General features: G+C 56.6%; 50 protein-coding genes and 1 pseudogene (1 of these 51 only partly in view). 18 read left to right on the plus strand and 33 right to left on the minus strand.

Features of this window, described 5'->3' with window-relative positions; all coding sequences use genetic code 11:
• On the plus strand, positions 1 to 362 hold a 362-nt coding region (locus GSQ77_RS20740; RefSeq protein WP_216854925.1), incomplete at its 5' end, for a hypothetical protein.
• A 56-nt stretch (positions 363 to 418) separates the two neighbouring features.
• Here GSQ77_RS20740 and GSQ77_RS20745 read toward each other — a convergent pair.
• Complete coding sequence (locus GSQ77_RS20745; RefSeq protein ID WP_158904644.1) at positions 419 to 2,047, minus strand: hypothetical protein; 1,629 nt, start codon at positions 2,045 to 2,047, stop codon at positions 419 to 421.
• A 348-nt stretch (positions 2,048 to 2,395) separates the two neighbouring features.
• Between GSQ77_RS20745 and GSQ77_RS20750 the strand changes: the two genes are divergently transcribed.
• On the plus strand, positions 2,396 to 3,295 hold the full coding sequence (locus GSQ77_RS20750) for a class I SAM-dependent methyltransferase (protein ID WP_301951176.1): 900 nt from the start codon (positions 2,396 to 2,398) through the stop codon (positions 3,293 to 3,295).
• A gap of 403 nt (positions 3,296 to 3,698) precedes the next feature.
• Here GSQ77_RS20750 and GSQ77_RS20755 read toward each other — a convergent pair whose 3' ends face one another.
• Positions 3,699 to 5,018: a hypothetical protein gene (locus GSQ77_RS20755; RefSeq protein WP_158904646.1), complete on the minus strand. Its 1,320-nt coding sequence runs from the start codon at positions 5,016 to 5,018 to the stop codon at positions 3,699 to 3,701.
• Positions 5,019 to 5,396: 378 nt separating this feature from the next.
• On the opposite strand from GSQ77_RS20755, the gene GSQ77_RS20760 reads away from it, so the two are divergent.
• Genes GSQ77_RS20760 through GSQ77_RS20770 form a run of 3 tightly spaced genes read left to right on the plus strand, consistent with a single transcriptional unit; the run spans position 5,397 to position 9,370 of the window.
• Positions 5,397 to 6,353 carry an NAD-dependent epimerase/dehydratase family protein gene (locus GSQ77_RS20760; protein ID WP_158904647.1) on the plus strand — a complete coding sequence of 319 codons (957 nt, stop codon included), beginning with the start codon at positions 5,397 to 5,399 and terminating at the stop codon, positions 6,351 to 6,353.
• On the plus strand, positions 6,337 to 7,374 hold the full coding sequence (locus GSQ77_RS20765) for a glycosyltransferase family 4 protein (RefSeq protein WP_158904648.1): 1,038 nt from the start codon (positions 6,337 to 6,339) through the stop codon (positions 7,372 to 7,374). Before GSQ77_RS20760 ends, GSQ77_RS20765 begins: the two co-directional genes overlap by 17 nt.
• Entirely contained in the window at positions 7,349 to 9,370 is a 2,022-nt protein-coding gene (locus GSQ77_RS20770; RefSeq protein ID WP_367889684.1) for a polysaccharide biosynthesis protein, read from the plus strand. The genes GSQ77_RS20765 and GSQ77_RS20770 overlap by 26 nt, the downstream gene beginning before the upstream one ends.
• A gap of 49 nt (positions 9,371 to 9,419) precedes the next feature.
• Here GSQ77_RS20770 and wecB read toward each other — a convergent pair whose 3' ends face one another.
• From wecB to GSQ77_RS20825, 11 genes are all read right to left on the minus strand, one after another.
• Positions 9,420 to 10,550, minus strand: a complete 1,131-nt coding sequence (gene wecB, locus GSQ77_RS20775) for a non-hydrolyzing UDP-N-acetylglucosamine 2-epimerase (RefSeq protein ID WP_158904649.1) — start codon at positions 10,548 to 10,550, stop codon at positions 9,420 to 9,422.
• Positions 10,543 to 11,553 (minus strand): polysaccharide biosynthesis protein, encoded by a 1,011-nt coding sequence (locus GSQ77_RS20780; RefSeq protein ID WP_158904650.1) that lies wholly within the window; start codon positions 11,551 to 11,553, stop codon positions 10,543 to 10,545. The genes wecB and GSQ77_RS20780 overlap by 8 nt, the downstream gene beginning before the upstream one ends.
• Before the next feature lie 12 nt (positions 11,554 to 11,565).
• On the minus strand, positions 11,566 to 12,423 hold the full coding sequence (locus GSQ77_RS20785; protein WP_158904651.1) for an SDR family oxidoreductase: 858 nt from the start codon (positions 12,421 to 12,423) through the stop codon (positions 11,566 to 11,568).
• Positions 12,424 to 12,434: 11 nt separating this feature from the next.
• Entirely contained in the window at positions 12,435 to 13,733 is a 1,299-nt protein-coding gene (locus GSQ77_RS20790; protein WP_254067720.1) for a glycosyltransferase family 4 protein, read from the minus strand.
• Between the two features lie 105 nt (positions 13,734 to 13,838).
• Complete coding sequence (locus tag GSQ77_RS20795; protein WP_158904652.1) at positions 13,839 to 14,984, minus strand: glycosyltransferase; 1,146 nt, start codon at positions 14,982 to 14,984, stop codon at positions 13,839 to 13,841.
• The gene (locus tag GSQ77_RS20800; RefSeq protein ID WP_158904653.1) at positions 14,981 to 15,967 is read right to left on the minus strand and encodes an NAD(P)-dependent oxidoreductase; all 987 of its coding nucleotides are present in this window, start codon (positions 15,965 to 15,967) and stop codon (positions 14,981 to 14,983) included. The genes GSQ77_RS20795 and GSQ77_RS20800 overlap by 4 nt, the downstream gene beginning before the upstream one ends.
• Positions 15,967 to 16,740 (minus strand): 1-acyl-sn-glycerol-3-phosphate acyltransferase, encoded by a 774-nt coding sequence (locus GSQ77_RS20805; protein ID WP_158904654.1) that lies wholly within the window; start codon positions 16,738 to 16,740, stop codon positions 15,967 to 15,969. The genes GSQ77_RS20800 and GSQ77_RS20805 overlap by 1 nt, the downstream gene beginning before the upstream one ends.
• Before the next feature lie 13 nt (positions 16,741 to 16,753).
• Positions 16,754 to 18,058, minus strand: coding sequence for a dihydroorotase (locus tag GSQ77_RS20810; protein WP_158904655.1), 1,305 nt, complete (start codon positions 18,056 to 18,058; stop codon positions 16,754 to 16,756).
• Between the two features lie 3 nt (positions 18,059 to 18,061).
• Positions 18,062 to 19,081: an aspartate carbamoyltransferase catalytic subunit gene (locus GSQ77_RS20815; RefSeq protein WP_158904656.1), complete on the minus strand. Its 1,020-nt coding sequence runs from the start codon at positions 19,079 to 19,081 to the stop codon at positions 18,062 to 18,064.
• Between the two features lie 20 nt (positions 19,082 to 19,101).
• Positions 19,102 to 19,548, minus strand: coding sequence for a Holliday junction resolvase RuvX (ruvX, locus tag GSQ77_RS20820; RefSeq protein WP_158904657.1), 447 nt, complete (start codon positions 19,546 to 19,548; stop codon positions 19,102 to 19,104).
• 45 nt (positions 19,549 to 19,593) lie between these two features.
• A complete protein-coding gene (locus tag GSQ77_RS20825) occupies positions 19,594 to 20,181 on the minus strand; it encodes a YqgE/AlgH family protein (protein WP_158904658.1) in 588 nt (195 codons plus the stop codon).
• A 32-nt stretch (positions 20,182 to 20,213) separates the two neighbouring features.
• On the opposite strand from GSQ77_RS20825, the gene GSQ77_RS20830 reads away from it, so the two are divergent.
• Positions 20,214 to 21,701: a deoxyribodipyrimidine photo-lyase gene (locus GSQ77_RS20830; RefSeq protein WP_158904659.1), complete on the plus strand. Its 1,488-nt coding sequence runs from the start codon at positions 20,214 to 20,216 to the stop codon at positions 21,699 to 21,701.
• A gap of 20 nt (positions 21,702 to 21,721) precedes the next feature.
• Here the strand turns inward: GSQ77_RS20830 and GSQ77_RS20835 are convergent, their stop codons facing one another.
• The 3 genes from GSQ77_RS20835 to GSQ77_RS20845 form a co-directional block, all read right to left on the minus strand.
• Entirely contained in the window at positions 21,722 to 22,678 is a 957-nt protein-coding gene (locus tag GSQ77_RS20835; protein ID WP_158904660.1) for an O-antigen ligase, read from the minus strand.
• A 396-nt stretch (positions 22,679 to 23,074) separates the two neighbouring features.
• The gene (locus GSQ77_RS20840; RefSeq protein WP_158906420.1) at positions 23,075 to 24,487 is read right to left on the minus strand and encodes a hypothetical protein; all 1,413 of its coding nucleotides are present in this window, start codon (positions 24,485 to 24,487) and stop codon (positions 23,075 to 23,077) included.
• Between the two features lie 216 nt (positions 24,488 to 24,703).
• Positions 24,704 to 24,874, minus strand: a complete 171-nt coding sequence (locus GSQ77_RS20845) for a rubredoxin (RefSeq protein WP_158904661.1) — start codon at positions 24,872 to 24,874, stop codon at positions 24,704 to 24,706.
• 134 nt (positions 24,875 to 25,008) lie between these two features.
• Between GSQ77_RS20845 and GSQ77_RS20850 the strand changes: the two genes are divergently transcribed.
• Positions 25,009 to 25,923, plus strand: a complete 915-nt coding sequence (locus GSQ77_RS20850) for a hydroxymethylpyrimidine/phosphomethylpyrimidine kinase (RefSeq protein WP_158904662.1) — start codon at positions 25,009 to 25,011, stop codon at positions 25,921 to 25,923.
• A 36-nt stretch (positions 25,924 to 25,959) separates the two neighbouring features.
• On the opposite strand, the gene GSQ77_RS20855 is transcribed toward GSQ77_RS20850, so the two are convergent.
• From GSQ77_RS20855 to GSQ77_RS20870, 4 genes and pseudogenes are all read right to left on the minus strand, one after another.
• Positions 25,960 to 26,130: a hypothetical protein gene (locus tag GSQ77_RS20855; protein WP_158904663.1), complete on the minus strand. Its 171-nt coding sequence runs from the start codon at positions 26,128 to 26,130 to the stop codon at positions 25,960 to 25,962.
• Between the two features lie 28 nt (positions 26,131 to 26,158).
• Entirely contained in the window at positions 26,159 to 27,808 is a 1,650-nt protein-coding gene (gene groL / locus GSQ77_RS20860; protein WP_158904664.1) for a chaperonin GroEL, read from the minus strand.
• A 95-nt stretch (positions 27,809 to 27,903) separates the two neighbouring features.
• A complete protein-coding gene (locus GSQ77_RS20865) occupies positions 27,904 to 28,194 on the minus strand; it encodes a co-chaperone GroES (RefSeq protein WP_158904665.1) in 291 nt (96 codons plus the stop codon).
• A gap of 270 nt (positions 28,195 to 28,464) precedes the next feature.
• Positions 28,465 to 29,190 (minus strand): annotated as a pseudogene (locus tag GSQ77_RS20870) (substrate binding domain-containing protein); the annotation flags it as partial.
• 31 nt (positions 29,191 to 29,221) lie between these two features.
• On the opposite strand from GSQ77_RS20870, the gene GSQ77_RS20875 reads away from it, so the two are divergent.
• The gene (locus tag GSQ77_RS20875; protein ID WP_158904666.1) at positions 29,222 to 30,232 is read left to right on the plus strand and encodes a D-glycerate dehydrogenase; all 1,011 of its coding nucleotides are present in this window, start codon (positions 29,222 to 29,224) and stop codon (positions 30,230 to 30,232) included.
• A gap of 132 nt (positions 30,233 to 30,364) precedes the next feature.
• Here the strand turns inward: GSQ77_RS20875 and GSQ77_RS20880 are convergent, their stop codons facing one another.
• The 4 genes from GSQ77_RS20880 to GSQ77_RS20895 form a co-directional block, all read right to left on the minus strand.
• Positions 30,365 to 31,375 carry a GNAT family N-acetyltransferase gene (locus GSQ77_RS20880; RefSeq protein WP_254067816.1) on the minus strand — a complete coding sequence of 337 codons (1,011 nt, stop codon included), beginning with the start codon at positions 31,373 to 31,375 and terminating at the stop codon, positions 30,365 to 30,367.
• A 446-nt stretch (positions 31,376 to 31,821) separates the two neighbouring features.
• A complete protein-coding gene (locus tag GSQ77_RS20885; RefSeq protein WP_158904668.1) occupies positions 31,822 to 32,592 on the minus strand; it encodes an SDR family NAD(P)-dependent oxidoreductase in 771 nt (256 codons plus the stop codon).
• Between the two features lie 70 nt (positions 32,593 to 32,662).
• Positions 32,663 to 33,871, minus strand: coding sequence for an arabinose transporter (locus GSQ77_RS20890; RefSeq protein WP_158904669.1), 1,209 nt, complete (start codon positions 33,869 to 33,871; stop codon positions 32,663 to 32,665).
• A gap of 61 nt (positions 33,872 to 33,932) precedes the next feature.
• Positions 33,933 to 35,285: an amidohydrolase family protein gene (locus GSQ77_RS20895; protein ID WP_158904670.1), complete on the minus strand. Its 1,353-nt coding sequence runs from the start codon at positions 35,283 to 35,285 to the stop codon at positions 33,933 to 33,935.
• 176 nt (positions 35,286 to 35,461) lie between these two features.
• On the opposite strand from GSQ77_RS20895, the gene GSQ77_RS20900 reads away from it, so the two are divergent.
• Positions 35,462 to 36,388, plus strand: a complete 927-nt coding sequence (locus GSQ77_RS20900; RefSeq protein ID WP_158904671.1) for a LysR family transcriptional regulator — start codon at positions 35,462 to 35,464, stop codon at positions 36,386 to 36,388.
• A 63-nt stretch (positions 36,389 to 36,451) separates the two neighbouring features.
• Here the strand turns inward: GSQ77_RS20900 and GSQ77_RS20905 are convergent, their stop codons facing one another.
• Positions 36,452 to 37,384, minus strand: coding sequence for a LysR family transcriptional regulator (locus tag GSQ77_RS20905; RefSeq protein ID WP_158904672.1), 933 nt, complete (start codon positions 37,382 to 37,384; stop codon positions 36,452 to 36,454).
• A gap of 303 nt (positions 37,385 to 37,687) precedes the next feature.
• On the opposite strand from GSQ77_RS20905, the gene GSQ77_RS20910 reads away from it, so the two are divergent.
• From GSQ77_RS20910 to GSQ77_RS20925, 4 genes are all read left to right on the plus strand, one after another.
• A complete protein-coding gene (locus tag GSQ77_RS20910; RefSeq protein WP_158904673.1) occupies positions 37,688 to 38,896 on the plus strand; it encodes a nitrate/nitrite transporter in 1,209 nt (402 codons plus the stop codon).
• Between the two features lie 91 nt (positions 38,897 to 38,987).
• Positions 38,988 to 39,770: a cyclase family protein gene (locus GSQ77_RS20915; protein WP_158904674.1), complete on the plus strand. Its 783-nt coding sequence runs from the start codon at positions 38,988 to 38,990 to the stop codon at positions 39,768 to 39,770.
• The gene (gene fahA, locus GSQ77_RS20920) at positions 39,770 to 41,083 is read left to right on the plus strand and encodes a fumarylacetoacetase (protein ID WP_158904675.1); all 1,314 of its coding nucleotides are present in this window, start codon (positions 39,770 to 39,772) and stop codon (positions 41,081 to 41,083) included. Before GSQ77_RS20915 ends, fahA begins: the two co-directional genes overlap by 1 nt.
• A gap of 154 nt (positions 41,084 to 41,237) precedes the next feature.
• Positions 41,238 to 42,701, plus strand: a complete 1,464-nt coding sequence (locus tag GSQ77_RS20925; RefSeq protein WP_254067721.1) for an alpha/beta fold hydrolase — start codon at positions 41,238 to 41,240, stop codon at positions 42,699 to 42,701.
• Positions 42,702 to 42,807: 106 nt separating this feature from the next.
• Here the strand turns inward: GSQ77_RS20925 and GSQ77_RS20930 are convergent, their stop codons facing one another.
• Both GSQ77_RS20930 and GSQ77_RS20935 read right to left on the minus strand, forming a co-directional pair.
• A complete protein-coding gene (locus GSQ77_RS20930) occupies positions 42,808 to 44,043 on the minus strand; it encodes an MFS transporter (protein ID WP_158904676.1) in 1,236 nt (411 codons plus the stop codon).
• A 135-nt stretch (positions 44,044 to 44,178) separates the two neighbouring features.
• Positions 44,179 to 45,342 (minus strand): porin, encoded by a 1,164-nt coding sequence (locus GSQ77_RS20935; protein ID WP_158904677.1) that lies wholly within the window; start codon positions 45,340 to 45,342, stop codon positions 44,179 to 44,181.
• Positions 45,343 to 45,917: 575 nt separating this feature from the next.
• Between GSQ77_RS20935 and GSQ77_RS20940 the strand changes: the two genes are divergently transcribed.
• The 4 genes from GSQ77_RS20940 (at position 45,918) to GSQ77_RS20955 (ending at position 51,021) form a co-directional block, all read left to right on the plus strand.
• Positions 45,918 to 47,387, plus strand: coding sequence for an aldehyde dehydrogenase (locus GSQ77_RS20940; RefSeq protein WP_158904678.1), 1,470 nt, complete (start codon positions 45,918 to 45,920; stop codon positions 47,385 to 47,387).
• Between the two features lie 13 nt (positions 47,388 to 47,400).
• The gene (locus GSQ77_RS20945; RefSeq protein ID WP_254067722.1) at positions 47,401 to 48,735 is read left to right on the plus strand and encodes an MFS transporter; all 1,335 of its coding nucleotides are present in this window, start codon (positions 47,401 to 47,403) and stop codon (positions 48,733 to 48,735) included.
• A gap of 33 nt (positions 48,736 to 48,768) precedes the next feature.
• Positions 48,769 to 49,668 (plus strand): polysaccharide deacetylase, encoded by a 900-nt coding sequence (locus tag GSQ77_RS20950; protein WP_158904679.1) that lies wholly within the window; start codon positions 48,769 to 48,771, stop codon positions 49,666 to 49,668.
• A gap of 354 nt (positions 49,669 to 50,022) precedes the next feature.
• A complete protein-coding gene (locus GSQ77_RS20955; protein WP_216854926.1) occupies positions 50,023 to 51,021 on the plus strand; it encodes an AraC family transcriptional regulator in 999 nt (332 codons plus the stop codon).
• 104 nt (positions 51,022 to 51,125) lie between these two features.
• Here the strand turns inward: GSQ77_RS20955 and GSQ77_RS20960 are convergent, their stop codons facing one another.
• The 5 genes from GSQ77_RS20960 to GSQ77_RS20980 all read right to left on the minus strand — a co-directional run bounded on the left by GSQ77_RS20960 (position 51,126) and on the right by GSQ77_RS20980 (position 55,769).
• Positions 51,126 to 52,406 carry an alkyl sulfatase dimerization domain-containing protein gene (locus tag GSQ77_RS20960; RefSeq protein ID WP_158904681.1) on the minus strand — a complete coding sequence of 427 codons (1,281 nt, stop codon included), beginning with the start codon at positions 52,404 to 52,406 and terminating at the stop codon, positions 51,126 to 51,128.
• Between the two features lie 36 nt (positions 52,407 to 52,442).
• Entirely contained in the window at positions 52,443 to 52,937 is a 495-nt protein-coding gene (locus GSQ77_RS20965; protein ID WP_158904682.1) for a nuclear transport factor 2 family protein, read from the minus strand.
• A gap of 107 nt (positions 52,938 to 53,044) precedes the next feature.
• Positions 53,045 to 53,923: an alpha/beta hydrolase gene (locus GSQ77_RS20970; protein ID WP_158904683.1), complete on the minus strand. Its 879-nt coding sequence runs from the start codon at positions 53,921 to 53,923 to the stop codon at positions 53,045 to 53,047.
• A 78-nt stretch (positions 53,924 to 54,001) separates the two neighbouring features.
• A complete protein-coding gene (locus GSQ77_RS20975; RefSeq protein ID WP_158904684.1) occupies positions 54,002 to 55,129 on the minus strand; it encodes an NAD(P)-dependent alcohol dehydrogenase in 1,128 nt (375 codons plus the stop codon).
• Positions 55,130 to 55,340: 211 nt separating this feature from the next.
• Positions 55,341 to 55,769 (minus strand): cupin domain-containing protein, encoded by a 429-nt coding sequence (locus GSQ77_RS20980; protein ID WP_158904685.1) that lies wholly within the window; start codon positions 55,767 to 55,769, stop codon positions 55,341 to 55,343.
• 243 nt (positions 55,770 to 56,012) lie between these two features.
• On the opposite strand from GSQ77_RS20980, the gene GSQ77_RS20985 reads away from it, so the two are divergent.
• Positions 56,013 to 57,413, plus strand: coding sequence for an FAD/NAD(P)-binding protein (locus GSQ77_RS20985; RefSeq protein ID WP_158904686.1), 1,401 nt, complete (start codon positions 56,013 to 56,015; stop codon positions 57,411 to 57,413).
• Positions 57,414 to 57,438: 25 nt separating this feature from the next.
• Here the strand turns inward: GSQ77_RS20985 and rfbD are convergent, their stop codons facing one another.
• On the minus strand, positions 57,439 to 57,671 hold the final stretch of the coding sequence (rfbD, locus tag GSQ77_RS20990; RefSeq protein WP_158904687.1) for a dTDP-4-dehydrorhamnose reductase. Its footprint extends 667 nt past the window's final position; 233 of the gene's 900 nt are visible here — the last part of the coding sequence; its start codon lies off the right edge, out of view; its stop codon occupies positions 57,439 to 57,441.

Here is a 57,671-nt window from a genome sequence, read left to right on the forward strand (position 1 = left end):
ACCGGGTACTCGCCCAGTTTCGGGTCCATGCAGACTCGCAAACCTTTGCGGAACCGAGCGTTGCTAAGGCGAACGAATATCCGTACGTCATCGAAAAGTATTTTGCGCGCTCGGATGTACCGGCGGGACTCATGGCACAACGTCAGTTGGCCTTTGGCAATGCCTATCTTTTGACTGCGCGTCTGCACCTGCGTGCTGGCCGATATCGTGTCGCACTCTCGGCATGGTGGCAAGCGGCGCGCTACAGCGTGTGGTCGGTTTTACGACCGCACTCGATCAAATTGATTCTGAATGGCATATTGGGACGTGAACTGCATTATCTGAAGCAGTGGATACGAAAGGTATTTGGCAATAAACTTTAGAGGCGCCAAGATTTAGTAGCGCATATGGCGCTACCCACTCATGATATTGCGCTGTGTTAGGCGACAGTCGAAATTTTCTTGAATTTGGTCGATAAGGCTCGCAAGCTATAAAACGCAAAGACGGCCACTAGATTTTCACCAAGAAATACGATCCACAGATAGGGAAAGTTCATCTGACAGACGGCGTTCGCCATAAAAATGGCGGTTACGGTGGCCAGAAACCGGCCACCACACAATCTGAGAATAAGTTCTTCGAATAAAATGATAATGCCGCTGATGAGAAACATTCCAATAAGCACGACAGTCAGAGAGCCCGAATAAAATAATATTGCGATGGCGCCTGGTAAGGTTAAAAACGTAAAATTCCTGTCATAAATATAATAAGAGTTTGATAGAGACTGATAAATCGAATTAACTCCCACAGAGGCATTTTCGTTTAGTCCTCGTTTAAAGAGCGCCCATCCAAGCCGGTCGGGGCTGGAGGCAACCGACAAGACCCCCTCAAGACCTATCCAGCGATCCAGGCTGAGCAATATGACTTGTCGTCCCATTCCTACAGGGGCCGCGAGCGCTGGAGGAAGCCATGCTGGCGGTCTCCAGGACGGAGGGCTTCGGTGTGCGATCGCTGTTGGCCCGGTGCCGAGCGGTGGGACAGCCGCGATGGACTGAGCATCCTCAGTGGGGGCCGGACTTATCTTTTGCACTTGCAGAAGCTTGTGCGCCGCATTTTGGGGAAGCAGGGACAATTGAGATACGCTAGTCGGCGACTCCGTCGGTACGTACAAAACTAGACGAATCCACGACACGATCGACAGGCTAAATACAAGGCTGACGGCCAAAATAACTGGGAGCCGCCAACCGTAACCCGACCACAATCGGCGCCGCAGCGACGGCATATGGATCGATATAGCGGTTGCATACGCGAGTACAAGGAATAGCGTGACAGCTCGACTCAGAATTGACACAGATGCGACTACGCTCAAGGTCGCGACAGTCGCGATCACCAGCATCAATTGCCTCGGATTGGTTTCCAATTCCCAATCGAGCATTAACGCAAATAGCATCGGAATACCGGCAAAACTAGCCCAGGCGAATAGCACGCTCAAGTCAAACGGCAATATCAGCCGCATATTCACGCCAATTTGGAAGAACGCAAAAAAATAATTCGCAGCGTAAAGTCCGACAGCTCCAATCGCACAGATCACCCAGATCCAAAATCGGAAACGACTGTACCAGACCGGCACAAAGTTTGTTGGGGTGACTGTCGCCCTATCACGCCATCTGCAAATCAGTAGATGAACAGCACGGCATAAGGCGACGCCCGTGGCTCCCGCTGCCGAAATGCCGAGACTTCTGTCCCATAACGCTGGCGTTCCATCAAAGCGCCCCACCGGCTCTATGAAATCATAATGCAGAGCCAAGTGAGCCATGAATTTAAGCCAGAAACCGAGAAATAGAAAAACAGCAAGAAACAGGTAGCCGTCAAATCGCCTCTTGGGAAAAGCTAATAAAAGCATCACCCAAAACGCAATATGAAAGGCAAGCAAAATCAATCGATCTCCCGTATATGCAGTGATCGACCATATAATTGCGCCCAGCAATAGCATCACCAATAACCCGCCGATCGTGCGAGATGGTTTCTGCCACTCGTGCCATGTGCGAATCGAAACGTTGCCTAACGACATTGACTTTCCTGGTAATCTTGCCTCTGACAAGAACATTTGACACTGCGACAATCAATAAATTCTCGGTCGATAAACCTCGGAGTGCAGGGACGTCATAGTCATGACACCCTCTGCGGTTGCCGTTCGCGTCTAACCGCGCGGGCAAATCACCTCGGAGAGTAACCTAAGTTTCGGAGGATCCTGTCCCTGCCAGCAATCCGTGTTTCTGCGGTCGGCCGGGCGTCGATCCACCGGGTATGCAGGCAGCCTGGGTCGCAGCGATGGCTCGGGTCGCACCGCGTTCGGTGCCGCCCATGCCCACCATGTCTATCGGTTTGCACATCGCCGCGGCGACCGAATGACGAGGCTGTGGCTCCTATTTCTTACCAGCGCAAGACAATCTTTCTGCGTTGTCATTCTCAACATACAGGCGAGGCCATGGACTACAACAAAATGCATGCTGACTGGGCAATGCAGCACCAAAATATTGTTGGAAAGAAGGTCATCGTGATTGGTTGCAATTCGGGTTTAGACTGCGCCCATTTTGTTGATGGCGGAGCCCGAGAGGTGCATGGATTGGACGTTCTCGATAACATTGGCTGTGATTACTTTCATCCAAAAGTCAAATACACCAAGGCTTCCGCAGAGGACATTCCGATCGAGTCCGATTTTTTTGATCTCGTATATTGTTTCGCCACCATGGAGCACGTCCCAGACATTGAATCAGCATTCAAGGAAATGGCACGCATAACCAAACCCGATGGTCTAATCTACTGTGTCGCCTCACCGCTGTGGAACTCTCGCCACGGGCATCATTACCCTCAATATTTCGCGGACTATCCTTGGGCGCATCTCCGATTAAATCAGAGGCAGGCTTTCGAATATTTAGAGGCTAGCAATATTGCGATTGAGGCTGCTAATGGTGACCGACAAATGGTCTCAGCTTATATGTACGACAGAACAAACTTCAATATGACACCTTCGCACAAATATGTTTCAGCGTGCGAGAAACTGGCAGGATTCAAAGTTCTTCGCAACGGGCTAGACATTGAACCTGAAGCAATGCTCGATGAAGCGATAAAAATCGAACTTGAAGCCAAGGGATATACCAGTGAAGACTTGCGTGCCGTGACTCATACGTATATTGGCAGAAAGAAGTCAAAAATACCGGCAATAAATATAATCAATGGCTTCTACGATATAGTCAGGCAGCTTCGTAATAAACTTGCCTTTATCAAAGCAGCGATATTGCGTCGATTAAAGGCTTAGGCTACCGAGGCAGTTGCTCGCGTGGCGATGATCAAAAAAACGAAAGCCCCTGCTCGCTTGCGACGAATGGGGCTCTCTAGCCAAGAACCTGAACAGACCAGGGAAAGGCTGCAGCATTGTAGCAAAACCGAAACCGATGGGCCACGCCGCTTCCGCGCCGTTTTGTCGTTTACGGCCGTCCGCGAGGTATTTCTTTAGTAAGCGAACGGCCAGAACCATGTATCACTAATCCAAGAAATAGCCGAACCTCGCTCCCCTGTGCCATCACGAGGCAAATCGAGGGCTGGTTGGACTTACCGCTAAGGACCGAAAGGTCTACACAGCGCCTGATGAGCGGATCGTCGCAATACCGCCCGTAAATATGTCATTCAGACATGTCCTCTTCAGCAGCAAGACCACGATTTTAGGTACGTCCCAAATCGTTCTTGCGCGCAGAGATGGTAGACCGAGAAGACGTCTGAATACCGCAGAAGAGAAGCGTGAGCGCGTAGGGCAACCAGATGACAGGGCGCTGGTAGAAACTCATAACGAATATAGCCACGAATAAGAAACCCCAGCGCGATGCCCCACATCGCAGCCAGATTGGGATGGCGACACACGCGCATCCAATCGCGAGGATCACGAACCCTACGATTCCAAAGTCAGTGAATATCCGCCAAACAACTTGGCTTTCTGGGCTTTTGATGACACTTGCATCGCTCGCGATACCGAACAAACGTGTTGAAAAATCTGATTTCAAATAGGAATGTATCAAGACGCTCATGGGGGGCTGGACCCGGTCATCCGGTTCGGAAGGCCGCAGCATCTGCTTGGAGTCTACCGCAACGTGCTCACTGCTTTTGTTGCCTGCTGGCGTCGTGTTGACTACTGTCACGCTAGACTTGGTTCCTGCCTCGACCTTAGGTTGAAACCACCCCAGTGTTAAAGACACAGCGAGCAGCAAGGGAACCAAGAAAAGCAGATTCCGCCAATTCTTCGAAAATACCGCCTTGATAGAAAAACCGACTATTGCCAACACCAGAAAGGCGAGGGAAAAAGACATAAGCCCAGCGATATAAACTAATGCATATCGCCAGTTTTTGACCTCAAACCTCACTGCGGCAAGGGATAGCGCAGCTATCGTCCCAACCGTGCCAGGCTCATCATAAATTCCGCACATTCGGAACAGTACGGCGCCAGTTTTAAGCACCATAGAGTTCGCTTCGATGAATAGTGCTCCCGGAAAGTAAAGCAGGGCGTCCGCAGCGCCAGTTGTGATTTCCCGTCTCGCCATGGGCATCGCTGAAAATTCAACGTGCGCACCGGACGCGGCCAGTAGCCAAACGATGATCCCAGGGATAAGGCTTATAGAGAATATGGTGATGAAAATCTGTAAGCAACGTTCGCGTGTAACGTCAGACATCAGCGCCAGCGCCCATAAAGCAGGAAGGACTATCACCCATTTCGAGTGGCCGCCATCCTCTCGCGGCAGGAGGGTGATATAGGCCACAAAGACTGTCAGAGCGAAAATACCAAATGCTTCGACACCGGTCGGAAGGCTGAACTCCCTTTTGAATATTGCCCACACGATAGCGACGCACGATAACCCGGCAGCGATGACCAACTGACCAACATGGGTCGACCATAAAAAATATGGATTCAGTGAGACACATGCAGCGAGACTGACCAACGCCGGGAAAACCCAGCTCTCAAGATTATTTGATAATATGCCAACCTTTCTCATCGTTGCCCATCCGCGAAGATTACATGCGAGTGCGCATTGTAATCGCATGCAATAGGTTACGCACATTTAGCTATATGGGTCCGACAGCGATGCCGCGAAGCGGTGATCTGCGGCACTGGGACAAAGTGCACGAAGCAGATGGCTTGGGAGAGCGATTATTACAGGCTGAATACCGCGCACAACGCTCCCCCCAATCCCCCTGGGGCGGGAGGTGACAATTCCCATGCAGGGAGATCTGTGGCGCGAACGTTGCAAACGAGATCGTCAGGCTGATTGATCGCATGAATTAGCTATACTACACACTCCATTGCTATGCCTGAGACCACCCTTGACTATGCGCAACTCCGATACAGTGCAGGCCGCCCGAAGCACACGCCAATGAAAGTTTTGGTGACCGGTGCGACGGGCTTTGTCGGGCAAGCTCTGTGCGAACGTCTGTTGTGCGATGGTCATGAAGTCGTTGCAGCGACGCGTGACTCGGCCCGTTCATGTCCAGCGACCACCCATGTCGTCGTTGGAGAGATCGACGCCGACACACGGTGGACCGTCGCACTAGATGGCGTCGAACTGGTGTACCACCTAGCGGGCCGGGCTCACGTCATGGCGCAGGAGGATCAGGCCGCACTCGAGCATTACGAATGTGTCAACCTTCATGGCACGACAAACCTCGCACGTCAGGCCGTCGCCGCAGGCGTGCGTCGCCTCGTATTCGTCAGTTCAATCAAAGTCAACGGCGAGGGTGGCGAGGACGTTTATACCAGCACGACGCCACCGGCGCCACGCGATCCATACGGCGCGTCAAAATGGCAAGCAGAATGTGCGCTGCGAAAAATTTCGCAAGATAGCACTTTGGAAATCGTTGTGGTCCGTCCACCTTTAATATATGGACCCGGCGTGAAAGCTAATTTTTTGCGTCTCTTGGGCGCCGTCGAGCGTGGGCTGCCATTGCCGTTCGGCTTGGTGCGCAACCAGCGCAGCCTGCTATTTCTTGGTAATCTGGTCGATTTGCTGACGGTCTGCGCGAGTCACCCAGCCGCAGTCGGAAATACTTACTTAGCCTCGGATGGTAATGACGTTTCGACAGCGGAGCTTGTGCGCCAAATCGCGTCGGCCCTAAGCAAGCCGACTCGCTTGCTGCCCATTTCGCCGGGCTTGATCAGGCTGCTCGGCCGGCTACTCGGCAAAGGGCCGGCGGTGGCGCGATTGCTGGGTTCGCTGCAGGTGGATAGCTCGCCACTGCAGCGTGATCTTCATTGGGAGGCTCCTTTTACTTTGCAGGAAGGGCTACGCATCACAGCCGAATGGTACAAAAAGAAACATGAACGGAACGCATAAGCTTTTTGTCGCCTTGTTGATCGCCTTGACGGGTTTGCTTAGCTGGCTGGTAGCCCGCATCGTCATGCACAACAACGTGCGCTTTGGCCTGCTCGCTCCTCCCAATGAGCGTTCGTCGCACGTCAATCCGACACCGCATGGCGGCGGAATTGGCATTGCGCTCGGCGGCACCGCGGCCGGTCTAGCGTTGGCCTTGCACGACGCGGCAACAATCTGGATTCTGCTCGGACTCGCTCTCTTGATTGGCGTCGTCGGGCTTATCGACGACATTCGCCCGCTTTCGGCGCGAATCCGGCTGGTCGTCCAGGCAATGACTTGCGGCGCTTTGCTCAGCAATCTAGCCCCTCTGCCCCAGCTACCATTGACTGCACACCTCGCGTTGGGTGGAGTGGGACTGGCCGCCCTATTGATCGTGACAGCAATGTGGTGGTTGAATCTGTTCAATTTCATGGACGGTATCGACGGGCTCGCCGCGATGCAAGCTGCGTTTATGCTGTCGGTCGCGGCCGCCCTCGCCGCAATATTACATCCTGTCGCAATCGGGAGCGCGCTGTGGTGCTGGATGCTGGCACTGGCGGCGGCAAGCGTGGGGTTTTTGCTGCTGAATTGGCCTCCCGCCCGGATCTTCATGGGCGACGTCGGGAGTACCTACCTAGCTTTCATGATCTTCGCGCTCGCTTTAATGAGCGTTAGCGAAGGCTGGCTATCGTATGCATCGTGGTTGGTACTTGGGGCGCTTTTCATTGTCGACGCCACTGTTACCCTTGTGCGCCGCATACGCCCCGGCCATTCGCTGTCGCATGCTCACCGCAGCCATGCGTACCAGCGCTGGTCGCGTCGCTGGGGCGCCCATCGGCCCGTCACCTTATTAGCAACCGCCATTAACGCGCTATGGCTTGCGCCGATGGCTTGGTTGGTACTCGCTCAACCTGCTTACGCATGGCTTATTACCCTGATCGCATACGCACCGTTAATAATTGGAGTGATTATCCTCGGTGCTGGAAAACCTGATAATGCTTAAAGTACTGCACTCCCGAATCACCTCGTTGCCGCGCCCGTACAAACAGGCATTGATGGGTTGTTCCGATGCGGTGCTCCTGTGGCTCGCTATCTGGCTGGCATTTGCACTGCGCTTCGGCGACTGGTTCGTGCCGGATCGCTGGCAGGCGCTGCTGATGGCCATTACGCCATTGATCGCTGCACCCTTCTTCGTCAGGAGCGGCTTATACCGCTCCGTGATCCGTTATGTCGGCGAGCAGGTCATATGGACCGTCGTGCGCAGCATGTTCTCGGCCGCCCTCATGTGGACAGTGCTGGCCTTCTTTGTTGGCGTAGCTGCCGTCACCACCATTCCCCGATCGGTGCCGTTTATCTATTTTGCTTTCGGTGTATTACTGATTGGTGGCAGCCGATTTTTGGCGCGCTGGATCTTGTGGCTACCCATGCGCAAGCGTTTTCTCGGACGTCAGGTGCTGATTTATGGCGCCGACTCTGCCAGCCGGCAGTTAGCTACATCACTGCGGCACGGCACGGAATTGTTTCCAGTCGGATTTGTCGATGAAGATCCCAGCCTGCAAGGACAGGATATTGGTGGCTTGCGCGTTTATGGCCCGCATCAGTTGAACTGGCTGATTCAGAGCTTCGATATCCGCGATCTGATCGTGACCGAATCGTCACTCTCCCCGCGCCGGCGCCAGGAATTGCTGGTCGGCCTCCGCCAACACCCCGTGCACGTCAGAATTCTACCGGCCATCTCGGATATTGCCAGTGGCAAACATCTGGTGCAATTGCTGCGCGAGCTGGAAGTGACCGATTTGCTCGGTCGTGACCCAGTCGCTCCGAACCCATCATTGATTGCTCGCAATATCACTGGCAAAGTGGTGCTGGTGACCGGCGCGGGCGGCAGCATAGGTAGTGAATTGTGCCGACAAATCCTGCTCGCCAAGCCGACCAAATTATTATTGGTCGATAGCAGCGAATACAACCTGTACGCGATCCATACCGAGCTCATCAAAAGACAGGCGGCGCTAGCACATAGCAGCAACGCTCACATTGACGTCGAATTAATTCCTTTACTGGCCAATGTCTGCGATAGCGGGCGAATGACCGAAATCTGTCGCACTTGGCAGCCGCGCACGCTGTATCACGCCGCAGCCTACAAACATGTCCCACTCGTCGAACATAATCCTGCGGAAGGAATTCGCAATAATGTGTTCGGCACGCTCGTCACTGCGCAATCGGCAGTCGAACATCAAGTCACGGATTTTGTCTTGGTGAGTTCGGATAAGGCCGTACGCCCAACCAACGTAATGGGGGCTAGCAAAAGGATGGCGGAGTTGCTCCTGCAAGCGCTTGCGAATGCGCCACTCGTGAATTTCGACGGTGAGCCTATTCGTAACCAAACACGCTTCTCCATCGTGCGGTTCGGCAACGTGCTTGGGTCCTCTGGGTCTGTGGTTCCGTTGTTTCGACAGCAGATCAAGGAAGGCGGCCCCATTACGCTGACCGACCCCGAGGTGACGCGTTATTTCATGACAATTCCCGAAGCCGCGCAGTTAGTCATCCAGGCCGGCGCAATGGCAGAAGGAGGCGACGTGTTTGTGCTCGACATGGGTGAGCCAATACGCATTATCGACCTGGCGATACGTATGGTCGAATTGTCCGGGTTGACCATACGTGACGACGCAAACCCGCACGGCGATCTCGAAATCCTGATTACCGGTCTGCGGCCAGGCGAAAAGCTCTATGAAGAATTACTGATCGGCGAGAGTCCGGAAAAAACGGCTCATTCCCGCATCATGAAGGCGCATGAAGATTTTCTGCCCTGGGAAACTCTGAAGATGCATCTGGCGGCGTTGCGTATCGCTGTCTCAACCAACGACGTTGCGGCGATTCGTATTCTGCTACTGCGCCTTGTAGCCGGTTACCAACCCCATGCGGAATCGGTAGATCTAGTCTATTTGGCAGAAAACGGCATGTCGCTGGCAAGCGCGCCTGCGCTAGACCTGGATAACTGATATCAACTCCAAGCGGGGGAAGTCAAGACGCCTTCGACCTTCACCTTCCCTAAAGAGTTTTATGCCATACGGTCCGGTTGATATAGTCGACGTAGCTGAGCACCACCCGCAGCACCTGCTGCGATACGTTCGGATTGATATAATCGCCGACCATCTCTGTATTACGCGGGGCCTCTCTAAACTGCGAGGTGATGACATCGACCGCCGCTAGAACGCCGTCGCGGCCCACGCCGGACATGATCAAGGCGCCTACGTCCATTCCTTCCGGACGCTCGTGCTGGTTGCGTATCGTTATTGCAGGAAGATTCAGCAACGAGGCTTCTTCAGTGATAGTTCCGCTATCGGACAAGACGCAGAATGCCGACATTTGTAACTTGATATAGTCGACGAAACCGAAGGGTTTAGCAAACGTAATGCGTGAATCGAGGTGTTGCGCCTCCATGCTTTCGAGACGTTTGCGGGTACGCGGGTGAGTCGAGACGATAACCGGGAAGCCATGTTTTTCAACCAGTGCTTCGAGAGTGTCCAGCAACGCTCTTAATGTTACGGGCGAGTCTACATTTTCCTCCCGATGGGCACTGACGATAAAATATTTGCGCGGCACCAGACCCATTCGCGATACGACGTCCGAAGCTTCGATTTTCGGCATGTAATAGTTCAGCACCTCATGCATGTGCGAACCAGTCTTGATAATCGTTTCCTGACGAACTCCTTCGGCAATCAAGTAACGACGTGCATGCTCAGTCAACACCATGTTGATGTCTGACAAGTGGTCGAGGACCTTACGGTTCAGCTCTTCCGGGACACGCTGGTCAAAACAGCGGTTACCGGCTTCCATGTGGAACACCGGAACCTTACGGCGCTTGGCGGCAAGGACTGCCAGGCAGGAATTGGTATCGCCATACAGCAAGACAGCATCCGGTTGCTCCTGTTCGAGCACCTTGTCGGATTTTTCAATGACCTGCGCGATTGTCTGAGCGGCCGTCTCGCCTGCGGCATTCAGGAAGTAATCCGGCTTGCGGATTTCCAAGTCGTCAAAAAACACCTGGTTTAATTCGTAATCGAAGTTCTGCCCTGTGTGAACCAGAACGTGCTGCGTATGGCGATCGAATTCCGCAATCACCCGGCTCATCTTGATGAGCTCCGGGCGTGTGCCCACAATAGACATCACCTTAAGCATTCAACTGTTCCTGAACGTAATCAAGGCTCGACAGCAATTGCTTCACCTGCTCGAGGTCATAGCGTTCGGTGTTATGCGAGGTGTAGTCGTCGAGTGCCGAAATGCGGGTTTCGCCGTCTAAGAAATATTTGTTGTAGTTCAGATCCCGATCATCTGCAGGGATACGGTAATACCGCCCCATATCCTCGACGCGGGCCATTTCTTCCCGCGAAACGAGCGATTCGTACAACTTCTCGCCGTGACGGGTACCAATCACGCGCATTCCTTTTTCCTTGCCAAATAGCTCGCTCAATGCAAGCGCCAAGTCGCCAACCGTGGCGGCCGGGGCCTTTTGCACGAAAAGATCCCCCTGGCGTGCATGCTTGAACGCATGAAGAACCAAATCGACGGACTCATCCAGAGACATCATGAACCGTGTCATGTTCGGGTCCGTTACTGTCAACTCGCGGCCGCTCTTGATCTGATCAATAAACAGTGGGATGACCGAGCCCCGCGAAGCCATTACATTGCCGTAACGGGTCGCACACATCACCGTGTCGGTCTGGCTCAACTGGATCGATTTAGCGACCATCAGTTTTTCCATCATCGCCTTCGAGAGGCCCATTGCATTGATCGGGTAAACAGCCTTGTCGGTACTGAGCAGCACCACCCGTTTCACGCCGCTGACCAAGGCTGCGTTCATCACATTTTCGGCGCCAAGCACATTGGTTTTTACCGCCTCGAGCGGATAAAACTCGCATGATGGAACCTGCTTGAGCGCAGCAGCATGGAAAACAAAATCGACGCCGCGCATCGACATCAGGACGGAATCGTAACTGCGCACGTCACCGATATAAAACTTCACCTTCGGATTTTGCAGCCTAATCCGCATGTCTTCCTGCTTCTTCTCGTCCCTGCTGAAGATGCGAATTTCCTTAACATCTGTACGCAGAAACCGCTTGAGTACCGCGTTGCCGAACGAACCCGTCCCGCCAGTAATCATTAATGTCTTGTTTTTAAACACCTTGACCTCGATTCACCGAAATTTGTACATACGCTCGATCAGCTCGGGCCACGGCGGCGCTTCGTATCCCGTCGCTTCGTTGAACCGCGTCGCATCAAGCGATCTGTCTATCGCCGGTGTAGTGACCGGCTGTATATCTATCTTTTTGCCGTAAACTGCAGCAATCTGGTGCAACAACGCGTACTTGTCAATCGGCGCTGCCGCAACATGATACAGCCCGCTGAGTTGTGGCCGCGGAATCACAAATTCCGCAATGATTCTGGCCAGCTCTACCGTCGGTAAGCCCGAAAAGATGGCTCGGCTGTAACCATGGATCGCCCCCTGTTGCGACAAAAACCAATCGAGCAGCGCATGCGCGCCTTCTCCTAGCTCATGACCTATGATCGAGGTGCGCAGAGTGATCGAATTCTCGTAAGCCACTTCACCCAAAAATTTGGATTTACCATACAAATCCTCTGCATCAGAGGGATCTGACTCCAAATATCCGCCTTTCGTTCCAGAAAATACACAATCGGTACTGATATGAATTAAGCGCGCGCCGGCAGCTTTACAGAGGTGCGCAAGCTTATGCGGTAATAATGCATTGATTGTGATCGCGGCAAGCGGATCGTTAGCTACATCAAGTTGCTTGATCAAACCCACACAATTGATCACAACGGCAGGCTGGACCATACCGATCAGCCGGATCAAAGAATCTGAATTCTCAACGTCCACTCCCGCCGTGATACGCCCTTTAAATTCGTCCGGGTTGTGGCAAACCGCCCTTGCGCTGCGTGCCGACCCATACGCTTCCAGGGTAGGATGCGCCGATATGTAGCGGAACACTGCATTGCCCAGCATGCCAGTTACACCCAAGACAAGAACCTTCATAGCTTTTCCATTCATTTGTCTGGCCGGCCAGTCCCAACCAAAGTGTCCAATCGGTCGATCAGTTCCAAGGTAAACTTGTGGCTCTCGAAATTTTCCAGAAAGTAAGCCTTTCCGTTTCGCCCAAGTGTGTCCCGTTCGTCGACAGGCATCGCGAGCAAAGTTCGAATATTTTCGGCCAGCACATCGGAATTCATCGCGGGCCCCGTAAGACCGGCGCGTGCCTCATCAATCACTCTCGCACCTTCACCATTGATGCAGCCCAGAATCGGGCGTCCGGCGGCAAGATAGGACTGTACCTTACTCGGTATGGTCTGCGCGAAAATAGGTTCATCGGTCAAGGTCACGAGCAATGCGGAAGATTTCGCGAAAATGGCGGGCATGAGGTGAGTAGGAAAGCGACCCGTTAGTACGACGTTTGCCAAACCACGTCGTCTAATTTCCGCCTCAAGCCAGTTGGAACGACTGCCATGCCCCACCAAAAAGAAACGAATTTGAGTCTCTGCCTTCAGGCGCTCGGCAGCATCGAGTACAACCTCTAACGCTTGTGCGGTGCCCAGTGATCCGGCAAAAACGACCGAAAAATAGCGATCGAGTTCGGCAATCGGACACGCATATCCAGGGTCGTCGGTTGTAAAAACGTCTTCCGCTGAATTGGGGTAATACATCACTCGGTCATGCGGGCACAGCCGCAAAACGGGCTTGATGAATGCATAAGACTGCACCATCACCAAATCAGCGTGACCGTAAATCCAGCGTACCACGCGGTTGACTACGGCAAGCGCAAAACGATTCTTGACGAAACCGGTAGCCTCAAGGGCATCTGGCCAGAGATCTTGAACCCAAATGACAAGCTTTGCGCGTTTATGCCGCTTCAGCAAAATTGCAGGGATTGCCTGCAAAATCGGGGAAATCCCATAGACGAAAATCGCATCCACCGGCTCGCGGCGCAATCGCCATAAACCTAATGTCGACGCGAATAAGACGAAAGAGAAGTAATTAACTACGAGTTGGAACGCCCACGCCTGTTTGCGCGGCACCAGGGGAACCCGGAAGATTTCAACTTCGTCCAGCGATTCATGGGCGGGTGACCACATTGAATATCCATCGAAGATCTTCCCTTCTGGATAATTTGGCTTCCCGGTGAGCACCTTCACATCTACGCCCTCACGACTCAAACGACGCGCGAGATCGGTGATACGAAAACTTTCGGGCCAAAAATATTGCGAAACTATCAGTAATTTCACCGCAAGAGGTCCAAATTGCTCAAAATTTAGTCTTTTTAGGGCCGACCCAAAAAATTTGGATTTCACCTTTTAGCCGGTGCATTTTGGCCCGAGTTTAGATACGTCGAATCGAATTACATTACCAATATTTAGCGTAACCCGCAGTTTCCTCAGCGACCGTCGCCATCTCGCTCAATTTTGCTTATCCCTACATATATCCTTATAAATTGCCAAGCAACGAGCGGTGATCCGCGACCACGTATAGTTTGCATTGACGTAGCACCGCAACCTTTTGCCCATTTCCGGTAACAATTCGGGGTGCGCTAACAACTGTGTCAACGCCACGCTCATACTTTCCGCCGACGGCGAACATATCCTGCCGCCCCCCACTTCGCTGACTTCATCGAAGCCACATTGATCAGTTAGTAACACGGGGGTACCGGCCACGCCAGCTTCCAGAGCGACGAGAGACATTGCTTCCCGCCGAGAAGGGACGACCAACAGCTCCGCCTCCGTGAGCGCAGCCCCCTTCTCTTCCCCCTCAATATAACCAATGAAACGAATCCGCTTGGCGTAAGCGGAAGCCGCCGCCCGTTGTTCAAGGGCCTCTCTCATACCGCCATCGGGTCCGGCAAAGACAATTTGATAATCCGCGAAACGCTCCGCCAGCGATAAAAACGCGCCCATTAACAGATCCGGCCCTTTAATCGCGTCTAGACGTCCTAAAAACAAAAGAAATGGAACGTCCTCTAATTGGTGGCGCCGTCGAAACTCAATACCGTCTCCTCGTGGCGTTGATCGACTGTCGTCAATGCCATTGGGCACCACGACCACAGCCGCAGGATGAACCCCATAAGCCAAAAACTGAGCAATTTCAAGTCGAGTAACCGCAAAGCACAACGAGGCGCGACGGATCATGCGATATCCAACCAACGCATTATAAAACCGCTTGAGGCTACCCGACCTGCCAAAAATCTCCAGTGCTCCGGCCGGACACACGACATAAGGCTTACCCAATCGTTGCGCTGCCGAACAGACCATGGCGTTCAACACACTCCAATGGCCCATCGTGTGGATAATATCGGCCTCTTCGACCAATCTCTGCACGCGTTGCGCCGAAATCAGCGGGACCACGAAGCGCTTGCTAAGCGAACGACAGGTATGCAGATCGATCCCTTCCAGGGCTTTGCGGCGTATCTCGCCTAGCCCGACATTCGTGGTCAGGACCGAACACTCATTGCCCGAATCAATTAGCGAGCGAGCCATCTGAAAAGTACGTTCAGCCGTCCCTCCTCCTACCGAGGGATCAATGAAGTCGCAAACATGCAATACCCTCACGACGCGCTCCCTACCGATTCGTGCGCAGTTCGTTTCTTGCATGCCTGTGCAAACCGCATCAATGCGGGTTCGAGCCGGGTCACCGGCTCAAAGCCCCAATCCCGTAATTTGCAATCACTATATTTTATCTGCGGGTCGGTTTGTGATCGCCCGACTAAGATCAATAACAGCTTGAGCACGAAACTCGGCAAAGCGACGCCGCCATTGGCCGTCTTCATCAGTAAGCCCGTGCGGAGAATCTGGTCGACGTCTTGGTAATTATTGATCGGGGCGTCGTCATCGGAAACGAGGAATACTTCGCCAGCCAACGGTCTGTCGATGGAAATCAGGAACTCGATCGCCGCGACTACGTTTTCCACGGCCACAAGGTTCATGCTGCGGCGCCCGTAAAGCATACGGCGCAGATGCTGTACCGAATCACTGTCGTTTCTCAATTGATAGACGAGCTTCTGCAAATTTTTGCCGCCAGTGCCAAAGACAGCAGTGGGACGTAGCACCGCGATGTCAATATGCGGGGACAACGTTTTGAGCAGCAACCCCTCAATCATCAATTTCTGACGCTCGTAATCGTTTCCGGGGTCGCACGGAGTCTCCTCTGTCACGACAGTCGTCGGTGTGCGACCGACAACGGTTGCGGTACTGATGTACAGAAACCGACGCACCCCCGCCTTCAGACAAGCCTGCGCAAGAGTCCGTGTGATCTGAATCTGCGTGTCCATTGGTGCGTCATGGACTTGTGCCAAATGAATTACCGTTGCACCGGGTACGACAAAGCGTGAAAGACTCTCCGCGTCGAGCAGGTCCCCCACGATCAACTGCCCATTCCGGATCGTTTCGCGAGCCCCACCGTGGGCTGCCCGGGCCAAGATTCGCAGTGCCACACCCGGTCGCTTTTCCAGCACCGCTAGTAAGTGCGATCCTATAAAGCCAGTCGCACCTGTTATACAAAAAGTCTCCATGGACCTCTGGTACTCGATTTCCATTATTGAACCACTGTAGACAAGACGCGGCGACGGCGTGTCTTGTCACGCAGATGATCAAGGCCTGCCTGGACTGCCTCCTGCGTATCCTGCGCCAACACCCTTCTATCTTCCCCTGCCGCCAACGCCTCTCCCACATACAAATGCGCCGTCAACGGCGACGCCGATAAAATCATATCGAGCGACTCTGCAAGAGAAGTATCGCCAATATACGCTGGCGCGAGCGACTGCCGTCCCGTCGCATCCTCATACATCAGGCAGATCGGCTGGATCGGCGCCTCGGCATAGACCGCCGCCTGAAACAGATTGGTATGAAACGGCTGCACCGCCAAACCGTCGGTTGTAGTCCCTTCCGGAAACACCGTAATCAGCCCCCCGCCGCGCAGGATGTCGGCTAGTTGGTGCATGATCTTCTTCGCATCGCTTCGTTTTCCCCGCTGGATAAACACCGTCCCTATGGTTTTCGCGAGCCAGCCGATAACAGGCCAGTCCGCGATTTCCGCCTTGGAGACAAAGGGCGTCGGGCGCCATGCGTCGATCACATAAATGTCGATCCACGATATATGGTTTCCCACCACCATTGCGCCTCGCTCAAGCGTCTCACCGTTACTATGCACGACCAGCGTGATGCCGCACAGCTTAAGCATGCATTGAGACCAGTCGCGAATCAGCATTTGCTGGCGCTCTGGCGTTGCACGTGGATACATCAAGGCGGCCATCAGCACACCGCGAAAAATATGCAACAGCAAACGTAGTTTGCGTAAGGGATGCTTCATCGGCCTACCCTACTTAAAAGTTCGTGTTATCGGCCTGCTCGAAGGCAACGCGCCCTGCAACCAGCGTCGCGCGCACTCGCGCTGGCACTTCGTAGCCGAGGAACGGCGTATTGTGCCCCTGGCTACGCAGCGCAGATGCCTCGACACTCCAGTAGGCCTGCGGGTCGAACACACACAAGTCCGCAGGCGCACCGATCTCCATGCGGCCACATTCCAGCCCCAACACAGCGGCAGGACCACATGTCACCTTCGCCAGCGCGTGGCCCAGTGGCACGCGCGCATCCTGCGCCCACTTGATCGTCAGCGATAGCAGTAGCTCAAGGCCGCTCGCGCCTGGCGTCGCCTCGCCAAATGGCAGCATTTTTTCGTCATCGTCAACGGGTGTATGGTCCGAGCAGATTGCGTCTATCGTGCCGTCCGCCAGCCCTGCCCGGATCGCGTCGCGGTCGCGCTGAGCACGCAGCGGCGGATCGAGCCGGTATTGTGCATCGAAGTACCCGATGTCGATATCAATCAAATGCAAATGGTTGATGGTTACGTCGCACGTCACCGGCAGACCTTCCTGCTTGGCGGCTCGCACCAGCGTCAAGCCGCTGGCGCTAGACAGACGGGGCAGATGCACCCGCGCACCGGTTGCCCGCACCAGTTCCAGGATAGTATGCAGTGCGATGGTTTCGGCGCTTGTCGGCACGCCCGCCAGCCCGAGGCGCGATGCGACCGGCCCGCTGGCCGCCACACCGCCACGTGACAGGTAAAAATCCTGGGCTCGCAGCCATACCGTGTAGCCGTAGGTGGTTGCATATTGCAGCGCACATAGCAGCACCTGTGTATCAAGAATCGGCACGTTCGCCTGCGAGAAACCGATACAACCGGCCTGCGTCAGTTGAACCATTTCGGTGAGGCAGCTACCTTTTAGGCCGACCGTCAACGCCCCAAGCGGATACACTCGGGGCCCATCCAGCCTACAGGCCAGGGATTTTAGCATTTCGACCAGCCCGGGCTCGTCGAGCACCGGGACGGTGTCGGGCGGACACACCAGGCTGGTAACGCCACCGGCCAGCGCTGCCGACATTTCGGACTCCAGTGTGGCCTTGTATCCGTGAGCGGGTTCGCGTAGCCGCGCCGCCAAGTCCACCAGCCCAGGCGCCACTACCAGGCCGCTAACGTCGACAGTGCGATCGGCCGTGAAATCGGCTGGCGCGGCGCCTAGCGCAACAATAAGGCCATCCGCGACAAACACGTCTGCTTGCTGCTCGACTCCCCTGCCGGGCTCACTGCCTGGATCGATCAACCGGCCACCCTTGAGATGAATCTTCATTTGCTACCTTGTCGTCGCCAGTTCGGCGGTGCCGGCGAGAATGCCCATCACCGCCATGCGCACGGGAACCCCGAAAGTCGCTTGATCCCGGATCACCGACTGCATCCCATCTGCCACAGACGATTCGATTTCAATCCCGCGGTCTATCGAGCCGGCATGCATCACAATCGCATCCGGCGAAGCCAGCGCCAGCCGCTGCGGAGTCAGCCCGTAGCTCTTGAAGTACTCCTGGGTCGAGGGCAACCAAGCGCAGTCGACGCGCTTGTTTTGCAAACGTAGAAGGATAATCACGTCGACGCCACGCAAACCGGCTTCCATGTCGTCAAAAACTTTCACGCCGAGTTGCTCCAAGCCGCTCGGCCGCAAGGTACGTGGCCCGATCACACGAATTTCAGGCACCCCTAGAGTGGCCAACGCGTGGATGTCCGAGCGCGCTATCCGTGAGTGTAGGATGTCGCCGACAATCGCCACCGTCAGGTTTTGGAAGTCCTGCTTGTAATGACGAATCGTGTACATGTCCACCAAACCCTGCGTCGGGTGCGCGTGACAACCGTCGCCAGCATTGATCACGTGCTCGTGCGGTGCGCAATGTTTGGCGATCAGGTAAGGTGCGCCGCTTTGTGAGTGACGCACGATGAACAGGTCGCCATGCATCGCTGGCAGGTTATTGATGGTATTGAGCAGCGATTCGGCCTCACTTGTCGAAGAGACACGGGTATTCAGGTCCAGCACATCGGCAGAAAGCCGCTTGGCTGCAATGTCAAAATCGGCGCGGATACGCACCGATTTTTCGAAAAATAGATTAAGGACCAACTTACCGTGTAGCAACGGTACCGTCTCGACTTCACCATCGTTGAGCGGGATATGTCGCGTAGCGGTATCGAGTATATGGTTGATGACGGTACGTGGCAGGCCCTCGGTAGTAAGCAGATGCTTGAGCTCGCCATTGCGGGTTAGCTGCGGGCTGCCACGATTAAAACCCGGTATGCTGATTGGTCGGGCATTCGGTGAAGAAAATGTCATCGATGTCCTGGGAGAAAAACTTATGCGCCGTCCGCTGCCGGAGCGGTGCCCGCTTCATCGCGGGGTTCGTCGCGTATTTCGTCAAAATACTGCTGCAGGATGATGCGCGCCGCTTCCGCATCGAGGCCGCGCCATCCTGGGTCACCGGCAAACTCGGCGGCAGCCCGTGTTGAATAACGCTCATCGACCCAGGTTACCGGCAAATTGAAGCGGCCGTTGAGCTGATTACCAAACCGCGTGGCCAGTCGCGTCATCGCGTGCGGGGCGCCATCCGGATGCACCGGCAGGCCAACCACCAGCCGATTCGGACGCCACTCGTCAAGCAGACGACCTACGGCTTCAAAGCGATATTCTCGATTGCGGTTTTCGATAATCAACAGCGCCTGTGCGCGGCGCAGCAACATATTGCCGACCGCCACGCCAATCCGCTTCTCGCCGTAATCGAAAGCCAGCAAAACGTCGGTCATGCTCAACGCGCCCACGCGCCCAGTGCATCACGGACGGAACCAGCCTCAAGCATGTCCCGCATCTCCCGACAACATCGAGAGCGATACACCCAGCAACGACAGCGCAGCTTCGAGCTTGCGCTCGGCCGGCACATCAAACACGATGCCGGGGTCCGCTTCCACGGTAAGCCAGCCATTGCGCGAAATTTCTTCTTCGAGCTGGCCGGCGCCCCAGCCCGCATGCCCGAGGGTGAGCAGAAAGCGTGCCGGGCCCGTGCCATGGGCCACCGCTTCGAGGACATCCTTCGAAGTGGTCATTTCAAGGCCGCCGGGCACCGTCATTGATGACGTATAGTGTTGGTCGGTGGGGTCGTGCAGCACAAAACCCCGCTCGGTTTGCACCGGGCCGCCGAAATAAACCGGTAAGTGCTGCAGAGGCTCGATATCGAGGCTCAGGTCGATACGATCGAACAGCGATTTGAGATCGATATCGGTTGGCCGATTGATCACCAACCCCAGTGCGCCCTTTTCACTGTGCTCACAGAGATAAACCACCGTTCCGGAAAAGGTCGGGTCCGCCATGTTCGGCATCGCGATCAGGAACTGGTTGGTCAGATTGATGCGCGCCTCGGCGCTCTCGGAACTCTTGGTCATAACCTTGATTTTAGCAAAGACCCGGCGCTCATATGGCCCAATTTGACTGCTCGCTCGTATGGTTCCGGCGCGATTTGCGTATCGCGGACCACACGGCACTTTATCACGCGCTGACCGAATCCCGCCGGGTCTACTGTGTCTTCATATTTGACCCCGCTATCCTCGCGCCGTTGCCGGACGATGACCGCCGGCTGCATTTTATCCGCGCCAGCCTGGCCGAACTCGACCGCACGCTGCGCGCAGCCGGGGGCGCCCTGCTCGTCAGACATGCCGATCCACTCGACGCGATCCCTGAGCTTGCCCGCGCGCTGGGCGTGCAAGCCGTCTACACCCATAACGACTACGAACCCGCGGCGATCGAACGCGATCGAGCAGTGGCCGAACGCCTCGGCGATGCAGCGCTGACTTTCAAGACGTACAAAGATCAGGTGATCTTCGAAAAAAGCGAGTTGCTCACCGGCAACGGCAAGCCTTACTCGGTTTTCACGCCTTACAAACGCGCATGGCTGGCAGCCCTCACGCCCGCCGCGCTTGCTCACTGCGCGTCGGAGACCCATTTGGCGACGCTAAGCAAACCCGCCGTCAAACTCGATACTGGCCTGCCCACGCTGAAGGCGTTAGGTTTTGGCCGCGCAGAACAGCCGCCTCTTGCCAGCGGCGAGAGCGGCGCGTTGCAACTATTCGACGAGTTTCGCGAGCGCATGTACGCTTACGCTAACGTCCGCGATTTCCCCTGCGTCAAGGGCCCGAGCTATCTATCTGCGCATCTGCGGCACGGCACCATTTCGATCCGCACACTCGCGCGTAGCGCCCACGACGCTCAATTGCGCGGCGACCGGGGCGCGGAAATCTGGCTGTCCGAATTGATCTGGCGCGATTTTTATTTTGCGGTTCTGTATCACCACCCCGAGGTCGGAATGCCCGGGCAGCACCGCGCGTTGAAACCACAATATGACGAAATCAAATGGGAGCAGGGTTCGGCCGCCGACGCCAACTTCGCCGCTTGGTGCGAAGGGCGCACCGGCTATCCCCTGGTCGATGCCGCGATGCGGCAAATCAATCAGACCGGCTATATGCATAATCGATTGCGTATGGTGACCGCGAGTTTTTTAATCAAGGATCTTGGCATCGACTGGCGTCGCGGTGAAAACTATTTTGCCGCAAAACTGACCGATTTCGATTTGGCCGCGAATAATGGCGGTTGGCAATGGGCGGCTTCTAGCGGCTGCGACGCGCAACCCTATTTCCGCATTTTTAATCCGATTACGCAGTCGGAGAAATTCGACTCCGACGGTAAATTTATCCGGCGTTATGTGCCCGAGCTCGCGAAGCTGCCGAATAAGGCGTTGCATGCGCCCTGGCACGCGAAACCGGAAGTCCTGCAACGTGCCGAAATCGAACTGGGCGTCGACTATCCACTGCCGATTATCGACCACGCCCGCGCACGCACGGCGACTCTCACACGTTATTCCGTGGTCAAAGAAGTTAGGCGCGCCGTGCTGAAAAGTGCGGAAGACTGATAGTAAAGCGCTGAAAAGCGTTATGAAGTGGACTGGGACCTGCTGCTGGAGACGGCACCCAGCATGATTCCACACCAGACGAAAATAAAACGCCCCTCAGAAAAGGTCGAAAAATGCGAGTTAAACAGGCTCGTCGCACACCAACCGCATAGCACCCCTAAGCCCAGAATTCGAAAGGGCTCGGCAGCACGCTGCCAAAATGCGGATGCGATGAAAGCCAGAAAAATTACCAGTCCGACGATCCCCTCCTCGGCAAATATTTTCAAAAATTGATTATGAGGATCTGTAGTCGAGGTTGCTTCCCAGCCTTTTACGCCTGCCACCTGTTGCTCGTAAGCGGCTCGGAATCCACCCGTGCCGACCCCAAACAGAGGGTGCTCCTCGATCATCTTCAAGGTATTTTTTAAGAAAATTACACGTATCCCGACCGAAGTCACACCTGCCGTTTGATAGTGCTCGGCTTGGTTAAGCCCCTCTTGTAGCCGGTCGCGTGAGATCGGAATGGCCAACACTGCGATGCATACCGCTACGACAGGCAAGACGATGGCGGCCAAATGTTTGATGCCGAATCGTTCCTTCGGCAGAAGCGAGAGTGCATAGGCAACGCCGCACATGGCCATTACCAAGTAACCGCTACGGCCCGTCATCACAAACAAAGCATTGATCGCGAGCAGCACGATCGATGCGAGTAGGAAGCCCTTCTTCGCCGGCGATAAAACACCCGACTGCCTGAGCAACATCGCAGCCGAAAATACGCCGACCGAAAATGTCATGCTCTGAGTGACGTAATTGCGCACCGAGATCGCCGGACCCAAATGAGAAATCTGAGTGTGTGTCAGCAATAGGCCGTACGACACCAGCGCCGCCAGATCCAGCACGATGATCAGAATCCATACGGTTCGGGTCTTCCATTCGCTATCGTTAAACAAGCCCGCGGCGATCGGCAGCAACAACAAACGACGCCAGCCCGTGACCATGCTGACCGCTTCCGCCCGGGGCGCCGGACCATAAAATGCGGCGATGATCAGGCACGCGCCAAATACCAGCGACATCGCAACCATCGGTTGCCGAACCGCGCTCAATACCTGTCGACGCACTCTGGGCACCGTCAATATCAACAGATAAAGCAGACCTTCGGCCAGATTGGTGACGGGCGGAGAAAAGAGCAAAAAAAGCAAATTGCCGAGAACCAATAGCCGTGCGAGGTAAAGCGGGTCGCGGTACCAACGGTAACTCGGAGGAACAGTAAGCATGGTTTTACGATAAAAAAATAGTTGAGCGAAATTGGAGTGCGTGGAGTGAATCCGACGCGATTTGGATCGGGCATGGATGGCAGCATCCGCTTACTTGCATCGCTAGGTAGGTTTATCCCCTCACCCTCGCTGATCCGATTCGATTAGTGCAATCAAACCGGTGAGCGATGCCGCCGGATCGGCCGGAGCCACGCCGGCAGCGACCTGATGCAGCATGCGTCGTAACGCCTCAGCGCCATCCTCCAGAACATGCGAATTCGTCGAGACGCAAGCGGCTGAACCGGCTGCCGCGTGCGCGACCCGCCGCCACGCCAAACCCAGCGCGTCGGCCAGCGTCGCCACACCGCCCAGACCGACCGCGCATGCTGTGGCTCCAAGCTGGTACGCCGCATCGCCCGCTTGCAGCGCTGCGCTCGCATCCGGTTTATCGGCTGCGGCCGCCGCGGCATAGGTCGTCAGCGCAGCAATCGCCGCCTCGGCAGTCTGTAGAAAATCTTCGTACACCACCACGTGCACGCGTAACGCGCCGATACCGCGCAATAATTGACGCGGTATCGGCAAACCGGGCTGCTGAGCATATTCCGGAGTCGACGCCTCGCCCGCTTGGCCCATCTGGCCCGCATCGGAATTAGACGATCGCTCACGCACCAACGCATCGGAATCCCAAAGCGAGCGCAACGCCCCGCCCTGTCGGGATTGCCAGTTGATAGACAAACCGTAATCGCGCAGCAATTCGACCGCTTCGCGATCCTCCAGCGCACTGCCGTACAAGGCAAATCCGCGCCATAACAGCGCGAGCGCATAGCGCACGGTAGCGGCCGACGCGGCCCGCGAACCACGCGCCTGCTCGCCGAACACCAAATTGAAGCGGGCGTATAGCCGCTTGGCCTCCGGCGTACAAGCACGTTCGCTACTACGCAGTACCTTTAGTGCACCGGCCGCCAGTCGGCACGCATCATAAGGATCCGGGCCGGCTAGCGCGGTGAAGCATGCATCGAAGGTATCGAGACCGGCGGCAGCGCTATGCTGATCGGCAGCGCGCAGTACGCTAAGCAATGCGCGCTCGTAACGGGCGCGCCACAGCGCGACCTCTGCCGTGGGCAGTTCAGCATGCAGCGTGGCCGTCGGCACGGCACGTCCGGCCAAGGCCAGTTCGTCCAGCGTAGTCGTGGCCGGGAGCGGCACCTCGGCCAGGAGCCCACGCAAGACCTCGTAATGCGCGAATAGCTCGTCACTGCAGGCCAATTCCCAGAGGTTATGGCGACACACCGCCGTACGGAAATCGCGCAGCGCATTACCGAAAAAGTCGCGCTGGCTAGGCTCGTCTGCCACGTGTGGCACAGCAAAAAGCAGCGCTTCCGTATAACGTAACGCGCTTGCCCATCCCGCCGCACGCAATGCATTGGCCGCCTGCACAAGCGCTCCAGCGGGATCCGCACCGGCTTCGAACGCATCGATGGCCGCCCCCAACGCCCGCTCCGCGCCCGGAACCGTCCCTCCACGCGGATTCGGAACCACCTCGGGTTGCGGCATCGCAGCCGCACCTGAAACCAAGGTTGACGCGTCCAAGCCGGGCCCACCCGATGCGCTATCGCTAGCGCCAGAGTCGGGGACGCCTGCCGCCTTATTTCGCTGCGGCTCCTGCTCTAAAGACTGCGAACCTTGCTCCATGCACAACTCCGTCAGGGCGCGGCGCCTTACCAGGCCAACCCGAGGTCAACCCGAAGTCAACCCAAAATCACTCCGAGTTCAGATCTGGATCATCTCAAAGTCTTCTTTACGGGCGCCGCATTCCGGGCACGTCCAGTTGATCGGCACATCCTCCCAACGCGTTCCAGCCGCGATGCCCTCTTCGGGCAACCCGGTTTCTTCGTTGTAGATCCAGCCGCAAATCAGGCACATCCAGCTTTTGTATTCCATTGTTCTCGCCGCTTTGGATACACGATCCGTTACAATGCAAAACCGGGATGGTACCAGTATTGCTGGCGCGCTGGAAAGCACACTCAATGCCGCCCGGTCCTATCCAAATCCTAGCGTTCATTCACCAGACTTTCATGCCCAGCGACACCCCCCCGATTGTTCTCTGTTTTGGGCTTGCCGACCCCACCGGTGCATCCGGCTTGCAGGCCGATTTACTGACGCTTGCGAGCATGGGCTGTCACGGCGTTACGGTGCTGACGGGCTATACCGTTCGCGACTCAGCGGGGTGCGACGAAGTGATCGGGCTCGACCCGGACATGGTCGCCAGCCAGGCGCGCAAGTTGCTGGAAGATATGCCGGTGGCCGCTTTCAAGATCGGTGGCACTACGCGCGCCGAGATTGTCGCGGCTATCGCGGAAGTCGTCGCCGATTACGATGATGTCCCCCTGATACTGGCGCCCGACTTCCAGCTCGACGACGAGCACGTGCTGTCGGCCGATGAGTTGCGCGAGTCGATCGCCGAACTGCTGGCGCCCCAGACCACCGTGCTGGTTGCCGACCAGAGCGACCTGATCCAGCTCGCCCAACCCGACAGTGAAGCCGAGGCACCGGGCATTGCCGACGCGATCGGCATTTTGTTGGCAGAAGGATGCGAATACGTGGTGTCGGGCGATGCGGGCACGCAACACGCCATCTATACCGTCTATGGCGAGCAAGGCCAGATTCGGCAGGATAGCTGGGAGCGCGAGCCGTTTCGCATTCTCGGCGGCAACGACACGCTCGCGGCCGCGATCGCCGCCCTGCTCGCCAATGGCTTGGAGCCGGCCGAAGCGATCCGAGAGGCGCAGGAATATCTCTACCAAGCGAATCGCGGCGCATTCCGGCCAGGAATGGGCGCCTATATTCCCGACCGTTTTTTTTGGGCCAAAACGGAGGATCCCGTGCAAGACTTGGCGGCGCAGCCGGACCCCAGCGACCCCGTGCCGGATGTCAAATCGAGCAACCCGCGCGCGGTATCGCCCTATACGGCGACGCTTCAGCAGAAGTAAGGGTAGCGAGCCGATACGCCGCTTCACAGCAGCAAATCACAGCACCGAATTCCGGTTTGGAAAACCAATAAAAAAAAGAGCTTGAGAAGATATCTTCTCAAGCTCTTTTTTCTTACTGCGCAGCCCCGCTTCCCCACGAACTGATCGGCGAAGCGGGTTGATCCGGGAAGCCGATTTAAACGCCAGCGCCTGAGCGCCGGCATTCATAAAACATCAGCTTCCTCGGAACGGACTATTACATGTCCATGCCCATGCCGCCCATACCACCCATACCACCCATTCCGCCGCCGCCCATCGGGCTTTCTTCCTTAGCCGATTCGGAAACAGCGCAATCCGTGGTCAACAGCAGGCCAGCCACCGACGCTGCGTTTTGCAGTGCGGTACGCGTGACTTTGGTCGGATCCACAACACCGGCTTCAACCAGGTCGACGTACTCGCCGGTTGCTGCGTTGTAGCCATAGTTGCCGGTACCGGCTGCCACAGCGGCCACCACCACGCTGGCTTCTTCGCCACCGTTGGTGACGATCTGGCGCAGCGGCTCTTCCATCGCACGCAGGACAATCTTGATACCAGCGTCTTGATCGGCGTTGCTGCCTTTCAGTTCGCCAACAGCCTTGCGGGCACGGATCAGAGCGACACCGCCGCCGGGGACGATACCTTCTTCAACGGCTGCGCGGGTTGCGTGCAATGCATCTTCAACGCGTGCTTTCTTCTCTTTCATTTCGACTTCGGTAGCCGCGCCAACCTTGATCACTGCAACGCCGCCTGCCAACTTGGCAACGCGTTCTTGCAATTTTTCACGGTCGTAATCCGACGTGGCTTCTTCGATCTGGGCACGGATCTGCTTCACGCGTGCTTCGATGTTCTTGCTGTCGCCAGCGCCGTCGATAATGATCGAGTTTTCCTTGCCCACTTCGATGCGCTTGGCTTGGCCCAGTTCGGCCAGCGTTGCTTTTTCGAGCGTCAGGCCGGTTTCTTCGGCGATAACTTGACCACCGGTCAGGATCGCGATGTCTTCCAGCATGGCTTTACGACGGTCGCCGAAGCCCGGTGCCTTGACAGCGGTGGTCTTCAGGATGCCGCGGATGTTGTTCACAACCAGCGTAGCCAGTGCTTCGCCTTCGACGTCTTCTGCGATGATCAGCAGCGGACGGCCGGCTTTAGCAACTTGCTCCAGCAGCGGCAGCAGATCGCGGATGTTCGAAATCTTCTTGTCGTGCAGCAGCACGAACGGGTTTTCGAGCAGCGAAACTTGCTTTTCCGGGGTATTGATGAAATACGGCGACAGGTAGCCGCGGTCGAATTGCATACCTTCAACCACTTCCAGCTCGTCTTCCAGCGACTTGCCGTCTTCCACCGTGATCACGCCTTCTTTACCTACCTTGGCCATCGCTTCAGCGATACGATCGCCGATCGACGAATCGCTGTTGGCCGAGATCGAGCCGACTTGAGCGATTTCCTTGTTGGTCGTGCAGGGCTTGCTGATCTTGCGCAGTTCTTCGACAGCGGCAACCACAGCCTTGTCGATACCGCGCTTCAGGTCCATCGGGTTCATGCCCGAAGCGACGTACTTCATGCCTTCGCGAACGATGGACTGGGCCAGCACGGTAGCCGTGGTGGTGCCGTCGCCGGCGTTGTCGCTGGTGCGGGAAGCAACTTCCTTCACCATTTGCGCGCCCATGTTCTGGAGCTTGTCTTTCAGTTCGATTTCTTTCGCGACCGAAACACCATCCTTGGTCACGGTCGGGCCGCCGAAGCTGCGCTCGAGCACCACGTTGCGACCCTTCGGGCCCAGCGTGACTTTAACTGCGTTGGCCAGAATGTTTACACCTTCGACCATCTTGGCACGGGCGATATCGCCAAATACGACGTCTTTAGCTGCCATCTTTACAACTCCTTGAATTCGTTTTTCTGCTGGTGCGACGCCGGCCAGAATGCTGGCTAGCGTGCGATCCGCGTCCCAACTGATTACTCAGCTGATTACTTGACCAGAACAGCCATGATGTCTTCTTCGCGCATTACCATCAGTTCATTGCCGTCGACCTTGACGGTTTGACCTGCGTACTTGCCGAACAGAATGCGGTCGCCAACTTTGACGTCCATGGCGATCGTTGCGCCTTTGTCATCTTTCTTGCCCGGGCCCACGGCCAAGACTTCGCCTTGATCCGGCTTTTCAGCAGCGGCTTCGGGGATCACGATGCCCGAGGCGGTTTTGGTTTCCTGATCCAGGCGCTTAACGATTACACGGTCGTGCAACGGACGAAGGTTCATACTCACTCCTCACATAGATACGAGAACAGACTCAAAAGCGGCACGGGTAAACCCCATACTCGCCAAAAATTCTGGGATTGTTAGCACTCTCCGCCAACGAGTGCTAAGTATATGGGCGAGGCGTGACAATTTCAAGGCTTGCTGTCCAGATTCGCTTAACTTGGACCCGCGTTCACTTAACGAGGAACTTTCCAGCCGAGAAAGACGATCGCTTTTCTTTTAAAAACAACCTGTTGCTGGAATTCTTCATACCGCATTTGGCTCGCGGAACTAGCTCAGTCGTTCCGGCGACATGCGAGAGGTGCGTGCCGAACCGGCTGAGCGCACTACCGCGCGCGGCGGGATCGCTTCGGACCGCGACTCAAACTGCGCGAGCTCTTTATCAGCGAGCACGTAGTCGCTGCAGTCATGCAGTCGAGCGAATGCGAGATCCAGAAACGCTCTTACTCGCTTGGGCTGAGCCGTTCGGCTTCCGTAGTAGACATGCAACCCGGTGTGCGCGCTCATATGCTGCACAAGCACTGGCACCAGTCGTCCTGCCCGGATATGGGACGCTGCCAGGAAACTCGACAGTTGCCCCATGACCTGACCCGCGAGCACCGCTTGTGCTTCCAGATCTGTGTCATTCGTCGCGAACGAAGGCGACATCTGCCGATGTTCGAGCTTGCCATCCACCGTCAGATACCAAGGCGATACTTTGCCGGTAACCGGATGCCGGAAGACGCTACAGCGATGGGCCGCCAGGTCATCGAGTGTCGATGGCGTCCCGTACGCTCTGAGATAGTCGGGCGCCGCGCACACGACCATCTGGATCGGAAAGAGCTGCCGACCGATCACGCCCTCGTTGGGCGAGGCGCCGAACCTGAAACCGACATCGACGCGATCCAGCACCCAGTTGCCGATACCATCATCGAGCTGGACGTCGGGCTGGATACTCGGATGCGCTCGACAGAACTCGTCAAGCAGTGGCATAAGGAGGGCGACGAACGAGGATTTCTACATTACAGATTAGAGCGAGGCTCACCCTATGAAGCACAAAGTTCTGGTTGCACGGGCAACTTTTCCAGACATCATCGAACGACTCGAAGCGCACTTCGATGTGGAGTGCAACGAGACCGACACGCCGTTCGCACCCGACGAACTGCGCCGCCGGATGGCCGACAAGACGGGCGCGCTACTGCTGGGTACCGATCGGATCGACCAGGCGTTGATCGACAGCTGTCCACATTTGCGTGCGGTAAGCAATGCGTCGGTCGGTTACGACAACTTCGATCTGCCGGCAATGACCCGCGCCTCTATCGTCGCGACGAACGCCCCGAACCTATCGAACGAGAGCGTCGCCGATCTCGCGTGGGGTCTGATGATTGCCGCCTCGCGGCGCATGATCGAGAGTGACCAGTTCGTGCGCTCCGGCTCGTGGCGTGGTTTTGCGTATAACCTCATGCTAGGCATGGACCTGCATCGATCGACGCTGGGCATCGTTGGCATGGGACGCATCGGTCAGGCGATTGCGCGTCGCGCAGCGGGCTTCGACATGAACGTGATGTACTACAACAGAACGCGGCTCGCGCCGGAGTTGGAAGCGCAGAGTCGAGCGCGTCATGTACCGCTCGACACATTGCTCGGCGAAGCGGATCACGTCATCCTGACGTTGCCGTACAGCGCCCAAGCGCATCACCTGATCGGCGCGCCGCAACTTGCTCGGATGAAACGCACCGCTACGCTCGTCAACGTTGCGCGCGGGGGGATCGTCGACGACGGTGCACTGGCGCAGGCGCTCAAGGACGGAACGATCGCATCCGCCGGGCTCGACGTCTTCGAGAACGAGCCGGCACTGCATCCGGAGTTGCTACGCGCCCCCAACCTCGTGATGACACCACACACTGGCAGCGCGACAATAGCAACGCGCCGGGCGAACGCCAATCTCGCCGTCGACAACCTGCTCGCCGCGCTCGACATCGGTCCGCAAGCAGGTCGACCGCCGAGCATATTGAATCCCGAAGTGCTGGATAGACGCCGCGCTTCAGTCGGGCTTTAGAATTTTTCTTTAGGCAAACGTCGCCCTGGCAGCAGATTAGCGATCGAGATGCCGGGCAAAACCTCAGACATCGTCTTCGGCGACTTTCTTACGTGTCTGCGAAATGTGAATTCGGCCTCGCGGTTGAGCGAATTACGCGTCGCGTGCCTCGCTGGATCTCGATCGCAACAAGCGCCGCGCAAGCCGTGCCTGCTTTTCGAGCGCAGAAGCGACCGTCTTGCCAAGTCGACGCTGCACGCGCGAAATCAGATAGAACAACAACCGAATTTCCATCACCCGGCCACGCGCACTAAGAAGAACACAGCGCGTTTGGTGAGATGTTTCGCGATTCGCCCAATAAGTCTTGTACTCGTTGTAGAGGACGCGCATGTCGAAATCCCGACGGTTGGCGTGGGTCCACCTGGCAACGAATTCGGTCAGCAGGTTGCCGACCGAATAGCGGCTGTATGCCTCGTCGTAGGTGAAAATCCAGTATTCAAGCGTTCGGGGTCCAACCAGATTAATCGACGCAGCCACGGGCACACCGTCTACCTTGATGAAGGTGACGAGCGGAACGGTCGACAGGTCCGTTTGCTGCGCAAGCTCGATGAAAAAATCCCTGACCTCATTGTCCATCAGGTATTGTGTATTCAAGCCGCGCGTCTCGGCCCAGCGCCGCTTGTTGGCAAACAGCCAGGTCAGCACTGCCACGGCATCGTCGAACGTGGTGCACCATCCGAATTCGGTACTGCCTATCGAACTTAGCCCCTTTCGGTAACGTCGCAGGTTGCGTCGAAGAGATGGCGAAAGCGTGTCGGTAAAGTCTTCCCATTTGTCGAACTCCCGCAGGCCTATCGAGTATCCGGGAAGCACATTCAATCTTATGGGCGATAACCGCAGCAGCCACGGCTGCGGGCTCGACTCAAGTGCCTCCTGCAACAGGCTGCCATCCTGAACAAACGAAATTTCGAGAACGTCGGCTGGAACCTGCATCGCGGCGCGAACACATTCTGCAACCACTGGCGCCGTTGCCCGACCTTTGATAAGCGGCCCACCGTACTCCTCGATGTTTCCGGACGTCATCACGCTTGCGATGCGCAGCATGCCTTTACGATGAATCGCAAGTGGCCATATCGCCAGCAAATCATGATGGGCATACACCATAACGGCCACAACGAGTCCGCCTTTGGCAATCACACGGGCCGCAGACAATTCGCAATACCGATACGTCAAGCATAGCGAATGCTCTTCAGACGCGGCCTCGAGTTCCTCCCACTCGCGGCGTACGGCTTTTAAATCATTTAGAGTCTCAATGATATGAATCCTGTATGGCGCGTTAGCGACCCTATGCGTCTCGGATAAATCGTTTTGCAATTTGGTATCCATATTATTTCTATTCTCGCTAGGGTCTACCCTGTACGCCCGGCGATTGATCCGGCCGGACATGACTCAAAGTCGCGTCAACGCGCATTTAGGCGCCACATGCAGCATTGTCGCGAACAACGTTTGCGACGGTATATGTGAACGCTTCGATGCGCTCTGCGATGTGCGCTACACCACATTGCGCGCATTCTGTTGTCAGATGTCTTTACGCCATGGTTGGCGAGCGCTTATACCGGCAAATGGACCTTGGAGAGCTCTTCACATCGCGCGATGAGCCGGTTCTGGAGAACAGCATCCTGCGCCTGCGGGTTTGGAGCGAGCGGGTGCAGGTGGTAAAAGTACTGGCCCGTCACCTGAGCTTGCGCATCGTCACTGGCGGCGAGCCAGGCTTGGGTGCGATGCGCCTGATCCATGTCGTCGGGCGCACCGGGACCACCCATCCGGGTAGGTACCCAGCCGGGCTCAAGCGCATTGGAAAAGACATCGGGCCAGCGACGCGCGATCGCGAATGCCACCATTGCATCATGCAGCTTGCTTTCCGCATAGGCCGAGGATCCGTTCCAGCGACGCTTGCGCCAGAGGATGTCGTCGAGATTGGCGTCAGCCTGGTGGTGCATACCAGAGCTGAGATAGACGAGCCGCTTCGGCTTCTCGATCAGCGCGGTCAGGATGTAGGCGGACAGCGTGTTAATCGCGAAGACATGCGGCAAGCCGTCGGTGGTGCGGCGCGGCCCTTCGCGATAGCCGACCGCGGCATTGTGGATCACCGTATCGAAGTGGCCGAGTTCGTTGATGCGCGCAGCAAGCGCCTTGGCGCCGGCGATGGTTTCAAGGTCGCCCACGACGATGGCCTCGGCCTTGGGTAACGCGCGCCGGGCAACTTCTGCGCGGGCGGCGTTCCTGGCATGCAGGACAACCTGGTGCCCTTGCGCGACTAGCAGTTCGCCCGCCATGAAGCCGAGGCCCGTGGACGAACCGGAAATGAATATGCGTGCCATGTGAATTCTCCTGTACTTACTGGATGGTGAACCGGCGACATAGGCGTTGCCGGTTCCGAGGATGAGATGCTCAGCTTGCTGAGCGACGGTTGAGGCGGCTGATCAGGACTAGGCCCATGCCAAGAATCGCGCTTGCCGCACCGAGCAGATAGACCGCGGCGTACCCGAACTGGCCGGCAATGAGGCCAGCCGCGGGCCCGGCAATGCCATAGGCAATGTCGAGGAAGGCGACGAAAGCACCCATCGCACTGCCGCGATTCGCCGGCAGCACGCGCTTGAGCGCCTCGACACCGAGGGCCGGAAAGACCAGCGCGCAGCCAAGGCCGGTGACGAACGCACCCGCGAGCGCCACGATCTCGTACGGCGCGGCCCACAGCATCGCTTGGCCGATGGCTTCGATGGCAAGCGACCAAAGGGCAACGCGATAGCCTCCAACGCGATCGGGCAGATGGCCGAACGCTATGCGCATCAGGATGAAGCCGATACCGAACGCCGTCATGACGAGTCCGGCATGGCCCCAGCCACGCATCGCGAAATAGAGCGAGGCAAATGCCGTAAGCCCGGACAGCCCGACGCCTTGCAGCATCAAGCCCAATCCTTCTCGCCAGATTTGGCTGATCACGCGATAGAACGGCAGTCGATGGCCCGCCGGCGAAACGTACGAGGTCGCAGCAAAGGCAATACCGACAGCGAGCAGCGGTGCGACGATGCACGCAGCCATCGCGCCCTGAAGGCCCAGCCGCTGGTAGAGGCCCATGCCGACGGGCGCACCAATCGCTAGTGCTGCAAACATCGCGATGCCAGTCCAGGACATCGACATCCCTGCGCGTTGCGGGCCGACCGACGCGATCGACCAGGACACACAGCCGGTGACGAACTGACTTTCTCCAAGGCCTGCCACCAGACGCCCTGCGATCACGATGGCAAGACTGGCTGCCGGCGAAAGACCGTGGGTAGCAGCGACCAGATAGAGCAGGCCACCCAAGGCGCAGAAGGCCGCGCCCTGCAAGGCTGCCCGCTTGCCGCCCTGATGGTCGGTCACGTGACCGGCATAGCCACGGGTCAGTACGGTGGCGAGGAACTGAATGCCGATCACAAGCCCAACGACGAGGTTGCTAAAGCCTAGCTTGTCATGCACGAAGAGCGGAATGACGGGAAGCGGCAGACCGACGGCGAGATAACCGCAGAAGAGCATTGCGATGACGGCAAGGGACGGACGGGCCAGATAAGTCGGCGTGGCCTCGGACCGGCCTGTCGTCTTCAGGGTAAGCGACGGCATGATTAACTCCAGTTCAATAGTCGTGGGTGCAGGCCGCCCAGCGAAGGGCGGCCGAACACACTCAGACGGAAGTGTTGAGTGAGGAAGCCGACGTCTCGAAGAGGTCAGGCCGGTAGCCGCTAGCGTCGAGCAGGTAGTCACGAGAGGCGGTCGCCTCAGCCGAAAGCTTCGCCAGATCGACGTCGATCAGCTTGCCGGCACGCTTGCGCAACTGGCCGGCAACCATGACGGTGTCGACATCGGAACGCTCGACAGCCTGGACGATGGTGCCGATGGCGTTGTTCACCGGGAAGACGGCCACGCCGTTGGTGCGCACCATGATGATGTCGGCCTGCTTGCCCGGGGTCAGCGAGCCGATCGAACGTTCCAGACCCGCGGCGCGGGCGCCATTGATCGTTGCGGCTTGCAGCACCGCCTCGACCGAGATCGGCGCGGGAGCGTCGGCCTCGCCGCGGAAACGGCGATACCGCATGGCCGAGCGCTGCTGCCCGAACAGGGCATGCATCTCGCCAAACAGATCGCTGCCGAAGGCGGTGTCGAGGTCGATGCCGAGCGCCGGCGTCAGGCCGTGATCGATCGCCCGCTGATAGGCGAAGCTCTCGTCGTCGAAGCCGAACAGCGCATCTGAACGGGGATTGACGGTGACGTTCACGCCCGCATCCGCGAACAGCTTCCACGTTTCCTCAGGGACGCGAGCGCAGTGATTGAAGATGTTGTGGGTGCCCAGTACCCCCGGCTCTGCGAATTCGGGTGTGAGCTTGGCGAGATCGCCGATGAACTCGGTCAGGATCTGCATGTCGAGCCGGCGTGCGACTTTCCACCAGTCGAGATTGAGCTGACCGAAGAGGCCAACTCGCACTCGGGCGGCTTCACCGTTCCAGTTAAGTGCGAGGCGTTCCAGGTCCTGCGGCAGATGGGCAGCGGATGCTTTCTTATCCATTGCCGCACCGACCATGTGCAGCGCCCGGATGCCGGCCGAGTCGAGTGCTTCGAGCGCGGCATCGGTGTGCTCAGGGCTGCGCGAACTGTGGCAGGCGTCGATGAGGGTCGTAATGCCCGCATCGAGCGAAGCGACCGCCGTCAGCCGGGTACTCAAATACATGTCGGCCGGACGATAATGCGCGCCCAGGGTTTCGGCGACGACATCGATGTAGGCGAAGAGATCGTCAACGTCGGGCATCATCCGGCGCATCACGCCGAGCCACGCATGGTGGTGCGCATCGATCAGACCGGGCATGACGATGCTTCCGGCGGCGTCGATGACTTCGGCGTCATCGGCCTTCAGGTCGGGACCAACGGCCACGATGCGGTCGCCTTCGACCAGGACATCGCCGGTGGCAAGATTGGGAACATTGGCGTCCATCGTGACGATGGTGCCGCCCTTGAAAAGGATGGTACGTGCAGTGCCAGACATGGTGAGCTCCATTAGCTTTGGTTATCGATTACGGCGAAAGGACGGTGCGAAGTCGCCCTACTGAGTGGCGGCAACCACTGCGGCGCGCCGTTGATGAGAAAGATACGTCTCCCGCGACTTTTGATTAAGATAGGGGCAATCAAAAGATTTATGCTAAAAGTCAAAGGTGAGATCCGATGAGTTTTGACGGGAGATTGCTTGCAGGGATGAGCGTGCTGGCGGCCGTCGTCGAGACCGGTAGCTTTACGCGGGCGGGTGAAGTGCTTGGACTGTCGGCTTCGGGCGTGAGCCGGTCTATCTCGCGGCTCGAAGCGCGCATGGGTGTACGGTTGCTGGATCGTACGACACGCGCGCTGCACTTGACCGGCGAAGGCGCCCGGCTCTACGAACTGGCGGCGCCCCATCTCTCCGGCATAGAGGATGCGGCCAATGTCGTGTCAGGCGCGGCTGTGACGGTTCGCGGGACACTGCGGGTAAGCCTGAATCCCGTGTTTGCCCGCAACGTACTGGCACCGAGATTGCCGGAATTCACTGAGCGCTATCCGGAACTCGACCTGGTCGTGGTGCAGCTACCGGATGCGGGCGACCTGGTGACTGAAGGCATCGACGTCGCGGTGCGGTTCGGTCCGCAGCCGGCGTCGGGCATGTCCTCCCGGCTGCTGCTCGAAACCCGCGTGCTGACGGTGGCGTCGCCGTCCTATCTCAAGAAACATGGGCGACCCACGACGCCCGAGAAACTCGCCGGGCACGACTGTATCCAGTACATCGATCCCCAGCACGGCAAACCGTTTCACTGGGAATTTCACCGAGGCAAAGAGATCCTGCCGGTCGAGACCACAGGCCGACTGACGCTAACGGACGTCGATACGATGGTCGGAGCTTGCGTGGCCGGCGTTGGTGTGGCGCAAGTCCTGGCTCTCGGCGTGGAGCATCTGCTTGCAAGCGGTGCCCTGGTGGAGTTGTTCCCGGATTGGCCGGGCGAGACCTTTCCGCTGTACGTTATCAGGCCATCGCGGCGCTTACCTCCGGCTGCGGTCGAGGCATTTCTCGAGTTTTGCTGGGAGCTCTGCCATGGGCCGCGCACAGCGCCAGCGTCTTCCTGAACGCTCGATGCGTTGCGATTGTCGCCGATTATTGTTCCAATATTCCCGTTTTATCGGCGGCGTTCAGGACATGAGCCTATGACTATCCTCATGTCCTTTTGCAACTTCCTGCATCAACTGCCGGAACCACACCAGTGCCGGATCGCGCTCCTGAAACTTGTTGTACTGGACAACTTCAACGAGCTCGGGGATGGGATAGGGGCAAGGAAGCACTCGTAGCGACGGGGAGTCGCGCTGCAGCAATAGGGCAAGGCGGGTCTGCAATGTAGCGATCCGGCGGGTCCCAACCAAAAAAGCCGGCACGATCCGGAAAGTCTCCACGGTCACCTCCGCTCGACGCTGATAGCCCAGCGCGGCCGCTGCCCGGCTGTCAGATGTGACGATTGCGCCTCCGGCCCATTCCATGATCACGTGACCCAACTCAAGATACTGTGTCAACGTGAGCACATCATCGATCCGGTCGTTTTCCGCCCAAGCCAGGCATGACCACGAATCCTCGAACAACGATTCCGAAGGATAAGCCGATCCGGCGCGAAAGTCGGGCGTGATCAGAAGATCGATCTCGCCATTTTCCAGATGCGTGAGCCCTAGCGTGGCAGCAGTGCGCACCCCGAACTTCATCAGGGGCGCCTCCAGGGACGCACGCCTGAGGACCTCGCCGAGAAAAACGCTGATCACATAGTCAGACGTTTCCACCACGATCTTACGGTCCGACGTGGATGGGTCGAAGGCAGGGCTCTCATTCGTTATGGCCTGGACTTGCAGCAGCACTTCCCGGATGGGCCGTTTCAGTTCCTCCGCCCTGGGTGTCAAGACCATCGCCCGGCCTACCTGGACGAGCAACTCGTCATCGAAATACTCACGCAGCCTGGCCATTGCGCAACTCGTCGCAGACTGGCTCAGGAATAGCCGCTGGGCGGCTTTGGTCACGCTGCGTTCGCTTAGCAGCGCGTCCAGAACCACCAGTTGATTCAAGTCGAGTTTGTTGAAGCGCATGGCATCGTCACATTGATCGCATCAATACAGCTTACCAGAAGGATCAATTGTACAAATTCGCTCGTTAAAGGCATTGTGAACACGTGGACGGGAGCGAGCTCTTCGGACCACGAAAAACCTCGCTCCTTGGCCATGACGTCCGTATTGCAAAGACCCAGAAGCAGAACGCCGTTCAATCGTGCAAGAGTTTCGGAGAGTGACTTGTGCATATCAATTCCCGCAGTCCCATCACACCGCGTGACCGAGCAAATGAGCGAGCAAATGACCGCGCTAACGACCGAGCTAAAGAGCTAGAGGTTCGCGATGAATAACCGTTGGCTGGCTCTGCTCATCATTTTCTTTTCGTTCCTCCAGTTCACGCTGAACTGGTTCAACATCGTCCCGGCGTTCGGCGCCATTGTTGCGGACATGCATCTGGCGCTCCCGCAGTTGGGCCTCATCGTGGGAACGTTTATCGCGGGCTATGGCATCGCTCATATTCCAGGCGGCATATTGGCTGAAGTGTTCGGCCTGCGTTTCGCCCTCCTTCTGGGTGTTGCCGTCGAAACGCTGGGCACGCTGATTTCCGCGCGCGCGCCCGGCCTGGACATCTTGCTGATCGGACGCTTTCTGTGTGGGGTCGGTGGGTCGATATACCTCGGCAGCGCGATCGGTTTGACGACCGCATGGTTTCGAGATCATGAGCTGGCGACCGCCAATGGCGCGATCACGGGCGTTGCCTTCACCGCGGGTGCGGCGCTGGGACTCTATCTCTGGGATGGGATCGTGGCCGCGTCCGGATGGCGCCATGCGCTGATGCTAGGCGCAGTCGTTGGCGCAGTGACATTCGTCGCGTTGCTATTTCTGTTCCCGACTCCGCCGCACGCCCGTGCAAGACATTTGGGCGGCAGCCATTTGAGCAAGGGCATGTTTCGACGGACGTTCTACAACCGCGACCTCTGGCTGATGGGCGCGTCCCTGCTCGCAGGCTACGGCAGCTACTTTACTGCGGTCGAACTTCTGCCGGCGTACGCGATATCGCACTTGCATGCGAGCGCTCACGCCGCGAACAAGCTCAGCACGATCTTGCTGCTAAGCGGTTTCATCGGCGGGGCGATCGGTGGCTGGTGCGCGGACCGGCTGTTTGGTCTTGTGCCCACCATCATCGGCGCATGTTGTATTCAGGCTGTGGCAACCGCCCTCATTCCCCTGCTCGATATAGGGGGCGTGCAAATTGCCGCCGCCGTGATCGGGGCGTTTGGAACTCTCAGCTTTGTCGTGTGGATTGCCGTGCCCGGCGCGTATCGCGACAGGATCCCGCTTGCAGACGTGCCCACCGCAAGCGGATTGATGCTGACGATCGCCGCGGTTGGCGGCGTGGTCGTGCCCGCGTTCTACGGCAAGGTCGCGTTGTTCTATAGCCCATCGAGCGCCTGGATCGCGCTAGGCGGCATAGCACTTTTGCTGCCCTTCATCGGACTGCTGGCCCGTCAACCGATTGTGAAAACTGGCATCGAGCCGAAGCGGGCATGACCGCCATCGCCTGAAATGTCATCGCGATGCAAGCATCGCGGGTGCCTCATCAAGTCACTGCTATCGAGCCATTGTCATACGGAGAAAGAAATTGCCACGACTAATCGATATTTCCATCGCGATCGACAACGACACGATTGCGGATCCTGCGACGCTACGCCCTTCGATTGTGTACACCGCCCATGCGGCGTCGGGACCTGCCCTGGTTGCATCATTTCCCGGGATGACCGTCGACCGGTTGCCCGAGGGAATGGGCTGGGCTGTCGAAACGGTCAGGCTGTCGACCCACAACGGCACGCACGTCGATGCACCGTGGCACTACCACCCAACTATGGATGGCGGCGCTCGCGCCATGACAATCGACGAGGTGCCACTCGACTGGTTCATGCAACCGGGGGTCAAACTCGACTTCCGCCATTTGCCGGACGGCCATGTCGTGACGCCCGATGAAATCGACAGTGAACTCACGCGGATCGACCACACGTTGAGGCCCCTTGAAATTGTGGTGATCAACACACGCGCTGGTCAGCGATATGGTCAGGATGACTATGTTTCAAGCGGCTGCGGGATGGGACGTGCGGCGACGCTGCATCTGGCATCGAAAGGCGTGCGCGTTGTCGGAACCGATGGTTGGAGCTGGGACGCGCCTTTTGTGCACACGGCGAAGCGCTTTGCCGAGACTCGCGATGCCAACCTCATTTGGGAAGGTCACAAGGCGGGACGCGAGGTTGGTTACTGCCAGATCGAAAAGCTACACAACCTCGAGAGTCTGCCGGCTAAGGGTTTCACTATCATCTGTTTCCCGACGAAAATTCACGCCGCAAGTGCCGGCTGGACCCGAGCGGTAGCGGTTCTTCCTGACCAGAAAATATAATGTCCAACGCTATTGATTCAACTCATTCCATGGACCTTGAAAGCTGGGTGACAAGTGCCAACGGTCACCCAGATTTTCCGGTGCAGAATCTTCCGCTCGGCATTTTCTTGCCTCGCCGCGGAGCGGCGCGGGCCGGAGTCGCGATCGGTGACAAAATCCTGGATCTGAGGGTCCTGTATGAAATGGCGTCTCCCGATGCAAGGACAATCCTCGCGCCCCTCGCCTACGCTGGGAATCTCAATCGCTTTCTTGCACTCGGAGCGCCGGCTCGGCGCCAGCTGCGCCATTTTCTCTCCACCTTCCTCACCGACTCGACAGCGCAAATCCTGAAGCTGGAAGGCGCGAAATCGCTGCTCCTGCATGAGTTATCCGAATGCAGGCTTGAACTGCCTGTACGGGTCGGCAACTACACCGATTTCTTCGCCGGGGTGCATCACGCAACGTATGCCGCACGTCGCCGCCAAATTCCGGGCAATAGGTTCCCGAACTATGCACACGTGCCGATTGCGTATCACGGTCGGGCTTCCTCGGTTCGCGCGTCGGGCCTTGAGATTGCGCGTCCGGTCGGACAGTTTCGCTTGAAAGACGACTCGGCCCCGATAGTCGCACCATCGAGAAAGCTCGACTTCGAACTCGAGTTGGGGATATGGGTTGGGGCGGGTAACGCTCTGGGTGCGCCGATCCCTATTGATAACGCGCTCGATCATATAGGCGGCTACTGTCTTCTGAACGATTTGTCAGCACGTGATATCCAGGCCTGGGAATCGCAGCCCTTGGGTCCCTTCCTCGCGAAGAATTTTGGATCGGTTGTCTCGCCCTGGATCATCACGCCCGAGGCATTGGCACCATTCCGCACGAGCCGGCCTGTGCGCACCGCTGGCGAGCCCGCACTTCTCGGTTACCTTGATGGTCGTGAAGATGCCGAAAGCGGCGCCGTTTCTGTCGACCTGGAAGTCTTGATCTCTTCCAGGCGCATGCGCGACGCACGCCTCTCGCCCAAGCGTATCTCGACGACGTCGACCCGCGAACTTTACTGGACCGCTTCGCAGATGGTTACGCACCACACGATGGGGGGCTGCGATCTGCGCCCGGGCGACCTCATTGGCAGCGGCACGATTTCCGGTGCCGAACCCGGTTCCGCGGGCAGCCTTTTGGAATTGACAGACGACGGGAAGACCCCGCTCTCATTCGCCACGGACGAAACACGAAGTTATCTTGAGGATGGAGATGAGATCCAGTTGCACGGCAAATGCAGCAGGCCCGGATTTGCCTCTATTGGTTTCGGCGTATGCAAGTTCCGTGTGTCAATGTGAAGTGGCCTGCCAAGGATTACTCTTTTAAAGGTTGAATGATGTGAGGTTTTCTGCCCCGGGACAACGTCTCCCACTAACTGACGTTTGTGCTAATGCATCTCCAAACTAAACCGGGCCGCGGCCCCACTATCGGTCTCCGAAAAAGGAACGCTCTATGTTGCTACTCACCAAACTCATGCAACGCGCCGTGTGCGCGTTTGCAACATCGGTACTCACTCTCGCTTGCGCCGGTGCGCAGGCGGCTGATGTCTCGTACCACTACGCCAACGTTGACGGTATCAAGGTTTTCTACCGGGAAGCGGGAGAAAAGTCCAAGCCGACGCTGCTTTTGCTGCACGGCTTTCCCTCCTCCTCGCACGAGTTCCGTGATTTGATTCCGTTGCTGTCCGACAATTTCCATGTGGTGGCGCCCGATTACCCGGGCATGGGTTATAGCGATGCGCCACCGGCCGACAAGTTCACGCCCACCTTCGATAACGAGACCGCCGTTATCGAAAAATTCGTCCAGAATTTTGGAGATCCCCATCTCATCGTGTACATGACCGACTTTGGCGGTCCGGTTGGCATGCGCATGGCGGTGGATCATCCGGACTGGATATCCGGTCTTGTTTTTCAGAATGCGATTGTGTCCGAAGCGGGCGTTGATCCCGCGCGGCGCGCGCGCGACGCAGCCATCTCAGGCGCGATCACACCGGAGAAGCACGCCTTGGCGGAAAGCCATGTGTCGCTTGCGACTGCGTTGTTGCTCTATCAGCATGGCGCTCGCAATCCGACAGCGCTCAATCCCGACGCTTGGACGAACGATGCGGTGGCGCTGGCAAACCCCGACAGCCGCCGCATCATGACGGACCTGCAACTGAACATTCCGAGCAATGTTGCATTGTTCCCGGTGTGGCAGGCCTACCTGCACACGTACCAGCCGCGCGCGCTGGTTGTGTGGGGCAAGAATGACCCGATCTTTTTGCCGGCGGGAGCCGAAGCCGTCAAGCAGGAAGTGCCCGACGCATCGGTTCACTACTACGACACCGGCCACTTCGCGCTCGAGGAGGACCACGTCGATATCGCCCGGCAGATCAACCAGTTCTTCGCACCCACGCATGTGCGAGGTCAGATCGAATCAGTCGACGGCCATGAGCTCACCGTGTTGACGCGTGAGGGCACGCACATGAAGCTCACGCTTGAGGACCGGACGCGGTACGCCGCAGTCAAGCCCTTTGCTGCCGACACGATTAAACCGGGCGCGTATGTCGGTGCGGCCGGAATGCCCACGGCAAGTGGCATTGAGGCTACCGAGGTCATGGTGTACCGGGAAGAGCGACGCGGAACCGGCGAAGGACATTACGCCTGGGACTTGGCCCCAGGAAGCACCATGACGGGCGCAACGGTAACGTCTATCGTGGACAAACAGGGCGCCCGCGATCTCAACCTGAGTTATGGCGACAAGACGCTCACAATCTCAGTTCCGGCATCCGCACCGGTGGTGACCTTCGCGCCGGCGGCCTTTGACGATCTCAAACCAGGCGCAGCCGTGTTTGTCCTGGCTGTGCCTGGCGATCACGGGCGAGTCGATGCCGCTAGCGTGCTTGTCGAGAAGAACGGCGTCAAGCCGCCTCTATAAGTTACGGGGAGCGCCCTGACCCGGGGCGATTCAGACTACGGAAGACCGCCTTAACGAGAGATATGAACTTCAGTCGCTCTTCCGCTCGATTTTCGATTTTCACCGATCACGCATTCTCTAGGTTTTTCGGCAGAAGAAACACAAGCAATGCGCCAACCATCAAACTGATAGCAATTCCGTATAAACCGGAAAGTGAATTTTTCGTGGCCATACTGACAACGCCGAATGCGTACTGGCTGGCATAAGCCGCCAAACTGGCAGCGGCATTGAGCACCCCGATTCCGACGACTGCGGCACCACTCTTGAGATAAGTCGTTGCGTAAGCCCAGAACACACTGACACACGACATGATCCCCGTGTAGGCCAACGTAAGACCAAACATCGCCAGATAGACATTTCCGGTATTGCGGCAGGCAACAAATAGGCCGATAGCGCCCAAAGATGCCGCTATCGCGTAGTGCCACCTGCGCTCCTTGAACCGATCGGAAAGATATCCCCAGACAACCATCCCTATGCTCGCAGAGAGATACGGGATAGCGGTAATAACACCATTGCTGCCCAAATTGACGACCCCGAGGTCATGAACTATCTGAGGTAACCAAAACGCAAATCCCGCGATAGCGACCCCGCCAATGATCTCGATCGTAGCGAGAACAATGAATGTTTTGGAGGTGAGCGCGTCCTTTATATTGATACGACGCTTACTTACGTTTTTATTGTTGGCGTCAGCCGCCAACGCTGCGGCAATGACCTTCTTCTCGTCTTCTGCGAGCCAATTTGCCGTATTGGGAGCGTTTTCGACAAGGAAGTATGCGAACACACCGACAATGACCGACGGAATACCCTCGATCAGAAACATCCATTGCCACCCGTAGAGTCCCCCAACGTTGCGCATGCTTTCGAGCAGATACCCCGATACTGGCGCACACAGGACACCAGCGACCGGAACGGCCGCCAAGAATATGGCAACCATTTTCGCGCGACGGTTTTCCGGGAACCAGTAAGTCAGATATAGATACACTCCAGGAGCCAGCCCCCCTTCAGCAAGACCTAGAGAAAATCTGAGAATATAGAATTGCATAGGCGTACTGATAAACATCATCAGCGATGAGACTATTCCCCAAGTCACCATAATTCTCGAGATAGTGGCTCGCGCACCAATTTTTGCGAGAAGCATGTTGCTTGGGATTCCTGACACGAGATATCCCATAAAGAATATCCCTGCTCCCATGCCATAGGTCGCGTCCGTAAGCCCAAGCGTCTCCGAAAATTGGAGTTTCGCATATCCGATATTAACTCTGTCCATATAGGACAGAACAAATACTAGGAACAGGATAGGCATGATCCGCCACGCGACTCTTTTGAATATTCTTTCTGAATCGCGAGCGTCACTGGACGCAACTTCTCCAATGACAGCCTGTTGCGAGTTTCCATTTAACACAACATACCTCCATTCGCTGTATTGATGTCTATGCGTTCAAAAATGCACATTGAGCCCGACACGCACCGCGCTTTGCCTCGAGCTGGAAGAGGGTCCGATAAAATTGTTCGCAGCGACCGCACTTGCACCCGTCGAATCCGTTCCCGAAGCCCTCTGCGTGGTAGCAACGGCATAGACAAAGGTAGTTTTTGAGAGGAGATACTGCACACCTACTGTCGCATGTTCATATCGTGCAGAACCGGTTCCCTTCGGCGCGGCGATCGTTGAAACGCTATTTCTCGTCGTAATGTCGTATTCCGCACCTACGCTCAAAGCTGGCGAAATCCAATATCTGGCGTTGAATTCAACATTCTGAAATGTCGCAGTACCAACGTACTGAGACGGATTGGGACCGGAATTGATATCTCCAAGACCCTTGAACTGGGTGTTCGCATACAAAACTCCGAGCGTTGCTGGGCCAACCTTATATGAGGCCCCGCCTGCAATGACCTGATAGGTGTGCGCGGAGGCATATCCGCTATCAACGGGTGAGGAGTAGTAATCACCGGATGTGGTGATAGGGGTGTTCACATTGGCCGTACCCGCTGCCAAACCTTGGTTTGGGGTTTGCGCGTTGTTGTAGCTTCCGCCAAGCATGAGTGGCCCATACGTATAGTTAGCCGCAGCGGACGCTACTTGTCCTTGTGTGAGGTGACCTGCAACTCCCCCAGGCGCGTAGACCGCTTGGAAGTTAATACCCAAGAACGTTGGAGCTATATATTTCAGAGAGCTTGGAACACGGAAAGTATCGTAGAAATTGTCAACATCGCCGGGATGCGATCCGAGAATTCCCGACCATTGGGACGCCGACGAAAAAGGGATGGCGATGAGCACTACGTCTGAATTGAGTTGCCTTCCGGCAAGAAATGAACCGAAATTTCCCGTGAGTCCAACGTACGCTTGACTCCCGAATAGTCTGGCCCCTTGCCCCATCACACCCGTCGTTGCGTTGAAGCCATTCTCAAGGCGGAAAACTGCGTTCAGGTTTCCACCGAGATCCTCTTTTCCAAGGAAGCCCCATCGATTACCTTGTATTCCGTTATCGCTCACACTGACCGATCGTCCGCCTTTAGCATTCGTGTTAAGCAAAATGCTGTCGTCGAGCGACCCATAGAGAGTCACGGAGCTCTGCGCCATTGCCCCGCTGGAGATCGCAATCATCGAAAGGCCGGCTAGCCATATCCTGGAGCTGCCGGCAAACCTTTTCTGATTGATACTTTCCGCGCGACCGGCACGGGAAGTTAGCTGCACTGCTGATACGTATCTAGTCACCTTACTTGCTCCGTTTGAAGTTAAACAAGCGAACATTTATTTAATTTTCATTGACAAAACAACATTGACACTTCGCGAACGCCATTCGCCTGCATCGACGATGCGGCTTCGATGTCGAGGGGGTTCCTCAAGGTCTCGCTTGGCTTGCTCGTGTATTTCCTAAGGCGTACTAAACCAACATCTGTGCTTGCTATGGGATGGATAATTAATCGCCGTAAAGTTATCCGCTATTCTGTAAGCGCCATCCTCATTCAATTCATGCCACCGCGTCAGGCACGCTAGGGTTCACCACGAGATGATCCGCACGTTGACAGGGCCGCGCTCATCAAACATGCCGTCAATCACACAAACTGACGAGATATAGACAGGTTTGGCGCAACCTCCATAGCGGCTTGTTTATTGGCCACCGACGATTAGTCGCAGACATGCTGTTTTAGTCGACCCTCTAACCAAAGAGACTGACCATGCAACTAAATCTGCGACAAACGTATGGCGCTTACATCGACGGGGCGTTCCAACCGGTTTCTTCAGAGACCTTTCCTGCGCTCAATGCGGCAACCGGGGAGCACCTTGCCGACGTTGCACGATGCTCGGGGCGAGAAGTGGACAAGGCGGTTGAGGCTGCCTTCGTGGCGTTTTCAACCTGGCGACAGACGACGCCGGAGGAGCGTTCGGCGATGCTGCTCAAGCTGGCCGACCGCATGGAAGCTGACATCGAACGGCTGACTGCGATTGACACCGCTGATGTTGGACGTGTATTCGGCGAGGTCATGATCGACTACCGCATCGCCATCGAGCAGTACAGGTACTTTGCTGGTGCCATCCTCACACACGAAGGCCTAGGGCGACGGATTCCCAACGGCTATCTGATTGGCAAGCGAGAGCCCATAGGCGTGGTCGGCCAGATTATCCCGTGGAATGTACCGGCCATCATGGTCGCCTTGAAGGTTGCGCCAGCGGTGGCAGCAGGTAACACAGTCGTGTTGAAGCCCGACGAGAACGCCTCGCTTTCGACGCTCGAGTTCGCGAAGATCGCTGGCGATATCTTCCCGGCAGGTGTCATCAACATTGTGCCCGGACTTGGCGAGGAAGCCGGCGCCGCCTTGACCGCACACTCCAAGGTCAAGAAGCTCGCTTTCACCGGCAGCTCGGAGGTCGGCAGGATCATCGCACGCGCAGGCGCAAACCGCCTTGTGCCCGTTTCGCTGGAGCTCGGCGGAAAAAGTCCGAACATTGTATTCCCGGACATCACCGATCTGGATGCGGTCGCCGACAATGTGATATTCGCAGGCACCTACTGCAACGGCCAGTCCTGCCTGGCGGGCACCCGCATTTTCGTCCATGACGACATCTATCTGCCCTTCATCGACAAGCTCGTATCAGCCGCAAACCGAATCAAGGTCGGCGACCCGATGAAGCAGGACTCGCGGCTGAGCTGCCTGATCTCGGACCAACAGGGCCGTCGCGTTCAGAACTACATCGAGCTTGCAAAAGGCGAGAAAGCCAATCTGATCGCCGGCGGTCAACGCATCGACGTGGAGGGCTGCTCGCATGGCTGGTTCTTCGCGCCGACGATCTTTGAAGCGCGCAATGACATGCGGATCGCTCAGGAAGAAGTATTTGGGCCTGTTCTCAGCGTAATTCGCTGGAACGACTACGAGACGATGATCGCCGAAGCGAACGATGTCCGCTACGGGCTTGCCTCCGGCATCTATACCAAAGACCTCGCGAATGCAATGCACACTGCAGACCGGCTTGAGGCAGGCAATATCTGGATCAATCACTACTTTAACCTGGCGAGTGGTTCACCTTTCGGAGGTTACAAGGAGAGCGGGATCGGCAGCGAACACTGCCATGAAACCCTCAATATGTACTCTCATCTGAAGGCCATCACGATCCAGAATGAAGTGGCAAAGCCCTGGTTCGCAGTTTAATCGGAGATGTGCCGTGCTAAAGAGCAACCCCGGGGCCATCCCCGCAGAACCACGCGCCATCGAGATGGATGAGTCCGATCGCGTGTTCAGAAAAGTAGCGTGGAGGATTATGCCGTTCCTCTTCCTAATTTTCGTATTGGCAATGGTGGACCGCATAAACATCGGATACGCGAAACTTCAATTCTCGCAAGATCTCGCATTTTCCGACACCGTGTATGGCATGGGCGCCGGCGTGTTCTTCATTGGATATCTCTTATCGGACATTCCAAGTAACATGCTTCTCAATAGAATCGGGGCACGCGCGACGATCTCGCGAATAATGATACTGTGGGGCATCATCTCCGGATCCATGATGTTCATCAGTAGTCCAACTCAATTCTACGCCTTCAGATTTGCGCTTGGCCTTGCTGAAGGAGGATTGTTTCCGGGCGTTCTGCTATACCTGACATACTGGTTCCCGGCAAACTTGCGGGCAAAGATGGTGGCGTTATCTTTAGCTGCTATCCCCGTATCCGGAACTATCGGTGCTCCGCTTTCCGGGTATCTTCTTGACAGCATGCATAACGTCAGTGGGCTCAGGGGCTGGCAATGGATGTTCTTGATCGAAGGCATTCCATCCGTCATTGTCGGGGTAGTCGCCTATTTCTTTCTTCAAAATTCGCCACAAAAGGCGAAATGGCTAACGGCTAAGGAGAAACAAATCATCGCCGACACGCTCGCGTTTGACATCAGCAAACCCGAGTTCAATAAGAGTCGTGTCAGCATGCGGCACGCGCTGGCTTCACCGATTTTTCTGGTGTTGGTAATTCTTCAGGTGATCGGGGGCGTCGCAAATAGCGGCTTCTCATTCTGGCTGCCTCAAATTATTCATGATCTCGGCGTAACGAATTTGCGTGTAAATGGCGTCATCACGTCAATTCCTTATATTTGCGCCGGACTGGGGATGTATCTGTGGGGGTATTCTTCCGATCGAAACAGGGAGCGACGCTGGCATTACGCAACGGCATCCGTTATCGGAGCCATTGGCTTGATGATTACTTGCACGCACAGCCATCAAGTTAACGTTGCAATTGCCGGCCTATCTGTAGCTTACGTCGGCACGCTGTCCTGTACTTGTGTTTTCTGGGCTTACACAACTGCGTACCTTAAGAGCAACGCTGCGGTGATCGGAATCGCCTTTATAAACTCGGTTGCGGCCCTTGCCGCCTACGGCAGTCTCTCGGCCTTCGGCGCAATTCGAACCGCCACCCATTCGACTACGCTCGGACTGTACGCGATCGCTGGTTTGATGTTCTTCGCCGCCCTGCTCGTTTTATGTTTGCCGAAGCACGTCCAAAAAGAGAATTGATCCTGCTGCCACAATCAATTCGAAGGATGAGACATGACAGATTCGAACAGTCAGCAACCGTGGAAATGGCCGGAGTCGCATTGGCGAGGGCTAGTCGACCAGGCGCGCGCAGGACGTGCATACCGCCCGGCTCAATGGAGCGGGGGAAAACGCTGTGCCGTCGCAATCTCGTTCGACTGTGACCACGAAACCAACGAACTCAATGACGGCGGCAAATCGATCGCTCGAATGAGCTGGGGCCAGTATGGCAGTCGAGTCGGAGTGCCTCGCATCCTTGAAATACTCGCCCGTCATGACGTTTCCGCTACGTTTTTCATCCCGGCGGTTTCTGCTCTCCTGCACCAGGAGGAGTCACGACGAATCATTTCCGAAGGTCACGAAGTCGGGCTGCACGGATGGATACATGAACGGAACTCTGCCCTCCCTTACGAGATCGAGCGCGAACTCATGCTGCGGTCTGCGGATACCTTGGAGCGCTTAACCGGAACGCGCCCCGTCGGGCTTCGGACACCTTCATGGGACTTCAGCCCTCATACGTTAAGAATTGAACAGGAACTTAATCTGCGCTACGACTCATCACTCATGGCGGATGAGGACTGCTACGAATTGATGTCCAACGGACGAGAAACTGGAATTGTTGAATTGCCAGTCGAGTGGATTAGAAACGATGTTCCCTACTTCCTGATGCATCAGCCTTCGGGGTCACGGCCGCACGTACCGCCCCACGAAGTATTTGAAATCTTTCGCCGGGAGTTCGACGCGGCCTATGATGCCGGCGCTGTATTCCAGCTAACCTTACATCCCCATGTCATATCCGCGAGATCCAGAATCTGGGTTCTCGAAGAGCTGATCCGCTACGCTAAAGCAAAGGGAGACTGCTGGTTTGCCACGCACGCCGACGTCGCAGCGTTCGCCAAAAAGCACGCGGCATAACTGGGCAGATCGCGGACCAACGTGTGTGGCACAGAATGCATTGAGATGGCGCAAACAGAATAGCACCTCGCTTTCTGGCGACTAATGCTTGCGTCAATTGTTGCCACAACAGCATCTGTCGCGCGGACTAAGCCTGATCTGGAAAATATCAACGGTCCGCTGGTTGCGAAAGGCGACGCCGCCGCTATACATCTTCGGACGGAGCGAGTCCTCGATACTCTCGAGTCTCTGCGCCCGTCGTCATTCATTTAGTGACCTCGTTAGGGCCGTCCCTGATACCCAACACTTTTTTCGTTGCCTAGGATCGTCAGGAACCGACATGAGCGCATGAGTTGACAGTTGACTAGAGGAACCATGATGGAACAGTCCCGCCCCCCTATAGCCGAGTCTTGGCCCGATCACTCGTTAATCATGCGGACGACCAACTTGGATGAGGCTCGCAACGCGATTGGCAAGGCCTACTGCCCATATCGTTTTGATGCAAAGCATGCCTACCACCGCGAGTCTGCCGAAATGCACCAGATCAAAGGGGTCTCGGTGGCGCTTTCAAAATTTTCATACGGATCTGAGATCGACGTTCGGCCGGACCCGTTCTCGGATTTTTTGCTGGTCCTCACAACGCTGCGTGGTACAGCCGAGATCAGCAATTCCGGTTTCACCCAGAAGGGGGGAGCGGGAATGACCATAGTCGCGTCTGCGGATGAGTCATGGAAGTTTAAATACTCGGCCGACAACGAACAGTTCGTGACGCGCATTGGCCTGGATCGCATATCCGAGATAGCTGCAAGCCTAACCGGCTCAAGTAAACGCACAGCACCCTTGCTACAACCGTCAATGTCTGACAATAGCGCCCAGCAAAGATGGATGCTTCAAGCAGCGCACTTACGGGAGCTCATCTCGATGCATACGAGTGCTGCAATTCGCAACATGCTTCTTCCTCGCGCGGAAGAGACATTGATATTGACGCTGTTATTGCAGCAGTCTGCGACAGTGTTGGAGGCTGTTCGCTCCGCGTCGTCGCCTGAGATCGCCCCGGCCTCCCTGCGACGGGCCGTTGACTACGTCCATGAATATCTCGATCAGCCGTTGACCCTGGAAGAGATTGCGATCGCGGCCAGGTGCAGCATTCGCTCGCTTCATCGAATGTTCAAGGAGCACAGAAACGTTTCCGTGATGCAGTACGTCAAAACTCTGCGCTTACAGCGAGTCCGTCAAGAATTACTCGACTCTTCGGAGGTCGCGTCGATAACCGAGGTTGCAATGCGCTGGGGCTTCTCGCAGCTCGGGCAGTTCGCCGCTGATTATCGTTCGAAGTTCGGGGAGAAGCCGTCCGATACTTTGCGTCGACGTTGATTGAATTGGCTGGCGGGGCCCACCGCATCACCTGCCAATTTAGACGACGGAGATATCGGACTAGCGGCGCTAGCCTAACAGGCACAGTTGGAACTCGAATTGTCTCAAGACGTCGCTCGCACCTTTGCGTCGCGTTGGTAAACCGCGAAAATCGCACGACCGATAAGCGACTTCTCGTCCTCCATACACTTCTCATAGACGCTTGCTCGCGTTGCTTGAATCGCTCGATTGTCCGGCTCCGCACTGCTGGCGAACTCTACGAGGTGAGCGGCGAGTCGACTCTGTCCGCCTTCGATCAAGCTTTGCGCACGCTCAGCAAGCTTCTCGGCTCCGCCCACCAAATTCGCCATCTCGATTGCGAGCTGTCGCTCAGGCGCGGGTTTCAAACGCGCTGGGTTGCCATCGTACCAACCGCCATAGAGATGCCAGATGCTGCGGACAACAAACTCAGGATTGTCGTACTTCGGTGACAAATAAGGCATCTGCAAGTACTTTTCCGGGACTGAGACCGAATGCAATATTTGGTCGAGCGTGCTTCCTTTGTTCATTAGCTCCAGCGTTTGTCGGGTCACGCTTTCCAGCGCTTCCGCGGTATCGCCAAGTATCTGATCTACGCGCGCCTCACCGAAAACCACAGGACCATGACCCGTTATCAACGTTTGCGCCTTCAACGCTTGCATTCTGCGAAGTGCGACAGCCCACTGTGGCGCCGACCGCTGGGCCTTCCGCGGATTTCCAGCATTCGGGAAGGCCCAAATGACGAAGTCCCCGCTCACGACAACGCGCTGTTCCGGCAACCATATGAAGGTGGCATCGTCCGTCTCGCCGCGTCCATGGAACAACTCAATCCGCACGCCGCCGACCGCTAGAGAAAGCGTATCGTCGTACACTTGATCTGGGCGCCTATGCCCCGTCGGGTAAACATATCCGGGTCGGTTGAATTGGTTTCCTTGGACGATGCTGTTGTACCCGTGCGTGGCGTCATATCGCTCGAACCGCGACAACACATTTCGATGCGCGATGATCCGGGGCCTATTCCGGCCTTTCGTATCGGCTTCCTCGTCGAGAAGTTTTGCGCCGCTCGTGTGGTCGATGTGGCCGTGAGTGTAAATGACGGAATGCACGGGACTGTCGTCCCAACGACGCACCGCTTCAAGTGTTTGGCTCGCTGTTCCAGGATTGCCGGTGTCAACGAATACCAAGCCATCCTTCGTGCGAATGACTGTCACGCTGCCGCAAAAGTACGTCGTGTGGACCGCAATGATATTCTCAGAGATCGGGGTTACTGCACCTCCAGTAACCGCCTCGGTCCACTCTTCCATTTGCGCATCGCCGCTCCAGAGGCGCTCGAACAACTCTTCTCTTTCCACTTTGAGATCCTTCAATTTCGATGCTGTGATTCAATGCTGTGATGCGAGAGTTCACCCTTGCGAGCGAAGTTGTCCGCTATAGGGCTCAGTCCTATCCCAGACATGCTCCGCCCGGATACTAGTAATGACCCAGTCACGCTTGTCGCGGCATTGCAGCTCCCAGTTCAGTCTGACTCCCGCCTGCCAGAGCACTATTTGGTCGGACTGCGCGTCTGGCTTCACTAGCGAGGCTGCGTTGTTACCAGTGCAGATCGCACGATCGCCTGAAACACGAACCACTACGTTACTGAGCTCATGCTGATACGCGGTCACTTGATCGTAGCGGGAACGCCAGCGTGCAATCATGTCCTCCCGGCGCAACGACGCCGCGGGGGGGACCGCGCGTACCGACGTGTAGTCGACGAAAACCTCCTCGGCGAAGAAGGGAGGAAGATCGTCCCAGCGACGCGCATCGACCGCGACCATGTAGCCTGTCACTGTTTTCGTGATTGCGATCTCCGAAAGGAGATCGCGCATATCATCAGTTGCTTGCGAAAGCTTTTCCATTACAAGAACTCCAACAATCTTTCACTCGAAAAATCAGGATCCGATGCGCCGAGGCTCCTTCGATGCCACTTGCATCCGATAGACACACGTTTGCTAACAGAGTCGTTTCAAACTTCTTTAAGCATGCTGATTAAAGTCGAAAACACTTTATCGTCATCAAGCGCGCATGCGGTCACCTTATGGTCCGCTCCCTTCATCTCATGTCGAACAACATGGTGTCCATGCAAACGGAGCGCAGCTTCGAGCGCAACGGCTCGAACTTTAAAGAGGTCAGGAGAATTTGCCTTAAGATTGACTTCTGGATCGCCATAGATCATCAGCGTGCGTTTCGGTGCATGTCGACCGTGCAACACCGCGCTCGCTTCGATCCGCCGGTCTTCATCGACGAACACATGCGCTGGATCAGAAGGCATGAAATCGTAAATCCCACTGATCAGCACCATGCAACCGATCGCCGCGTGTTGAAATCCTTGTGCCTCGGCAATCTCTGGCCGAACCCCAAGCAGCGCAGCGATAGAAGCCCCCGCCGAGTGGCCGGAGATGCAGTAAGCCGGATGGAGTACCCCGGCACTTTTCAGACACTGATCGAGACACGCCAGTCCCCGTGCGACATCAACGGCGCTGTCAGGGAAACGTGTGGGCGCCAAGCGGTAACCCATGGAGACGAAGATAAAGCCCTCTTCGAGGAGTCGTTCTCCAACGAAATCATAAAAATCGGGGTGCCCCTCAGAAAATGCGCCACCGTGTAGGTGGACATATACCTTGGCATCCGCTGTCTGCTTGCTCGGATAGAAGATATTCATTACCTGTGCATCGGCGCTGCCGTAACGCTTTCCGGCCTCGTGGCGAGTTACCTTTCGAAGCGCTTGACCGCGTGCGTAGGCAGCAGGGTAGAACGTCGACCAATCGACAAGAAAGGCTTCTGCGGAGGTGACCGATTTGTAGTTGCTGATTGATGGCTGTAATGCTGTCGTCTGCAGGTTCATATCGCTCGAAATCCTGTTGATAAGCGAAACGGCAACGGGTTGGAATGCACCGTCAATGTAGGTGCCGCGCGAAACTTCTTACTTCCCGTCGAAAACGAGAATGGGCTTTAGCACTTCACCCGACATGCTCTCGTCTACTGCCTTGTTGATTTCTGAAAAACGGTAGTACTTCACTAGCTTATCGAACGGGAATTTGCCTTGTGCATGCAGATCGATCAATCGCGGGATAAAGGTCCCCGGCACACTGTTACCTTCGCAGATGCCCATGATGGTCTTTCCTGTAATGAGGACATCATTAGGGTCAACCTCAACCTTGGTACCTAAAGGAGACGCCCCAATGATGCCGATGCTGCCACGCGCCGAGAGAGCCGCGACGCCTTGACTGAATACCGCCGGGATTCCGGTGGTTTCAATGGCATAGTTTGTCCCCTTACCGCCAGTAATCTCCCTGATTTTCTCGACGACATTGTCGGTTTTCCCGTCAATGACGTGCGTGGCGCCGAGTTCCTTTGCCAAAGCGAGGCGAGACGCTACAACATCGACGGCGATAATCGTCGTTGCGCCAACGGCTACCGCAGCCAACACGCCGCTCAGACCAACGGAACCCGCTCCAAAACATGTGAAGCTTGATCCAGCAGTCACCTTGAGCGAGTTCATCACAGCGCCGGCTCCCGTTTGAATGCCACATCCCAACGGACCTAGCAGCTTCAATGGAGCGTCCTTCGATACCTTCAGGATGTTGCGTGTATTCACCACTGCGTATGTCGCAAATGATGACTGCCCGAAGAAGTTGTCGTGGATGGTTTCGCCCGACGGCGAGCGGATTGCGTGGCCACCTCGGCAATCGCAGCCGGAAAAATTGTACTGAAAGTAATTGACGCAGTAAGCAGGCTCGCCGGCCAAGCAGGTGTCGCACGTGCCGCATGAGGCGAAACTCAGGAGGACATGGTCGCCAATTTCGAAATTGCTGACATTGGGTCCAACGACACTGACGACACCAGAGCCTTCATGTCCAAGCACAATAGGCTGAGGCACCGGGTACACCTGATCGCGCATAATGATGTCGGTGTGGCAAAGGCCAACCGCTACCATCTTGACGAGCACCTCGCCCGCACCTGGGGCTCGAATCTTGAGCTTCTCGATTGAGAATGGCTCGTTTTTCTTCCTCGCAACCGCGGCATCAATCGCTGTGAAGGTTTCCGACATGGCTATATTTCCTCATTGAATGGGAGTTAGCGGCCTGTTGCTCGCGGCTTCTGTGAGCCGCGATACGCAAAGATCGGCGACAGGGATAAGAGTCGTACGAACGATTTACTTTGACTATTCGATTAACGCCAAAAATGTGGCAATAGCGTCTCGTTCTGACGATTCATATTTGTACGGATTCTCCGCCCGAGGCAAGTGCAACGCGGCAGCGTCAATGATTCGTGGCTGGCCCACCGCCAGTGGGCCCAACCGCATATTCCTCGTCGGTCACCTTCTCCATCCAAACGACGCTTACGCCGTCCAGCGCTTCCTGAATTCCTATGTGGGTCATGGCGGTGGTAGCCGATGCGCCGTGCCAATGCTTGTGACCCGGCGGGCACCAGATCACGTCGCCGGCACGAATTTCGACGATGGGTTCGCCTTCGCACTGGGTCCATCCGCAGCCTGCGGTAACGATTAGCGTTTGTCCAAGCGGATGGGTATGCCAGGCACTGCGTGCGCCAGCCTCGAACGTCACGCTCACCACAGAAACGCGCGCGGGCTCTGGGGGAGAGTTCAAGGGGTCCATTCGAACAGCACCCGTAAAGTACGCTTCAGGGCCTTTCTTCGATGGCTGCGAGCCTACGCGCATGATATTCATGATCGATCCTTTTCAGCATGGGGAAATTGCTCGGGGGCACAAGCCTAGGCCCCCCCTCCGTCGTGGGAGACATGCACGATCTCCAGCGCAGAAACAAAAAAAGAATTCGTTTCTGCAGAAGAACCACGCCTTACGCGCGACATCAAGAAAATATACGCTCATGAATCCGACTTTGCGCTTGCGCTGCGCCAATGCATCTTATGATGTGAAAAACTTCGATAACACCGCCCTAGCCTTCTGCACATGCACACCACGCCTTCAGAAAAACGTACGATCGTAATCATTGGAGCGGGATTCAGCGGCACGCTTACCGCCGTCAACCTGCTTCGCATCAGTCAGCCGCACACCCTGCGCGTCGTGCTTATCGAGCAAGGTTTGACCCATGGACGTGGCCTGGCATATCGTTTCGGGGATGACAATCACTTGCTGAATGTGCCGGCGGGCAATATGAGTGCCCTGGCCGATGAACCCGATCACTTCGTGTCCTATTGCCAGAACATCGATCCTGCGCTCAACGCCAAATCATTTATTTCCCGGCGCTTGTATGGCGAGTACCTCCAGTACACCTTGGCGGCGGCTGAGACGCACCATCCGGGGATTCTGGAAAAGATGACAGACGAGGCGATCGCGGTCTCTCCGGTGGTCTCTCCCACTGCATCAGGCCACGCATTGCGCGTAAAGCTGGCAAGTGGTTCGTCTTTAGGGGCAACGCAAGTCGTCCTGGCTTTGGGACACTTTCCGCCCAAACCACCGGCATTCGTCCCCGAGGATCTCCACCACCACATAGTCAATCCCTGGGATTTCAGCAAGCTCGACCGCCTCGACCCGAATAAACCCGTGGTGATACTGGGAACTGGGCACACGGCCATCGATGCCTTGTTCAGGCTGACTAGCTGCAACACGACCCGAAAGATCTTCCTTCTATCCCGACGGGGCCTGTTGCCCCACGGCCATCGTTCCAACCCAACCCCTCCGCCCAACTCCGAGTATCCGGCTTACCTTGTCGGGCTCCATCCCACCATCCGCGCCTACACTCGTGCCCTGCGACTGGAGACAGCTCGAAGGCAAGCTACCGGTGGCGATTGGCGAGATGTGATCAATGAGCTTCGGCCACACGCCTCGCGTCTGTGGCAGGGCCTGCCTGAGTCCGAACGGCGCCGCTCGCTACGCAATGTCGTTCCTTACTGGGATATCCACCGGCATCGTCTGGCTCCCTTGGCAACCCGCCGCCTTGAAAATCTGCTTGATTCGGGGCAGGCGGAGCGCGTGGCGGGGCAAGTTATCGGCTTGGATGTGCAGGGAACCAATCTGCACGCGCAGATCAAGGTGCGGGGTAACGTCGCCCCCAGAATTCTGGAGGCTGGCGCATTGGTCAACTGCACCGGCCCGAACTACGATTTGTCTGCCCTCTCATTGCCCTTGGTCACCCAGCTCAGGGACGCGGGTTTAATACAGCAGGACCGTTTAAAGCTCGGCCTGCTCGTCGACGACGACTATCGCGTAATCGATGCACGCAACGAACCTACACCGGGCCTGTTTTATGTGGGCCCAATGCTTAAGGCCAGGTATTGGGAAGCGATTGCGGTGCCTGAACTGCGGCACCACACCCGCCAGTTGGCAAGAAACCTGACGCCGCATAAGTAACGGCTCGCGCTTTCGTGTGCCGCGCTTAACGTGCAGTCATGCACAGCCGTAAGGCTGCACGCCAATCGGGCGCACGCAGCCCAAAGGTATTCTCCAGCTTGTCATTCGACAGCCGGGAGTTACTCGGCCGAGTAGCCGGCGTAGGGTACGACGCGGCCGGAATCGGCTTGACCAACGGCTTTTTCTCGAGATCGGCGAACTCGAAAATGGCCTCGGCAAAACCATACCAAGAGGTCGCGCCGGCCGCCGTCAAATGAT

Source organism: Burkholderia sp. L27(2015) (assembly GCF_009765705.1).
In the GTDB taxonomy this organism is placed as follows: domain Bacteria; phylum Pseudomonadota; class Gammaproteobacteria; order Burkholderiales; family Burkholderiaceae; genus LMUX01.

Bases quoted from the DNA above. Each gene is read 5' to 3' on its own strand.
- GSQ77_RS20745 (WP_158904644.1), bottom strand. From the start codon at position 2,047: ATGTCGTTAGGCAACGTTTCGATTCGCACATGGCACGAGTGGCAGAAA.
- GSQ77_RS20755 (WP_158904646.1), bottom strand. From the start codon at position 5,018: ATGAGAAAGGTTGGCATATTATCAAATAATCTTGAGAGCTGGGTTTTC.
- GSQ77_RS20760 (WP_158904647.1), top strand. From the start codon at position 5,397: ATGAAAGTTTTGGTGACCGGTGCGACGGGCTTTGTCGGGCAAGCTCTG.
- GSQ77_RS20765 (WP_158904648.1), top strand. From the start codon at position 6,337: ATGAACGGAACGCATAAGCTTTTTGTCGCCTTGTTGATCGCCTTGACG.
- wecB (WP_158904649.1), bottom strand. From the start codon at position 10,550: ATGCTTAAGGTGATGTCTATTGTGGGCACACGCCCGGAGCTCATCAAG.
- GSQ77_RS20785 (WP_158904651.1), bottom strand. From the start codon at position 12,423: ATGAAGGTTCTTGTCTTGGGTGTAACTGGCATGCTGGGCAATGCAGTG.
- GSQ77_RS20800 (WP_158904653.1), bottom strand. From the start codon at position 15,967: ATGGAAATCGAGTACCAGAGGTCCATGGAGACTTTTTGTATAACAGGT.
- GSQ77_RS20805 (WP_158904654.1), bottom strand. From the start codon at position 16,740: ATGAAGCATCCCTTACGCAAACTACGTTTGCTGTTGCATATTTTTCGC.
- GSQ77_RS20810 (WP_158904655.1), bottom strand. From the start codon at position 18,058: ATGAAGATTCATCTCAAGGGTGGCCGGTTGATCGATCCAGGCAGTGAG.
- GSQ77_RS20815 (WP_158904656.1), bottom strand. From the start codon at position 19,081: ATGACATTTTCTTCACCGAATGCCCGACCAATCAGCATACCGGGTTTT.
- ruvX (WP_158904657.1), bottom strand. From the start codon at position 19,548: ATGACCGACGTTTTGCTGGCTTTCGATTACGGCGAGAAGCGGATTGGC.
- GSQ77_RS20825 (WP_158904658.1), bottom strand. From the start codon at position 20,181: ATGACCAAGAGTTCCGAGAGCGCCGAGGCGCGCATCAATCTGACCAAC.
- GSQ77_RS20830 (WP_158904659.1), top strand. From the start codon at position 20,214: ATGGCCCAATTTGACTGCTCGCTCGTATGGTTCCGGCGCGATTTGCGT.
- GSQ77_RS20835 (WP_158904660.1), bottom strand. From the start codon at position 22,678: ATGGTCACGGGCTGGCGTCGTTTGTTGTTGCTGCCGATCGCCGCGGGC.
- GSQ77_RS20840 (WP_158906420.1), bottom strand. From the start codon at position 24,487: ATGCCGCAACCCGAGGTGGTTCCGAATCCGCGTGGAGGGACGGTTCCG.
- GSQ77_RS20845 (WP_158904661.1), bottom strand. From the start codon at position 24,874: ATGGAATACAAAAGCTGGATGTGCCTGATTTGCGGCTGGATCTACAAC.
- GSQ77_RS20850 (WP_158904662.1), top strand. From the start codon at position 25,009: ATGCCCAGCGACACCCCCCCGATTGTTCTCTGTTTTGGGCTTGCCGAC.
- GSQ77_RS20855 (WP_158904663.1), bottom strand. From the start codon at position 26,130: ATGAATGCCGGCGCTCAGGCGCTGGCGTTTAAATCGGCTTCCCGGATC.
- groL (WP_158904664.1), bottom strand. From the start codon at position 27,808: ATGGCAGCTAAAGACGTCGTATTTGGCGATATCGCCCGTGCCAAGATG.
- GSQ77_RS20865 (WP_158904665.1), bottom strand. From the start codon at position 28,194: ATGAACCTTCGTCCGTTGCACGACCGTGTAATCGTTAAGCGCCTGGAT.
- GSQ77_RS20875 (WP_158904666.1), top strand. From the start codon at position 29,222: ATGAAGCACAAAGTTCTGGTTGCACGGGCAACTTTTCCAGACATCATC.
- GSQ77_RS20880 (WP_254067816.1), bottom strand. From the start codon at position 31,375: ATGGTGTATGCCCATCATGATTTGCTGGCGATATGGCCACTTGCGATT.
- GSQ77_RS20885 (WP_158904668.1), bottom strand. From the start codon at position 32,592: ATGGCACGCATATTCATTTCCGGTTCGTCCACGGGCCTCGGCTTCATG.
- GSQ77_RS20890 (WP_158904669.1), bottom strand. From the start codon at position 33,871: ATGCCGTCGCTTACCCTGAAGACGACAGGCCGGTCCGAGGCCACGCCG.
- GSQ77_RS20895 (WP_158904670.1), bottom strand. From the start codon at position 35,285: ATGTCTGGCACTGCACGTACCATCCTTTTCAAGGGCGGCACCATCGTC.
- GSQ77_RS20900 (WP_158904671.1), top strand. From the start codon at position 35,462: ATGAGTTTTGACGGGAGATTGCTTGCAGGGATGAGCGTGCTGGCGGCC.
- GSQ77_RS20905 (WP_158904672.1), bottom strand. From the start codon at position 37,384: ATGCGCTTCAACAAACTCGACTTGAATCAACTGGTGGTTCTGGACGCG.
- GSQ77_RS20910 (WP_158904673.1), top strand. From the start codon at position 37,688: ATGAATAACCGTTGGCTGGCTCTGCTCATCATTTTCTTTTCGTTCCTC.
- fahA (WP_158904675.1), top strand. From the start codon at position 39,770: ATGTCCAACGCTATTGATTCAACTCATTCCATGGACCTTGAAAGCTGG.
- GSQ77_RS20925 (WP_254067721.1), top strand. From the start codon at position 41,238: ATGTTGCTACTCACCAAACTCATGCAACGCGCCGTGTGCGCGTTTGCA.
- GSQ77_RS20930 (WP_158904676.1), bottom strand. From the start codon at position 44,043: ATGCCTATCCTGTTCCTAGTATTTGTTCTGTCCTATATGGACAGAGTT.
- GSQ77_RS20935 (WP_158904677.1), bottom strand. From the start codon at position 45,342: ATGATTGCGATCTCCAGCGGGGCAATGGCGCAGAGCTCCGTGACTCTC.
- GSQ77_RS20940 (WP_158904678.1), top strand. From the start codon at position 45,918: ATGCAACTAAATCTGCGACAAACGTATGGCGCTTACATCGACGGGGCG.
- GSQ77_RS20950 (WP_158904679.1), top strand. From the start codon at position 48,769: ATGACAGATTCGAACAGTCAGCAACCGTGGAAATGGCCGGAGTCGCAT.
- GSQ77_RS20955 (WP_216854926.1), top strand. From the start codon at position 50,023: ATGATGGAACAGTCCCGCCCCCCTATAGCCGAGTCTTGGCCCGATCAC.
- GSQ77_RS20965 (WP_158904682.1), bottom strand. From the start codon at position 52,937: ATGGAAAAGCTTTCGCAAGCAACTGATGATATGCGCGATCTCCTTTCG.
- GSQ77_RS20970 (WP_158904683.1), bottom strand. From the start codon at position 53,923: ATGAACCTGCAGACGACAGCATTACAGCCATCAATCAGCAACTACAAA.
- GSQ77_RS20975 (WP_158904684.1), bottom strand. From the start codon at position 55,129: ATGTCGGAAACCTTCACAGCGATTGATGCCGCGGTTGCGAGGAAGAAA.
- GSQ77_RS20980 (WP_158904685.1), bottom strand. From the start codon at position 55,769: ATGAATATCATGCGCGTAGGCTCGCAGCCATCGAAGAAAGGCCCTGAA.
- GSQ77_RS20985 (WP_158904686.1), top strand. From the start codon at position 56,013: ATGCACACCACGCCTTCAGAAAAACGTACGATCGTAATCATTGGAGCG.